Origin of the sequence: Microcystis protocystis FBCC-A270, from assembly GCF_050500235.1 — a bacterium.
GTDB lineage: Bacteria > Cyanobacteriota > Cyanobacteriia > Cyanobacteriales > Microcystaceae > Microcystis > Microcystis ichthyoblabe_A.
In genome coordinates, this window is record NZ_CP191407.1 from 1,312,601 (window position 1) to 1,369,659 (window position 57,059).

The window sequence follows — 57,059 nt, forward strand, 5'->3', positions numbered from 1 at the left end:
GGCATTCCTCCCCCATAATAACGACCATTTCCGATCGCTATTTGTAGGGTTTTAACTTTGATATTTTCTCCATCAATACCGATCATAGCGGTAAAAGGACGGGTTTTACTTAATACCTGTAGGGCTGTCCAAGCATAGGCCAAAATTCCCAAACGTCGCTTTAAACCCTTGCTCAGTTTCTGGGTAATTTTCACACTTAATCCTAAACTAGCCACGTTGAAAAAGTATTTATTATTTACCCAACCTAGATCGATATATTTTAAATTACCTTCGGCAATAATTCGACAGGCTTCGGCAATAGAATTCGGTATCCCTAAAGTCCGGGCTAAATCATTAGCCGTTCCCAGAGGTATAATGCCTAGGGGCAGTTGAGTTTCTACCAACACATCCGCCATAGCATTAAGAGTCCCATCGCCACCACCGACGATAACTAAATCAATACTAGAGCGATATTTTTCCAGCAAAAAAGGTATATCTTCTACCTTTTTCAAAGGGACGCTGATAATTTCAAAATCCCAATGATTGAGCAGATCAACAGTTTGAGCAAAGTTTTCTTTACCCTTGCGCGAGTGACGATTGATTAGTAGTAAAGCTCTTTTAGTCATAGGTAAGTTTCTCAGTAGCATCAATATCTGAAGATAAACCAAGTTGGATAAGGCTTTTAGACTTTTTTCTCCTCAAAAAGTGTGGCTCTCTTATTCTTTGTGTGATCTCGCGTAGCGAGCGCGTTGCGACCAGTTTAACTTACTATAGAAGCGATCAATCTTTGTGTCCTCTGTGTTTCTGTGGTTCCTTCCACTCGCTCGCCAGCAGGACTGTATCTTAGAATACATTTTACCCACCAAACCTAAGAGAGCCAATGGAGGCGGCTCTAAATACTGGGACAAGAAATATAATGGTACTGGAAACACGTCGGTAAATTATGCTCCTCTCAGTGGAGGAGTTGGAGATCTAACTGATGGCATAATTCCTACACAAAACTGGAATGATGTAGAAGTTGCAGACGGTACAGGACCTTATGTTGGTTAGGAAAACCGGAATCCTGTCATTACTTTTAACTTTGCTGGCACAGTAAATATAAACGCAGTTACTGTATATGTGGATGACGCAAATGGTTTTGGTGCTGTTTCCGTACCGCAAAGTATATTATTAAGTATGGGTGGCTCTAATTATAATTCGGGGTCTCTTACTGATCCTCCTACTGCAGCGCCAACATCCTATACTTTTTCAGGATTAAATTTTAGTGGTAGTTCCCTACAACTTACTCTAAATCGGCGCACTGCCTGGGTCTTTGCCAGCGAAGTTACTTTTGATGGCGAACTTTTGGGTGTCCAACCAGTTCCCGAACCCACCTCAACCCTCAGCCTCCTCGCTCTCGGCACTCTCGGTGCAGCTTCAACCCTGAAACGCAAACTAAAACCCTCCCAATCCACCGAAAAAGAAACCACAAAAGTCGGCTAAATTGTTTCTAAAATACCATAAATTCCCCTTTATTTAGTCAATTGAGTAGGGGCATTTATATCATATTTTTATGTTATCTTGAGGGTATTTATACCGCTTTGCGGAAGGCAAAAGTCTTATACCACAAGCTTTTCATGTTCCTAATTTTTACAATCCAAATCAATCATTAATGCTACCAGTATAAAATAATTAAAAAATAAGTCCACATCCCTATAACTTTGACAACTTTACTCTTCTGGAATAAACTGATAAACCAAACGATGCTGACAGAACAAATTAAACCTTTAGCCAAGCAAAAATATCCACTGCTGATATTGACCAACGTTCTAAACCTTTAATCACTGCTAAAGGCTCATTATTTCCTTCAGTTGCAATATGTACTTTCGGTAATCCTGTTTGAAAAACGGTGACTGACTTTGCTGAAGGATCAATCAACCAACCTAATTCTGTTCCTTGTTGTAAACAGAAAATAATCTTTTCCATCCCTAAGGTAACAGATTGTTCAGGAGACATAATTTCAATAATCCTATCGGGATAACGTAAAAATTGATCGGCCATTTCTTCATCTAGATCTCTTGGCAAATTCTCCCAACGAATCACCGCAATATCTGGCACAATTGAACGTTCTGCAAAAGTACAACGCAATTCAGGTAGAGCATAAGCTAATTTTTGAGGTTTAGTCTGTTGATTAATGGCAGAGGCTAACTCAAATTGTAAGATGCTGTGTTTTCCTTTGGGCATAGGTTTTTGAGTGACAATTCCATGATAATATTCCCTAGCAGGCTTAGTTTCTGGAAGGGCAAGAAATACTTCGAGGGAAAGAGCTTGTTTATCTTCTATTGTGGCAAACATTAATTGATTTCTCCGCTCTTGAGTTGTTTTCTATTATAAGCTCCTGACTCCTTACTCTCAGGACAATTTTTGATTTTTGCCATAAGTCCAATCTAAAAATACGGGTTTTTCTTTAAGCTCTAGCACGAAAAATTTGATTAGGGGACTTCCAAAAAATAAACTATTCATTCTCAAGAATAATAATCATTCTCGGAGTGTGGGAGGTAGGGATCGATGGTTGCCCCCTCCTTCCAATTTTGTAGTAGAATTAATCCTGTACATTATTAATCAAGTTTTTCTTTTTAAGAATATATGGAATTAACTGATTCCCTCAAGAAATTGCTCAGTGAAACTGCACTTCAATTAAAAGGTGCAGCTAAAAGAAGATTCATGGCGCAAACAGTCTTAGAATTAGGCTATGGGGGACAAACCCTTGCTGCACAGGAGTTAGGCTGGAATCGAACTACTATTCGTAAAGGAATTAAAGAACTAAAAAGAGGCATTATTTGTGTTGATAATCATTCAGCTAAGGGGCGGAAAAAAGCAGAAGAACATTTACCTTTTCTATTGGAAAACATCAAAAATTTAGTGGATTCTCAAAGCCAAACTGACCCAAGTTTTAAAAGCCAAAGGCTTTATGTGAGACTGAGTGCGGCCGAAGTCCGAAAGCAATTAATCTCTAAATATGGGTACAGTGATGAGGATTTACCGAGCGAGGAAACTATTCGGGTTAAATTAAATAACTTAGGTTATCGTCTGAAAAGAGTCGCTAAAGTTTTACCTCAAAAAAAATTCCAGAAACCGAGGCAATCTTTGAGGAATTAGCTAACATTAATCGGGAAGCGGATGAAGACCCTACGATGTTACGTCTTAGTTTAGATGCCAAAGCCCGTGTTAATATTGGACTGTTTGATCGAGGAGGTAAAAATAGAATAACTGTCGAAACAAACGATCATGATTTTAATCCGAAAACAACCCTAACCCCTTACGGAATATTTATTCCAGAATTTGATGAGTTGTTTTTGTATTTCACTACCTCCACAGTCACCAGTGACTTTATTGTTGATATATTAGAGGATTTCTGGGAATCTGAAAAATCTCGTTTTGAGAAAATTAAAACTTTGATAATTAATCAAGATAATGGATCAGAAAATAATTCGAGACGAACTCAGTTTATGAAACGTATAGTTGAGTTTTCCCAAAAATATCAAGTTAATATACGTTTAGCTTACTATCCCCCCTACCATAGTAAATATAATCCTATTGAACGAACCTGGGCTGTGTTAGAAAACCATTGGAATGGGAGTATTTTAGATGAAATCGAAACAGCTTTGAAATTCGCCCAAACTATGACTTGGAAAGGAAAACACCCGATTGTTAAGTTGATTACTGAAACTTACGAAAAAGGAGTAAAGCTTACTAAAAAAGCCATGGAAAAAATCGAAGAAAAAATCGAACGTCTCACAGAATCAACGAATCAAGACTTTCCCGATTTGGGGCAATGGTTTATTGATATTTATTATGATAAGACCTAGTTTGTAGTTAACTAAGATGGTTAGCTAAAAACTGTATTTGATTCTTTAACTTGTCCTTGTTATACTCGAAAAAGCTCGGAAGTATAAAAGTTTATGCTGCTATTTTTTTTTCGGAAAAATAGGTTGTAATGGGAGACTCTTTGTTTTCCTAGACAAAAATAATTACTTTTTCAAAAAAACACTTTTCTATTTTTTTGTTGGGTATTTTATTCTCTGGAAGTCCCTAGCCGTGAGGTTTAACTCTGGAAAAACCCCTGAAATAAGACGTTGATCCTGTTTAAATAAATTACCTTGATATTCTCCATCGATTAATTGATAGATAGAAATGGTGGGTTCTTTGGGGCTGCCGATATATCGGGCCGAACCTTTGGCTAAATAATCGATAATCCAATATTCGGCAATTCCTAATTGTTCGTAGTCGTCGAATTTTTTCAGATAATCATCTCGCCAATTGGAACTGACAATTTCAATAATTAATTTAGCTGATGTTGCCAAAGAAATTGAGGAAGCGGTTTCCCAATAGGGATCATTAACTAGATTTTCTCTGTCTAAGACAATAATATCGGGTAGATAACCCGTATGGGGGCGAAGGGGTTTTACTGCCGCAGTATTGGGGATAAAATAGGGTAATTGCTGCCGATTTATCTCTAAGAATAGGGTTCCAGAAACAAATCCGCCAATTTCTTCGTGTTTTCCGATCGGTCGCATCATAGCCAATAATTTTCCTGCGATTAATTCGTATTGTTGTCCATCATCGGGATATTGATTAATATAGTCATCAAAAGTCAACAATTGGGGGATAGTTTGGGTTGTGGTCATGGCAGTTAGGGGAATTAAGAGAGATGATTTTTCTAGATTCTAACTCGATTAACGACGTTGCCACCAAGTCAATCCAGCTAGGGTAAATCCTACTAAAGGCATTACTACCATCGCTATCCAAAAAATAGCGTTAGCTTGCAGGGGATTTAAATTGATTCTTCTATTTTCTGGTTCCTTAGCTCGGATAGATAAGGTGGCTGTTTCACCACTGGCTAACCACTGCACAGAATTTAAAAATATATCTCCGTTTAACTGTTGTTCAAACAGTCCATCGCTGGCAAAGCTGGCATTACCAATCACGATTAATTTACCTTTTTTTCCAGCCAGAGCAACTCCTAGATCAAAGGGGCCAGCTAAATCTTTTTCAGGGTTAAACTGGAGATTCTGATCATTTAAATCACTCTCAGCCCACATTTTATCATTAGTAATCATTAAAGATACGGCTTCAATTCCTTCGATGGGAACGGTAGCGATGGGACGAGCAAAGGGAAAGATAGAAATACCGTTAGCAAAATCCTGGGTAATGGGATGATTACCGTAATTGGTAATAATGGGACTAGCCGGACCTAAACCGATGATTTCCCCAGCACCGGAAGCATCAATAATAATCCGATTATCTAGTTTCACACCCCAAGAGGTTAATAAGGGTTCTAATCCGGTTTCGGTTTGGGGGTCAATCATTAATAAAATTTTGCCCCCTTGCTCAAGATAGTTTTTTAACGCGGTGACTTCCTGGGGAAATATTTTTCTTTTGGGACTGGCAATAATAATGACATCGGCATTATTGGGAATGGTGGAACGTTCCACTAGATTAAGTGGTTTTACTTGATAACCTTTTGCTTCTAAACTATTGACTGTTTGCACTAATCCACCTTGAGGCTCTTTGATGGCATTTTCTCCATGACCTTGCAGAAAGTAAGCGGTTAAAGTGCGATCGGTTTTAGCGGTTTCGATGGCGTTACTCAGTTTCGCTTCCGTGAGACTTTCCTCTTCACTAATAGTTTTCAGAGGCTGTTTTTTGTCACCATACTGTAGATAGACTCTGGACAAATTATCATCGGCTAGTTTTTTGAATTCTTGAGCGATATTGGGTTTTTTCTCCGGGTTAACTATCTCGTACTGAAATTGGGGATTTTTGCGTTGATAATTGGCTAAAAGTTCCTGTTCGTTGCCACTGATTCCCCGGGTTGAAAAAATCCAGACTTTGATTGGTTTTGACAGATTGGTTAATAGTCTTTCGGTTTGGGGGGATAAACTAAAGATTTGGTTTTCGGTTAAATCAACTCGATAGGGATAACGGAGGGCGAGAAAGTTAATTAAACCGATAACACCGAGGACAATAATAGTAGTAATGAGGGTTTGAGTGCCAGTGCGGGTACTTCTTTTTTGCCAAAAGTCTTTGGAAGTGATTACTAATAACAACAGCCACCCTAGAAACAGAATAGCCCCGGCAATTAATAACCCCAGAGAGAGGGATGACCATTGACCGGAGATTAACCCTACGGTTAAGCCGGCACTAGCCAGAAAGAGGGCGGGTATATAGAGAAATTTACCGTATTTTTGCCAGGATCTCATAGTTAGTTTCTTTGATAACGGTCTGCTTCGATCGCTTGAGTAGTTAGGAAGATTCCCAGCAGAATATAACTGAGGAGGATGACTAAACTACTACTGTCAAAAATTCCCCGCACGAAATTGTTAAAGGGTTGATACCAAGATAGATGGGAGAGCAATTCTTTCAAGAAAAATCCGATCTGTTCTCCCACTTCTCCTCCAATGCGATCTCGAAAGAAGGTTTCGGCATTGTTAGCAATTACATCCAGTATCCAGATAAATAAGATGGTGATAAAGGTGATGATGTAAGCAAGAATAGAACTATTGGTGAGGGAAGATATAAACATCCCGATGGCTAGGATGGCCGCTGCCAGTAAAATTAATCCTAGATGAGCTAGTAAAATACTGGCTATATTCACCGGGGGAACTGCGCTACTAAAAACTACTATTTCGTAAATCCAGAGGGGGGTAATCATCACGGTAAAAAAGGCCAGCACTCCCAATAATTTACCGATGGCTATACTCCAATTAGTCAGGGGGGAAGTGGCTAAAAGTTCTAGGGTTCCCTGTTTTTTTTCCTCTGCGTATAATCCCATAGACAGGGCCGGCAAAATTACCAACAATAAAGAGGATAAGATAATGCCGATGAAAGTGGTCAGAAATTCAGATACCGTATCTCTGGCTACTAGAAATCCCGATTGTTCCTGAATACCAATATCGAGAATAATGCCGTAGAGAAGGGAGTTAAAGAAAAATCCCGCCACTAACCAAAATATCCCCATAATGATATAGGCATTGGCGGCGGTAAAATAGCTTTGAAATTCCTTGCGAAAAATCGCCCAGATATTATTGATCATGCCTCTCCTCTTGGTGGTTACTTTCCCCGCTGCCGATTACTTCCAGAAAGATATCTTCTAGGGTTTTACGCGTGCGACGCATTTCTAATAGGTTATAACCATTGTTGACAACTATTCTAGCAAGTTCTGCCCCTAGATTTGTCCCCGCTTGACCAACAATTTTGAGCAGGTTATCGCCGACTTTTGCTGCTTGCTCGACTTGCGGCAGTTGTTGAAGGATTTCTAGCAGGGAATCCCTATCACCTTCGATCTCAATTTCATAACTGGAACCAGCAGGGGTAGCGGTAGTAATATTATTGGCTACGATGCGACCCCGATTAATAATTGTCGCTCGATCGCAGGTAATACTCACTTCTGGTAAAATATGAGTGGAGAGAATAATTGTATGTTCTCCCGCTAAACTTTTAATTAGATTTCTCACCTCGATAATCTGTTTCGGATCCAATCCTACTGTCGGTTCATCTAAAATAATTACTGGTGGATCGTGTACAATCGCTTGGGCAATTCCCACACGCTGTTTATAACCCTTGGATAACTTGCGGATAATAACTTTTCTTTTTTCTAGTAACTGACATTTGCCTAACACTAAATCTACCCGCGCTTTTCTATCCCCCGATGAGATGCCTTTAATCCGTGCCACAAAATCAAGAAAACCTTCCACGGTCATCTCTGGATACAAGGGGGGATTTTCGGGAAGATAACCAATGCGACGACGCACTTCTAAGGATTGTTGATGCACATCGTATCCTGCTATCCTTGCTGTTCCTGTCGTGGCAGGAATATACCCAGATAAAATCCTCATAGTTGTGGTTTTTCCCGCTCCATTCGGTCCCAAGAAACCGAGTATTTCTCCTTTTTCTACGGTAAAATCCACGTCACTAATTGCCGTGGTCGAACCATAAATTTTACTCAGATGTTCCACTTCAATCATAAGCTTTATCAGTTATCAGTTATCAGTTATCAGTTATCAGTTATCAGTTATCAGTTATCAGTTACCAGATGTGAGTTTTCAGTCAATAGTGTTAAGTGACAAGTTCGGAGCTTTCTTTTAACTCGACGGAATCTAAAACCTAATTTGTTAAGCTAGAAGATTTTATGGACTTAGTTTCTAACCTTCTTTTTGGGTAGGAGAATTGCCAGATTCTTTCTTTTGCCTCTTGCCTCTTGCCTCTTGCCTCTTGCCTACTGCTCACTGATAACTGATTTTTCCCAGACTATGATCGCGATTAATTTCTACCACTATATCCGCTTGTTTGAGCAGGGGGGGCAGAAACAATTGCGGATGTAAACTTTTCCAAAAATACTTGACAAATTCCTCGATTTCTGATGGGGTCATACCTCCTTTTGTTTCGGCCGCCTGTCGCCATTGTAAACTGTAACGGTAGTCAAGGGGATAAAGAATCAGTAAGCGATCGATTTTTGACCAGAGGGGTAGATATTCTCGCAATCTTTGATTATTATCCCTGGCGAATTGTCGGTCTTCCTCGCTATTAATCGGATCGGGGGCATGATCAAAGACTGTTTCTTCTACTGGATTCATGCCCACAAACCAACCCTCGAAAAAAAGAACATCAACTCGTTCCACTTGTTCCGCTGCAATTCTATCTCCTTGTCCTCGATGCAGGGACTTGTCAAACCGCGGGATTAAAATCGGACTTTCTTGCTGACAAACCTGTTCTAAAACTTTAATTCCTAATGCTATATCATGAGTACCCGGTGGACCACGCCAGCGCAATCTTTCATCCTTTTGACGCAATTTTATTCGCTCATTATAGGTCTTATAAATATCATCTAAAGAGAGATTATTTACTTTTAAATCAAAATAGGCTAAAATAATCGACATTATGGATGTTACGGTGGTCTTTCCCGTGCCTTGGGGAGCCAAAATGCCTTGAATCAACGGTTTTGCGTGGCTGCGTAGCTCTAGCGCCCAGGGAATCCACAAGCGCCAACAGCTGATCAAAATCTGATTTGGCTGATTTATCCCTAACTCCTGACATTTTTGCCAGACTCGCGGCCAGAGAATCGTTAATAGTTCCGCCCTTTCCTGTAGGATGAGAGGGTTAGTCTGCTGAAAATTTAAGGATTCGATCGCTAGTAATTCTTCTAGATCCGCCTCAGTTAAGGGATTTTTGTCGATTAATCCCTGTAAAATCGTCAAAATCTTCATAGCTGTTATCAGAATTAGCAAAAAACTGTCCCTGTTATTCAGGAGTAATTATCTAGGGTTAGCCACCCATACTAGGAGATTAATCCCGCTCAAGATTTTTTTGAGAGTGTTTTTTAGGGTTATTTGCCCAAAAATGAAGGGTTTGCAGGCAGGCACGGATTTCTATCATATATGTAAGTATATGTCAAGTTCCGTTTTTGGTCAAGGGGTTTGGTCAAAAATCTCTAGCTTTGTCTCCAGTTTCTCAATCGGTTAGACTAAGAATTATTAACATTACTTAACAAAACACCAGATGAATACAGCTGCTCTGACAATCAGGCAAAATTGGCAATGGCAAGGAAATTCGATACACTATGTGCAAGCGGGTACTAGAGTTGCGGGAAAACCCCCTTTACTATTAGTCCACGGTTTTGGCGCTTCCACCGACCATTGGCGAAAAAATGTGCAAGGTTTGGTCTCAGAATGGGAAGTATGGGCGATCGATCTGTTAGGATTTGGTAGATCAGCTAAACCGGATCTTGTCTATAGTGGCAATCTTTGGCAGCAACAATTAAACGATTTTATCAAGGAAGTTGTGGGCCAACCGACGGTTTTAGCGGGTAATTCTCTGGGGGGTTACGCTTCTCTCTGTGTAGCTGCTAATCATTCCGAGAATGTTCGGGGATTAATTCTCCTCAATAGTGCTGGTCCCTTTAGCGATACAGAAAGCAATCGTCAGCCTAATTTAGCACAAAAACTACTGCGATCAGTCTTGCTGCAACCCTGGGCTAGTTATCTCTTATTTCTCTATACCCGTCAACCCAAAACTATCCGTAAAACCCTAGAGAAAGTATATCTCGATCGCAGTGCCATTACCGAGCAGTTAATAGAAGATATCCGTCGTCCTTCCCTGGATGCGGGAGCAGCCAAAGTTTTTGCTTCTGTGTTTAAATCTCCCCGGGGGGAAAATGTGGATATTCTCCTGCAAAAGTTAAGTTGTCCCCTGTTGATGTTATGGGGTGAGGGGGACCCTTGGATGAATACTAGGGAACGCGGGGCCAAATTCCGTCAATACTATCCTTCTCTCACAGAATATTATCTAACTGCCGGTCATTGTCCCCACGATGAAATTCCCACAGAGGTTAACCAGTTGATTAGTGATTGGATGAAAAGCTTATAGAACCGATTTGGTATCTTTTATAATGTAGATGCTAGGCTGAAAAGGTGAAGCGAAAACCTTGTCCATTATTAGGTTGCAGGGAAGAGAGTCTGTAGCCTATTTAACGGCAATAAGTACCTAAGCAAAATTAATTACACATATCTAACCACCTCTTGCCTCTTGCCTTTCTTCATTAGGAAATTTATTTTGCACGACTACTTACTGGCTCTTCGTTACTTGTTATGGTTCGATAGGGGGGCATAAATTGACTAAATCCTTCTCTGGCAAGAGACTTAATTGATGAGTTCGCTCTAGATAAAAAACAATTGACAAAAATCGCCAAATGCCTTTCTAAATAAGGTTTTCATCCCTTATAACCCCAGTCCATTGCATAACACAAACCGAAGAACCGCGATATAGCTCTTTGTCCCTTGATGTAATCCTTCAACCGATAGCGGTTAATTTGCATTAGCTCTTCTATATTTTTTTGGGAACATTTGATGTAGCTGGAGCCAATGATAGAAATGTTGACCCACATAAAAACTGCTGTGTCTGCGTTGACCTTTATATCTTTTTTCAGGTCTTGTAACATATTTTTGGATTCCCATATCCTTAATTTTTTTACCTTGCAGTGTGGCACTTGTATAGGCGATAGCTATAACAATTATCAGCTTTGATAAGTATTGCGGTGCTAATTGAGAACCTTCTAAGCTATAGCCTCCCGACTTAAAATTTCGGAACATCTCCTCAATATCAAATCTTTTTTGATAGGCAATTATTGCCGTCTCTAAATCCCCAAAATTTGTCAGAATATATCAAGGTTCTTTTGTTTGAAAACCCCCATAGGTTTTTTTCCACTTACCAGCTAAGTTAAACTGGACAAATCCCTGCTCTTTTGTAATATTGACATCATTTAAAAATAGTTGAGTTCCTGGACTTAAACCTAACTCTCTCATTTCTTGATAAATTCCTTCTTTTGTCTTGACATTTGTACTTTTTTTTTGTCTTAAACAAAAGTATAAACTCTGCTTCTGAAGCCACTTTCCAAGACTGACCGAGCAAAATTCTCTATCTCCTAACACCACGATTTTATGACCTGATAGCACCGTCAATATTTTCCCAATACTCGCTGCTGTTCTTCGAGATTACTACTTCCTTTTTTATCTAATATCTCCCAATAGATTGGCATGGCTCTCTTGTCGTAAATTAGACTCACCATCAAGATATTTATTGCTCCCAAACTTGTCTGGTCTATGGCAATATACGCTAATCCTTTTGTTGTGAATCTCTGCTGCTGTTTTAACATCTCTTTTAGGCAGAGAAACCAGATTTTTTCAATATTCAGAATTTCCAGCTTTAAAAATCTTTTTAGTTTTTTTCTCCGACTCTCAAACAGGATTGGTATTGGTAAGGCTTCAGCTAATATCTCTAACTTAGCTTGCTTTAGTATTTGCAAGGTTCCAACTATCATTAACAACAGTAGATATCTGGCTCGTCCCAGTTCATTTTTTAACACTTTCTGGTATAGTTCACTTATCATTTTCGTTATTTAGGTCATATATGGTAAATATGACTTATCTTTTTTTGGAGTCCGTATCTGTATTCCGTGCTACATAAGCTTTTCAGCTTGCTTGTCCCCCTGTCAGGTTTCTGCTAAGTGTCAAGCTTCCTTAGATAGAACGCAAGCTAAATTGAAGAAAGCTAAGGCATGGAGTTGGCAACTAAATGCTAATGGTGGAAAAACAGCATCTGAATTTAGTATAGAGCTTTTGAATTCACCGAATGCTGTCAGATATAATGGACGAAACAATCCTTGGAAAGCAACCAGAAATAAGATAGTAAACATAACAGTCGGTGAACCAGGATTAAACAATGTTGGCAATTCCCCCAAATTTATGGAATCAATCAGTCAAGACATCATATTTTCTTGTTCGGATGTTGTATTGATTAAGTTTTGGCTAGGATATGAATGGGGACCAGAAGTCGGTCTTCTTCAAGATGGAAATGTTAGAGTTTTTAAATGTTTGAGTGAGGATAATAGGAATTATGGTGAAGGTTTTCCTTGGGGATATGATGATTGTTGCTGCTAATTATTAGACATCTCCAAAAATTATCACCGGCTCATAGCTTGCTTTGGGCTATGTACTAACTAAACAGTTCGATAAGTCTTGATATTACCCTTAGATTCTTGTTGATTTAGATGGAAACAAAACGCGACAAGTGCAGTATGAATGATAATCTTTACAGAAGTCCCCGACAATTAAGTACGTTGAATAATTGTAAACTTTTGTCAAAAAATGCAGTCAGATCAAAGAATCGTCGCTAGACTTCCAGAAAGTTTCTGTTATTTCAGCCTATTGTCATAAATCTACTTCAAGCTTCTGGGTGTGATATACGAAAAATTCTGCGATCGCACCCAAATAGGCTGATATGCCGAAACTTTTCACAGTTCGTTACTCAGACTTCAAAAAATTGCCGTTTATTAAGAGAGGAGCAAGTTAAATGCCGAGTAATTTTTTCAGTTTATTATTCGACCTTTCCTTTTCCAAATTTATTGGAATTAGAATTATTGGTTTAATTTACGGAGTAGGGGGAATTTTTATCTTCCTATTTTCTTTAGGATTTTTGATAGGTGGATTTCAAGCAGGTCCGGGTCAAGGTTTACTGGCTTTTCTCTTGTCCCCAGTTTTATTCCTATCACTCCTGATTAGCTTTCGCATTGTTTTAGAGGGATTTGTGGCCTCACTAAAAACTGCTGAAAATACTTCAGAGCTTGCTGAACACTTCAAACGGCTTCCTTAAGTCTGGAGTTTTTCATCACAAGCTTCTGAAAACAAGTTAAGGTCATGCCAAATCATTAACCCTTAAATGAACTACTCCACTTGATCGTGTAGCAGCGTAGAGTGGTTCATTTTTATTTATTTACACCATGCTGCACTTGCGCTTCCATCCAACCCTGTATAAGTATCACATCTCACACCATTAAAATTAGCGTCTGTCACATCTGCCCCTGTAAAATTAGACCGGGCTATGTCAGCATTTATCAGGCTTGCTCTTTTTAAATTAGCATCCATTAATTTTGCATAGCCCATATAAGCACTATTAAGTCTAGCATTTGATAAATTTGCTCCTATTAATTTGGTGCTATCCAAGTTAGCTCCCGTCAAAATTGCGCCACTTAAATTGGCTTTGGTTAAATCAGAACCACGAAGACTAGCACCACTTAAATCAGCGCCTTGTAGGTTAGCGTGTCTTAGATTTAATCCACTCAAATCTGCACCGCTTAAATCACATCCGGGGCATTGTTTTGTTTGCTTAAATTTCTTTACATGATCGAGATTTTCAGCACCGATAGAACTTACTAAACTCACAGAAGATAGAACGATTATTGAAAAGATGACAGTAAGTTTCATAGCTATTTTACCTCAATTTTTTTTCAAACAAATAAGTAGCTGGTTATAATTAAATTTAAAATGGATTTTAGGTTCGATCCCCCCTGCCCCCCTTGATAAGGGGGGTGCCGATCCCCCCTTAGTCCCCCCTTAATAAGGGGGAATCTGATAATTTTTAACGCCTACCTACTTAAGAAGTAATTATAACATAGTATTTCCCCGATGCGGACAAAAAGGATGCTATCCCTCAGTGCATTTTCTGAGGGCAGTTTATCCTCCACTAACCCTATTAAGTCCAACGAAACTACCTTTGAGATTTTCATTACTAGGGAAATCGCAAAGGTTTTGAGTCATATCAAATAAAAGCCTTTTTTAGTAGGGCTTTTACCTATATTGAGCGAACCCTATCTTGTAACATCGGGATAAGATGGACATTCATAGACTGTTACTTCCTCCTTGTCACAGATTATGCTTCCCAAGAGATTGATGATTCCCAAGGGATCATCGATACGATTACCAGGGCAAACACGCTTTGTTGTTGGTACTTTATTCTTTTCTTCAACAATGGTTGTTGTTTCCACGTATGCTGTGAAGGTTCCCTGGTCAACTATTGTGTTTTTTTCCTTAATCGTATAATCGAAATCGTTTTCTCCCTGTCTGACGATTAGAAATTGTCCATCGTGTCCTGAACCGATGGTTATCTCGGTAATTTGGGAGCCTCTGCCCCGGCTATAATCTCGATCGGTGAAGGGAAAAGGATCGCTCGCCACTCCCCGGCTAACATTTCTAACAATAACCCTTCTGTCCCGACTCGGAGGGAAGGCGGTGGAGGTAAAGCTTGCTTTTACTATACCTTTAGAAAACCCCGGGCATTCACCAGTATATCGGTACATGGGAATCACCAATCTGTTGAGAGAGGGACTTCCTATTATTTCCAAACCAACTTCTGGCGATTCCGTTTGCTTATTCTGTTGTTGTTGGTTGCTGGTGATAATTGGCGGGTAAATATTTATCGCTTGGGTATTTGACGGCAGACAAGTTAGGCAGAAACTTAGGCTGAGAAATTTCAGAGGTGAAATGAAACCGTTATTCATCATAATTAGGGTTCAGATTCGCTTGAGATTATATTCTCTATAATACCTGAGTCTGTGAAACTTAAAGCATCGCATTTTTCCAATCGGTTAAGGAATGTTCCGAAGTCGGAAGCGGCAAGAAGTTTATAGGATGGCAAGTGACCTTTTTTGGCTTCAAGACTGTAGTTGGGGGGATTGGTCAATGGTCCTTCATAGCCACGCCGCCACCCTACCCTCTCTTCAAATTGCTTATAGTCATTTTTTACGCCTCTCCAGATTTCTCCCTGAACGCTAAAGCCAAAATGTCCACTGGAATATTGCACCCAAAGTCGATTAATAATCTTCAGGTCAGAACAAGACAGATTGTTTATGATGTTTCCGTTAAAGTAGGTTTGATCTGTACCTCGAAGCATTAGTTTTTTCGTTTCGGCTTCGGCCTGCTGCCAATTTCCCTGTTCGAGAAGATTGCGAAGTGTCTTAAAGAGATTATTATCGGGCAGCGGAGTGGCTCGACAGTCGTCCACTACTTGGATATTTTGCCAGCTTGCATAAAGATTAATAGGAACGGATGAAAATTCTATAACTGGTATGTTAGGATCTCTTTTGCCACCTCCCCCATTGATTCCTACCAAACAGCCGTTTTCGTGTAATAGTGGACCGCCACTCATTCCGGGTAAAAGTTCGAGTTTATGGGCAATTTGATATCCCCCTGCGGCTTTTCTGTCAGTACCAAGTACATTCCCAGGACCGAAAAATCGCGCACGTCGATCTCGGCTAGTTTTGCTAGGAACTGCCCAGCCAAATACATAAACTTTACTGGAGGCAGATAGCTGTTCTGCATTACCTATTCTAACAGTTTCGTATTCTCTTGTACTAAAAAACTTGAAAATTGCTAAATCAGCATTCGGATGAATTTTTACCGAGGAAATTTCACTTATATACTGTTGTCTGTCAGAAGTTTCAACGCGATATCCAGTAGAGTTGGGCATCGGTTCGGAAGTTGGCTTATTTTCTTGATCGCAGAATTTTGAATTGAGAAACACATGGCAGTTAGTCAGGACAGTATATAAGTATCCTTCCTGTCCTTTAAATATATATTTTTGTTTCTGGACAATTGCTCCAGTACCTGGATTATTACCGTCTATTCTAATTATTTTGACTGTAGTTTGTTTGGCGATTTCTTCAACTTCGCTTTGGGAGAGAGCTAATAAGCCTTGCTGAGTTAATGAAACCGCTATTAATCCAACAATAAGCCAGTTTATTGTAGCTAATATTTTCATCTATTTATCAGATATTACTTTAATAATTTGTTCGCTGGGGATTGCCCAACTTGAGTTATTGATTAGAGTCTGCAAATCCGGCGATGGTTGAGAACCATCTTCATAATTATCGGAGTTTTCCCACAAAACGGGATGTCTGCCGCTGATGCCGACTAATTCTCCCTTTTGATTGAGTAATGGACCTCCGCTCATTCCCTTTTCAAAGTCGCCATTATATCCAATTTGATATCCTCCTTCTAGCGGTTTTTCCAAGAATGCAACTATTTTACCCGGTGTAAAATTAAACTCGTCGTTTAGGCTCTGAGTGCTTTCTCTTGTCTCTTTTTTTTGTATTGACTCATTGGCTGGATAGGCAAATTGTGGCTGCAAATAAAAAGGGAAACCCGCCGCTAACACATATTCCCCTCTCTTTAGGTTAGCGGAGGAACCTAGGCGAGAAGCTACATAAAAGCAGGGGGATTTAAATTGTAGTAAGGCTAGGTCATTCCGAGCCAAATTTGCAGTTTTTACCACTTCTGAAATATGAATCTTTCCGTCAAAAGTTTGAATGCTGTAGGAAAAGTGATTATCCTTGAGAACATGGGCGTTAGTAATCACTTTATAATTGTTGTTTTGGGAGTAAATTATTACTCCAGAACCGATAAATTCTGATTCATATAATATTTTTACTGTGATAACTTTAATCTTATTATATAAAGAATCGATCAAAATTGGTCGAGAAGATGGGCATCCCGACCGAATAATGTGAGGAGCAAAGTAGCTATTATCTGCATCAGTCACTACCCTTAAGGCTGGACTACTGATCAGAAACATTATTAGTAAAAGTTGACATTGGGATTGGTTCACTGCCAAACTTACTCCTAGCGAGGCTCATTTTCTGAAGCTTCGATTATTTCTTCAAGATTGTTAATAAAAGTCTCGACATTAATATTAAGTTCTCCTTCTGAATCATAGGAAAAAGGCTGGTCAGTAAATCTAAATTTTGAAGGATTGCCATAGCGATTCATATTAAATAGTTTTTGGGCAACTTCTTCAGAGTTTACTCCTGCTTTTAGAGTGAATAATACCTCGTTTTTAGCACAACTGCCGCCCTTAACTTTAGGAACACAGATGACGGGATAGCCATTAACATTTGAAGTTTTAACATTGGTCAGCATAGGAGCATATTGATTAAAGCGATCAGAAACCGTGATGCAGCGTTTCCTGTTGTCCCATCCTGAATCGGCAAAGTCGTTAGAAGTCCATTCAATTATCGCTATATTTCTTTTAGGGCGTTTGACAAAGGTATTCCACTTTCCCTGAAGTTGGCCGCAGAAGAACAGTCCCTTTCCTGCGGACTTGCTAGGTTCTGGTAAACTAAAAGTGACCGCACCAGTTAAAAATAACATCGCCAGAATTTGGCATGGCTGTCGGCGTTTCATTCTCAATGACCTCTTTTTTTCGTTTTAGTCGCTAGTCTAACATGGGATTCATCCCAAATCAACTTTTAATAATACGATTAACTCCCGATCGAGCTTTGAAAACCTGCGCCCCGCTTCCCACTTACTTATAGCTATCAGTCATCAGCCTTGAAGACGTTATTAAACAAGATGTAGTATAAAAGCTGGTCAGGATAATCTTGACACCGATAATTCAGAAACTCGGCCGCCAAACTTGGATTTTCTTGTCAAAATTGCTGGCAACAGTACGCCCATCTCCACTGAGGGCGATCATTCTAGGTGAATCGAAAGATTTGGGAGAGGAAGGGGAGTAGCTAAAAATCTCCTTTTTGGTGTTTAGGTTCCATAATCTAATGGTTTCATCGGAACTGCGGCCAGCAATTATCTTGCCATCTTCGCTGATAACTATCAAACAGATATCGGCGGATGACCCTGCTTGGAGAGGAGAATCTTTCCAATCGCTATCTTTCCAAATTCTGATATTTTCTTGGCAACTGCTACTAGCGGCGGTGGTTCCATCGGCACTGACGGCAACCGAGGGGGCTGTCCATGGATTGATAGAGGGAAAAATGCGTGGTTCGTATGGGTTACTGCCTTGTTTTTGCCAAAAACTGATGTCACCGCCCGAATGTCCGCTGACGATAATTGATGCGTCTTGATTGATGGCAAGGGATACCACCTCTTTTTCCACCGGTAGCGTCTCGATTAAATTTCCTGTTGACAGATTCCAGAGTTTAACTGTTGTATCTTTTCCACCAGTAACCAATGTATTGCCATCGGAACTTAAGGCTAGGGCGATCAAACCTCGTTGGTTTGGCAGGGTAATACGTTCTTTCCCCGTTTTTAAATCCCAAACCTTGATTGTGCCATCTTCACTGCTGCTGGCTAATATTTGTTGATCGTTACTTATAGCGATCTCTAAAATAGCTTTTCCTTGTCCTGCTATGGTTTTTTTCCGTTTTCCAGTTGCCACGTCCCACAGGTAGATGTTCCCTTTCTCATCCCCACCTAGCAAAGTTTGACCATCTTCGTCTAGTACAAAAGAATTAATCTGGCTCGACGGCTCAATCAAGGGAAGTTCTTTAACCGTTGGTTCATTTGGGAACAAGTAATCCAACCACGGTTTTATTATTGGATGGCCAAACCCAAAAGAAAACCCACCAGTTATAACAATAAAAATTACCCAGAACCAACGTTCAAACCTCGATGGCGGGAGAATTTTGGTATCAGGAGGAACAACAACAGATGTTTTTTCCCGTCCAGCGGAACCAGGCAAGTCGGTTAACATTTCTTGAGCAGAGGTGAAGCGATCGCGGGGGTGGAAACGGACAGCGCGATCGATAACGGCGGCTAAATTCGAGGGTCGGTGGGGCGCATCTTTTCGCCAGAGGATTTCACCGGTGTTGGGGTCGCTGGTGAGAGCTTGAGGAGTTTTGCCCGTCAGCAGGAAAATTGCGGTTAGACCCAAGCTGTAGAGGTCGCTGGAGCGAACTGGATGGCCAGCTGCTTGTTCTGATGCCATGTAGCCAGGAGTTCCCAATGGGACTGTTTTATTGCCGCCATTGATATTGTTCACCTCTTTGAAAATACCAAAATCAATGAGAACCGGTTTACCGTCGCTGGCCCGCAGGATGATATTGTCGGGTTTGATGTCCCGGTGGATGATTCCTCGGCCGTGGATGTAGTCGAGGACGGGTAGGAGTTCTCGCAAAATTTTTTCTACTTCCGCTTCCGAGAGGTTGCCTTCTCGTTGGTGTTTTTGACTGAGGGTGATCCCTTCAATCCATTCTTGGACGAAGAAGAAATTTTCCCCTTCTGAAAAGTACTCGTAAAGTTGGGGAATTTGTCGGTTATTTCGCCCTAATTCTTCTAAAATAGCGGCTTCTCGCTGGAAACGTTTTTCAAACCAACCGGGAGTTGGTGCTGTGTTAGTTGTATCATCTGGCTTTAGTTGCTTGATTACACATTTACGGCGGGAGGGCATACGAGTATCGATCGCGAGGAAAGTTTCGCCAAAACCGCCTCTACCTAGTTGTTCCAAGATTTCATAGCGATTGTTTAGCATTTAATAGCGACTCTCTAATAGGAATGCTGTCATTTTAAAATGGATAAACTTCGTGCGGGTGATTTTCTTTTCAACCCTCGCTGCCCGCTGCCCTTGAGCTATTGGTTAGATTAGCAAAAATGGTAAGTAGCTGGTTATAATTAAATTGAAGATAGATTTTGGGTTTGATCCCCCCTGCCCTCCTTGATAAGGGGGGCATTTGATAATTTTTAACGCCTACGTACTTAATTAAGTCCAGAAAACAAAAACTATCAAAAAGTCCCTCCTATCTCCTGCTGTCAACCCATTGATTAGGATTTTTCTTAGCCAAAAACTTTTTTGGCAGCGATCAAAGATTTTAGGCAAGGATGTGGAACGCTTCAGCTGATTTGGTGTAACAGAAAATTGCTGTAGATTTTACAATCTAAGACTTTAATGAGATAGTCAACAACTTACCCCGTCCTCAAATGACGGGATTTTAAACTCGAATTTTTGATAACCTGAGATGCCTCGATACGGAAAGACTTCACCCCCAAACCTCCCCACTACCCCCTAGCTTTTACCTAGGGATAAAAAACCAAATAGAACAGACAAAAAGCCTGTTCTATTTCTTAGGAGAAAAAAACTTAAACGGTCATGATATCTTTTTCTTTTGTCGTTAATAAATCCTCGATTTTGGCGATAAATTTATCGGTGGATTTCTGGACTTGATCCTGTAAATCCCTGGATTCATCCTCAGAAATTTCGTGACTTTTTTCCTGTTTACGGATAGCATCGATCGCATCCCGGCGAATATTGCGGACAGCCACCTTTCCCTCTTCGGCCAATTTCGCCGCTAATTTGACCAAGTCCTTGCGGCGATCGCTAGTGAGGGGAGGGATATTCAAACGAATGGTCTGACCGTCATTACTGGGGGTTAAACCCACGTCCGAGAGAGAAATCGCCTTTTCGATCGCCCCCATACTGGTACGATCGAAGGGTTGAATAGCGATCGTGGTTGCGTCGGGAGTGCTAATAGTGGCCAGGGACTTGAGGGGAGTTTCCATGCCATAATACTCCACCACGATTCGATCTAAAAGAGAAGCATTTGCGCGGCCGGTACGAATCGTATTAAAAGCTCTCTGGGTTGATTCGACGGTTTTCTGCATATGGTCTTGAACTTCAGCTAACTTCACAGAATCCTCCTACCAATGTTCCAACGGGTTCACCTTTGACAGCGCGAACAATATTACCTGCTACCGACAGATCGAAAACGACTATCGGAATATTATTTTCCTTGCACAGAGCGATCGCAGTTCCGTCCATCACCCGCAGATCATGGGTCAGCACATGACCGTAGGTGAGACTTTGAAAGCGTCGCGCATTAGGATTGTGAGAGGGATCGGAATCATAAACCCCATCCACTTTCGTCGCTTTAAACACCACTTCCGCATCGATTTCGGCAGCCCGTAGGGCTGCCGTGGTATCGGTGGTAAAGAAAGGATTACCCGATCCCGCACCGAAAACCACCACCCGACCTTTTTCCAGATGACGGATGGCCCGCCGGCGGATGTAGGGTTCAGCTAATTCCTGCATCGCGATCGCCGTTAATACCCTGGTCGGTACTTGCGCTCGTTCTAGGGCATCCTGCAAGGTCATGGCGTTCATGACTGTTGCTATCATACCAATATAATCGGCCGTGGCCCGATCCATGCCAGCCGAGGCGGCTTTCACCCCCCGAAAAATATTGCCCCCACCGACCACGATCGCCAATTGGATGCCTTGGTCAACCACTTCGGAGATTTCCTGAGCGATAGCGGAAACCACCATCGGGTCGATCCCATAGCCGAGATTGCCCATCAGGGCCTCCCCACTCAGTTTTAATAATACCCGCTTGTACGCCATGCCCTTACTACCACTCGCTAAAACAAGATCTAGATAATTTTTGTCTCCCCATAAGATAGCAGGTTTTGGCCTTGATTTAAGTTGACCAGTCCACTCTCCCCCAAGGCCAACAAGTTAAGATTAGTAAATCTTTTCCTTGGGAAATTAGTATTTAGTGATACCTTTGTTATTAAGGGAAGCTTAGTTTTATTGAGAATTAATAACCGTGGTCAGTGATCGATTACTATTGGTTAACAAAAACAATCAAAAGGCCGCTAACATCGATACCTTTGATTGGGTCTATGGGTTTCAGGATGGAACTCGTCTGATGGGCAAGGTTTGCGGTTACTTAGATCCCGATAGTAATCGTCTTCTCGATCCCGAAAACTGCAGCGCTATCTACCAGAATGCCCAGGGACAAGTCCTTAGTCGTTGGCAAGGTGGAGATTTTATCGCTTTTGAACTAACCACCACTGGGGAAGATCTCCTGATCGTGGCTTCTAATGATAATTGTGTCAGTAATAGTCTCTGTTTGGTTTCGGGCATTAGTCGCAGCTGCGCCCAAGTTAGCGATGAAGGAAAATCCCTCGTCCGCGAGGTTTTTCAATACCCTGCTTGGTCTTTGCAAGACGATAATAGCAGTTCTAAGCCGGCTTTCAGTTGGAATTGTTCCGTATCTCCCTTTTTCCCCTTTGTTTCCCTGCGTTTTAATCTTCAGTCCACCAGCAGCAAAAAATTCTATCGTTGGACGGTTTCTCCCTATTTTCCCTTTTGTCCCCTCTTAGAAGTGGGAGAATCCCTTGCCTAATTAGCTTTTTCACTACGATAGTTTTAGAAGATTTCAACACATCAGGAATGGTTAAAACCGTAAGCTATCCCGTGCTATATCAGACTTAGGATGGCGTTCTTTTCGAGATATGCTATCGGCGAAATCCGCTTAATATGGTCGGGATTTTCGCTTAATTTCTCGATGGCAACCAACAAAGCGAAAAGTCTGACCGTTGCCCAGATATAGGGTCCAAAAAGCCTTAAATGTCCCTAGAGATGTTAGAGCAGTTATCTTAATAGTGAGGTACGAAGTTTTCCAGCTCTCTTATTCTTTGTGTGATCTCGCGTAGCGAGCGCGTTGCGACCAGTTTAACTTACTAGAAAAGCGATCAATCTTTGTGTCCTCTGTGTCTGGAGTGGTTCCTTCCACCCCCTCGCTAGGAGGAATGTATCTTAGAATACATTTTACCCACCAAATCCAAGAGAGCCATAATTCATAATCCCTTCCCAAAATGCCTTCGCCAGAATCTGCTCCGTTGTTAGCACAACTGCAAAAAAAAGTCAATAGTTTAGATGTACCATTTTATGCGCCAGGGCATAAGCAGGGGGAAGGAATCGGGGAAGATTTAAGTAATTTACTAGGAAAAAGCGTCTTTAAAGCCGATTTACCCGAATTACCCGACCTGGATAATTTGTTTGCCCCGACGGGAGTGATTAAAGAAGCGCAAATTTTAGCAGCCGAGACATTTGGGGCAGATAAAAGCTGGTTTTTAGTCAATGGTTCCAGTTGTGGCATTATTGCGGCGATTTTAGCCACTTGCGGCGAGGGAGATAAAATTATTTTAGCGAGAAATATTCATAAATCGGCAATTTCGGGCTTAATTCTCTCCGGAGCGCAGCCTATCTTTATCAATCCCGAATATAATCCCACTATCGATCTAAATTTAAATATAACCCCCCAATCCCTCGCAAATGCCCTGAAACTTCATCCCGACGCAAAAGCGGTAATGGTAGTCTCTCCCACCTATCAAGGGGTTTGCTGTGACTTAAAAACTATCGCCCAGATTACCAATCATTATTCCATCCCGCTGCTCGTTGATGAGGCTCACGGGGCTCATTTTGCCTTTCATCCCGATTTACCTCCGGCTGCCCTGTCTCTCGGCGCTGATATGGCTATTCAGTCCACCCATAAGGTTTTAGGGGCCTTAACTCAAGCATCGATGTTACACTTAAAAAGCGATCGCATTAGTTCCGAAAAAGTCGATCGAGCCTTACAATTAGTTCAAACCACTAGCCCTAGTTATCTACTTCTCGCTTCCCTTGATAGTGCTAGAAAGCAAATGGCGACGCAAGGACTAGATTTACTGACCAAAACCCTCGATTTAGCCGCTTCTGCCCGAAAAGAACTCGATAAAATTCCTAATATCTCTGTTTTAGACTTTCCCCATTCTATCCCGGGTTGTCACTGGTTCGATCGCACTCGTTTAACGGTAATTGTCAAAGATTTTGGCTTAACTGGTTACGAAATAGACGATATTTTGCGAGAAAAATACGCTGTCACGGCAGAATTACCGACTTTAAGCCAACTTACTTTTATTATCTCCATCGGCAATCATCGCGAACACATTAATCGCCTCATTACTGCTTTTCAATCCCTTCAATCCCCTTCCTCTACCAGTTTACCCCTGACTCCTGCCCCAGTCACGGGAAATCTGGCTATTTCTCCTAGAAAGGCTTTTTTTGCCCCTACAGAGATAGTATCCCGGAAAAATGCCCTCGATCGTCTTAGTGCCGATGTTATCTGTCCCTATCCCCCCGGTATTCCCGTTTTGATGCCGGGAGAGTTAATTTCTCAGGAAGTCCTCGACTATCTGCAAACTATTTTAGACCTCGGTGGCACGATTACCGGCGGTAGTGATGATAATTTGGCAACTTTCAGGGTTTTAAAATAATCGCAAAATTATCTGATATATTAACCGGAAAAAGGCAGTAATAGCAATGGCTCCAATGGCTGCCATCACGGCAATGATAGCAATTTCAGGAAAACTTAGGCCGTTTTGCAGTTGCGGAATTAACAGGAAGGCGAGGGTAATTGCTGCTAGAATCGGTAAATCTTTTCCTTCAATCACTTTTTTAAATAATGCCAAAACTAAGCCACCTAAGATCATAAAGGCGATGACAATTCCTGCCGAGGGAACTAAACTATTTAAGGCAATTACTAATAATGTCCCCTCAAATCCTGTAAAGGCAGCATTAGCGAAAGTTTCCCCAAGAGAAAAGCGGGAAGTTTTTCTCATCACCGGAGAAGCTGGGGGAATTGGAGAGGGTGGAGGAGATGGGGGAGAAGGATTTAAAGCGGTTAAAACTTCTTCACAGGATTGAAATCTATCCCGGGGATTTGCTAGTAACATTTTATTGAATACTTGGGCTAAATCTGCACTGATATTAGGGGCATAATTTTGCCAATTCCAGATCTGTTTTTGCGGATCGTATAGCTCATCAGGATCGCTATTAGTTAAGAGCATAACACAGGTGGCTGCTAGGGCATATAAATCCGTGGCTGCCGATACCTGATTGCCTAATTGTTGTTCGGGAGGAGCAAATCCGGCTGAATAAATTGTTGTGGATTTCTCTTGTGTATTACTAGGGTTATTAGTTGCCTGTTTTACTGCCCCAAAATCGAGTAAATAGAGACGGCCATTTTGGGATCGCATGATGTTAGATGGTTTTATATCCCGGTGAATGGAACCATTTTCATGGATAAATTTGAGGATAAGAAGTAATTCTTTGAGAATGTTTTTGACTTCACTTTCTTGAAAGGGTTTTTGTTGCTGTTGGAGAATTTCTTCTAAGTTTTTACCATCGATATATTCCTGGGCCAGATAGAAAAATTGCTCTTCTTCTCCCGTTAATTGATTCTTGACTTTTAAAGGGAAAAAAGCATAGAGATCGGGGATTTGAGGATGTTCTCGTCCTAAATCTTCTAAAACGTGCGCTTCTTGAAAAAATAAGTTTTTCGCTTTTTCTAAAGCTTGGGGACTTAAATTACCAGAGGGTTGAAATTGTTTGATTACACATTTAGCTTTTTTGGGACTATAACGATCTACTGCTAAAAATGCCGCCCCAAATCCCCCTTGTCCCAATAGACGTTCTGGTAAATAACGTCCCCCCAAAATTAATGGCATCCCGCAAGTAATACAATATTTCTGCTCGATCGAGGTTAAGCGATTGCTATCGTCTAGGTCTAGGCACTGATTACGCGGTCTCGGACAGTGGGGACGCGTGCAAATAACTTCCATAATCACCGTTTCCCGTGGTACTGCTCTTAGTTTAGCTACTACCGGCAATTCGGGTTAAAATTTTTATTCTTGAGAAAGATTTAAAAAGAGGGTTCGTAGGCCGACACGGATTCCCATTCTACTACAAGGTTAGCAAAAATTTTAGAGTTTGTCAAGTCTTTGGCCGAAAAAAATTCAGCCAGATAAGGGCGGTTATCAATCGGGTCACGCATATCAGCCAAGGCAAGGGTTCTGGCCGCGGCGTTTTGATGTGCTTGAAAATATTGCTTTTTTTTCCCAAAGGCAGTAAACTCAAATGTATCGTAAATGTATTTCAGATGAATTATGACTCTATATCTAGTAGAGGATGATCGACAAGAAAGGACAAAAGAAGAGGTGAGCGAGATATTGGAGCGCATTGCCACAGTCGCATCAAAATCCCAGGGAGAGTTAATCGAAGCCCTAATCGGTGAAACAGAGGGGCGGTTATTCCTGATTATCAAAGCGATTGATCGCGCCTCCCTCGAACAAGTACTAGAAAACGCTGGGCTCAGTTGGCAACTAATCAAGGAAATGCGCTTGATTGGGCAGGACTTAGCCACTGTGCGAGAGCGCAAAGACAAAGCCAACTATCTAGTACAGTGGAACTTACCCCCGGGGCTAACCATGGAAACTTACCTGCAACGAAAAGCGGAGAAAACCCCCCTTTATGCTCAAGTGCCGGAAGTCAGTTTCGAGCGGACCTATGTTTGCGAAGACTTGAGTAAATGTCTCTGTTTCTACGATAGTCCCGATGAAGCGGCGGTAAAAAGAGCCAGAGAAGTGGTCGGCGCACCTATAGATAGTTTGACCTCGATTGAAAATATTCACCCCTAGGAGAGAACAATTATGCTCGATCGAGGCTCCGAAATTCTTTCTTTTCTGGAAGAAAGAGCCACTGACCTCAACAACGGTACAGCTAATCTCAACGTCGGTTGGGCCCTAACCAAGCTAGGAGAATCGGGCTGGTTCGGCTATGCTATACCTGAAAGCTTAGGAGGCCGGGGTGGCTCCTTATTACAGGCAGTAGAGGCGATCTCCTCTGTGTCCCAATGCTGCCTGACCACCGGTTTTGTTTTCTGGTGTCAGCGCGTCTTCATTCAATATCTGGCCGCCAGTAATAACACTTATCTACAAAACAAAATTCTACCTGCTGTTCTCAAGGGAGAGATAGCCGGAGCCACAGGACTCTCCAACGCCATGAAGTACCTCGGCGGTATCGAGGAGCTGCGTTTACAGGCAAAAATCGAGGGAGAAAACGTCACTGTTAATGGCTTCCTGCCCTGGGCCTCTAACCTCGACTCTAAGGGAGAATTTATAGTGGCCGTTGCCGCTCAAACTACATCGGGAGAAACTCTTATCCTCGCCCTTCCCTCCTTCGCAGAGGGGTTAAAACGGGGTGAAGACCTACAATTATTGGGTTTACAGGCTTCCCGGACCAGTACCCTTGAATTCGATCGAGTTCAGTTATCTCACGACTGGATTATCAGCTTGGAAGCAGCAAAATTTTTACCCTCAGTCCGCCCCTGTTTCTTGCTGTTACAATGCGGACTGGCCCTTGGCATTACGCGTAAATCCCTTGGGGAGACAGAGAAAAGTTTAGGGGGAAAGGCAGCGGTAGCCAGCGATCGTTATTTCTTCGCCCGGGAGCGTCTGACTCGTCTAGAAAAGACAATCGAGCAATTCAGCACCCTAGAAAGCTTCGATCTCGGACGAACACGCCAACTATTCACCCTCAGAGTGGACATTACCCGGTTAGCGGTGGAATCCGTAGGGTTAGAAGCGGAAATTAAGGGAGGAAAAGGCTATTTTCGTAATAGCGACACGGCCCGACGGCTGCGCGAGGTCGCCTTTTTACCTGTGTTAACTCCGAGCCTGATTCAACTGGAAAGAGAGTTACAACGTCAGTCCGCTACCGATAAAATTCTCCCTGGCGAACTCGAGCGAGCGGGGGTGAGGCAATGAGTATCGCCACGGATTACCCCGTCCTCACCCTCAAAAATCTCCATAAACGCTATAAAACCCGCCATGGCTACCGTACCGTTTTTGAGGATATTAACCTACAGGTGCGCTCCGGTGAGGTAGTTTGTTTGCTTGGGGCCAGTGGTTGTGGTAAATCTACCCTCCTTGCTACCGCCGCTGGTTTGCAAAGTGCCGATGGCGGAGAAATACAATTGCACTCACGACCCCTACAAGCCCCAGACATCCGCAGCTCGATCGTCTTTCAATCCCCCGCCCTTTTACCTTGGTTAACCGTTTGGCAAAACGTGGCTTTTGGTTTGAAATTAAAGCGGATGCCCCGCCTCGATCATCAGCAATTGCGCGAAAGGGTTCACACCGCCGTTAAAAGCGTCAAACTAGAGGGCTTCGAGCGTGCCTATCCTCATCAACTATCGGGCGGTATGGCTCAGAGAGTTTCTCTAGCCCGCGTCCTCGCCCGCCGCCCCTCTCTCCTCCTCCTGGATGAGCCGTTTAGCGCCCTCGACGCGATCACCCGTTTCGAGATGCAAAAACTCCTCCTAGAAGTCATAGCTCTCTATAACAGCACGGTTCTCCTCGTTACCCACGACATCGACGAAGCCCTATTAGTGGCCGATCGAGTTCTTCTCATGGGCCGTCATCCGGTGGGCATCCGCCGAGAATGGACCATCTCGATGCCGAAACCCCGTTTCGAGTCAGCCAAGCTTTTGAGTGATCTACGCCAGTCAATTTTTCAAGAATTAGCCCTTGTCATGACACTGTAAATCCATGAACCTACACGATAATTGTGCTTGTTGCGGCATGAGCCGTCGAGATTTCCTGAAACTTTCGGCACTGTTTACCAGTTCCTTCGGGGCAGCGATCGCCGCCGATAATTGGAATCTCCCCGTTCACGCCAATGCCAAAGATCAGCCTGTGAAAATCGGTTATCTACCGATTACGGATGCCGCCCCCCTATTGGTGGCCCACTCGCGAAAACTTTATCAAGCGGAAGGTTTAACTGCCGAACAACCGCGCCTATTCCGTTCTTGGGCGCAGATTGTTGAAGCCTTTCTCGCTCGGCAGGTGAACGTTATTCATGTTCTTTTTCCCACCTCGATCTGGATTCGTTACGGGCGCAATTTCCCCGCTAAAATCGTCGCTTGGAACCATACCAACGGTTCAGCCCTCACCGTCCTTCCCGATATTGAAAATCCCAGGGAATTGGGAGGTAAAACGATCGCGGTTCCTTTCTGGTATTCGATTCATAATTTGGTCTTGCAACAACTCTTACAACGTAACGGGCTGAAAATAGTTCGCAAAGCCAAGGACGCGCCGATCGCTTCTAACGAGGTTAATCTAGTGGTTCTCCCGCCCCCGGATATGGTATCAGCCCTCGCCAATAAGAGCATCGGCGGTTATATCGTGGCTGAACCTTTCAACGCGGCGGCGGAAAATCTCAAAACCGGTAGGGTTCTCCGTTTCACCGGCGATGTCTGGAAGAATCACGCCTGTTGCGTCGTCTTTGTTCACGAGGAGGATATTAGGCAACGGAAACAATGGACGCAGAGGGTGGTAAACGCCCTCGTTAAAGCTCAACTCTGGTCCCGGAGCAATCGCTCGGAAGTGGCCCGGATTCTCTCTAAAGATGGTGGAAAATATACGCCTCACCCGCTGCCAGTATTGCAACGGGCGCTTACTTACTACGATCGCAATTTCTATAAGAAAGACGGGGCGATCGAGAATCCAGCTTGGCAGGTCAACCGGATCGATTTCCAGCCCTATCCTTTCCCTTCCTATAGGTCGGAACTGGTACGCTTGCTCAAAACCACTCAGGTGGAAGGAAATACGGATTTTCTCCAAAAACTGCAACCCCGACAGGTGGCGCGGGATCTCGTGGATGACTCTTTTGTCCGTAATGCCTTGCAACAGGTGGGCGGACCGAAAGCTTTCGGCTTACCGAATAATCTCTCCCGCATCGAGACGATCAAATTTTAAAGGTCTGAACCTATGAAGTCACAATCTTTGACCTCCCCGCCAAGAGCTTTACTACCCTTATGGGGTATCGGTTTTGGATTATTGCTCTGGTGGCTATTTACCAGTCCTCTATGGCACTCAAACCCGATTTTAAATGATTTTTCCCCTGAGCGATCTTTTGTCGCTTTATTACAGCTTTTTGTTGGGGGGGAGATTATGCCCCATATCCTCACCAGTTGCCGCCGGGTTATTGTGGGCTTGGTTCTCGCTAGTGCCATCGGTGTGCCTTTGGGGGTATTAATCGGGTTGTATCGCTCCCTTGAATCGGCTTTGTCGGCTGTATTTCAATTTCTACGCATGATCTCGCCCCTTTCTTGGATGCCTTTAGCGGTGATGGTTTTGGGAATTGGTGATCTACCGGTGTATTTTTTGCTGACGGTGGCGGCCATCTGGCCGATCCTTCTCAATACGGCTGCTGGGGTTAATGCGGTTGATCGCTCTTGGTTGACTTTAGCCCACAGTCTCTGTGCTACGCGAGGGGAAACGGTTTTCCAGATTATTCTGCCTGCGATCCTCTCCCATCTCTTAACTGGTTTCCGTTTGGCTATAGGTATTATCTGGATCGTTCTTGTCCCGGCGGAAATGCTGGGGGTTAGTGCGGGTTTGGGTTATTATATTCTCGATACACGCGATCGACTCGCCTATTCAGAGTTGATGGCAGTGATTCTCGTTATTGGTGCGATTGGTTATCTGCTCGATTGGGGTTTGCGTCTGGCTCATCGCTCTTGGACGCATCAAGATTAGCCTATTGGTTCAACTATGGGGGAAGTGGGAAGTGGGAAGTCTTGGCGCTTTTCCTTAGTTGAAAGAGCGGGCCAGACGACTAACCCCAGTATGTAATAACTGTTCCAAACTTTGGCGATCGCTGATGGCTTGAAGATTGATCACAAAACAGGTTAAACCCAGTCCAAAGAGGATAAAAGTGGGGGCCATAACCACACCAATCATTAACCAAGTGGCGACGTGGAGAAACATGGTGAGGGCGAACAACAAAGCTAGGGAAGCAATGGGGAAGATTTGACGGGTAGGACGACCGAAATAGAGAAAAAGAACCGTTAAAAGGGTGGTTACTAAGTTAGCGGGTACTAAAAAGGCACAAATCGAGACGCAATAGTTGCGGGAAAATTCAGCGAGGGTATTAAAATCTACCATTAATATTACTTTACAATTGCCTGAGTCTTAGTACTCTCGATTGTAGCGGAAAATTTACATGATCGGGATGAAGGTGACTAAAGAGGGATGAAGTTGTGGTGCCATAGATTTTCGAGAGGGAGCTAAAACGAGGATCGGGGTATAGATCCTCCGGTTATAATGAAATCTGGGAAAATGACACCGCCCCATCCCGAAAACTCTCACCCCTTGCTAGGTATAATTGATCGCAGGAAAAATTTTATGAGTAAATTTGTCTTTGTCACCGGGGGAGTCGTCTCCAGTATTGGGAAAGGAATTGTCGCCGCTAGTTTGGGAAGATTGTTGAAAAGTCGGGATTATTCCGTCTCAATTCTGAAATTAGACCCCTATATCAACGTGGATCCGGGTACAATGAGTCCTTTTCAACACGGAGAGGTATTTGTCACCGATGATGGGGCCGAAACCGACCTCGACCTTGGCCACTACGAACGTTTTACCGATACGGAACTCTCCCGTCTCAATAGTGTGACTACCGGCTCGATTTATCAAGCGGTATTGAATAAAGAGCGCCGTGGTGCTTATATGGGGGGAACGGTGCAGGTAATCCCCCATATTACCAACGAAATCAAGGAAAGGATTCTCCGGGTGGCCAAAGATACCAACCCCGATATTGTCATCACAGAAATTGGTGGTACGGTGGGAGACATCGAATCTTTGCCTTTTTTAGAAGCAATTAGGCAATTTAGGAAGGATGTAGGTCGAAATAACGTGGTTTATATGCACGTTACCCTAATTCCTTGGATTCCGGCGGCCAAGGAGATGAAAACGAAACCGACGCAACACTCGGTCAAGGAATTAAGATCGATCGGTATTCAACCGGATGTGTTAGTCTGTCGTTGTCATCTACCCCTACAACCGGGGTTAAAAGAAAAACTCTCAGCTTTCTGTGATGTGCCGGTAGAATCGGTGATTACTGCTCAGGATGCCAGCAGTATCTATGAAGTGCCTCTCAATCTGGAAAAAGAGGGATTAGCGCAACAAACCCTAGAATTATTAAACCTGGGTCCCCGATACCCCCATCTGGAGGAGTGGGAAAATCTCATCCGACAGATGCAATCCCCCGGTCAAAAATTAGAGATAGCTATCGTTGGTAAATATGTGCAGTTGGGGGATGCTTATCTCTCGGTGGTGGAGGCCCTCAAACACGCTGCTATTGCCCTTAATAGCGAGATAGAATTGCGTTGGGTAAGTGCTGAAGATGTGGATAACGATTCGGCCGAAGCTCATTTAAGTGGTGTTGACGGTATTGTTGTACCAGGTGGTTTTGGTATTAGGGGTGTGGATGGCAAAATTAAGGCGATCGAGTATGCTAGGGTCAATAATATTCCTTTCTTGGGTCTCTGTTTAGGGATGCAGTGTTCGATTATCGAATGGGGTCGCAATGTGGCCCGATTAGAAAGGGCCAATAGTTCCGAATTTGAAGAGGATACACCGAATCCAGTGATTAATTTACTGCCAGAACAGGCGGATGTGGTAGATTTAGGGGGAACAATGCGCTTAGGTCTCTATCCCTGCCGTTTAAATCCCGATAGTCTGGCTTTCTCCCTCTACGGTCAAGAGGTTATCTATGAGCGCCATCGTCACCGTTACGAGTTCAATAATGCCTATCGTAGTCTCTTTTTTGAGACTGGTTATCTGGTGAGTGGCACTTCTCCCGATGGTCGTTTGGTGGAAATTATCGAACTACCAAAACATCCTTTCTTTATTGCTACCCAATTTCATCCCGAATTTCGCTCTCGTCCCAATAAAGCTCATCCTCTCTTTTCTGGTTTCATGAAAGCGGCCCTCAAAGGTAGAGAGGAAAAGTTCTCCCTTAGTAGTCAGCATTCAGCTATTAGTTAGGGTTTGCTGGGTTTTATTGGCTCAAAATTTGTTTTTTTTGGGGGGAAACCCCCGAAAATTTGTCATCTTAACCCCAGTCTGGCCTAGGGTTTCCCGAATTGACGTTGATAAACTACTTCTTCCTTGCCAGATTCCAGTTTAATATCGGAGCGAGGATAGGCCACACATAACAAAGCATAGCCCTCTTTTTGCAGGTCAGGGGATAATCCCATGCCCTCACCTTGTTCGACGCTACCCTGGGAAAGTTGAGCGGCGCAGGTAGTACATACGCCCGCATTGCAAGAACTGGGTAAGTCAATCCCCGCATCGTAGGCCGCTTGTAGTATAGTTTGATCTTCCCTAACTTCGATCGTTTGTATTTTTCCTAAATGAGAAATTTCTACTTTGTGGGTTGTGGTCATAGCTAATGAATGATGCTTTGAACTTCACCTATTTTATCATTCTAGATTGGGGGCTCTTCTGGTTTCTGTGTGGAAACGAGGTCTATACTGATAGTTTTTTTCCAAAAATAGTCCTAAAAGTGTTGCCTAGTAAGCATTTCACGATTCTATAAGCAAAAATTATCGACCCTGGTATGTACTCCCGTCACGAGCGTCTCTAGTTGCGCTTTTCCTCCCGGGACTGCCGTGATTAACTTTGTCCAAGCTGTCATCCTTTTAACCACATTATAGCCGCGACTGCGGGCTAACTCATCCAAATGAGCGATCGCACTGTCCACCTCTACCCCCATCACCCGTTCTGACAGGTGTAGGTTTATTACAAAGAGGTGAGCAGTCACACACTCAAGGTGAGAAAATCAAGCTAGAGAGGCTCTTCTAGGTTCTGTGTGATAAGTTTAACTTACATTATGATCGATCGATCTTTGTGTCCTTTGTGTCTTTGTGGTTCGTTCCACCCCCTCGCTAGGAGGAATGTATCTTAGAATACATTTTACCCACCAAACCTGGGAGAGCCAAAATTCTTTAACCTTGTCACAAGTAAAGGTTTTTCTTTTGTCAGGGTGAATCTCTTGGAAAAGTTTTTCTGTGACTCTATTGATTTCCGATGCGGTTTTGTTTTTGGCTAATCCTGCTACTAAAAATTTCGAGGCTTTGTCCATATATGTAACGAGAACTCCTAGATGATTGCCTCCAATCATTGTGTCACTTTCCCAATGACCGATTTCGGTTTTCTGGTCAGCAATTGCTGGTCGCTCGCTGATATCTACACGCCCTGGAATCTCTCCACGCTTACTTTTTGCTCCATTTCGACTCTTTCTTTTTCGGTTCTTCCGAACTTACACTGTAGAAAATTCCTCAAGCTCCCTCTCTGCACAGCAATGCTCTAAAGTTGATAAATATCAATCTAACAAAAATTCAAAGCCTTAGTGTACAAGCTTTACAAGCATAAGTTGTTGATAGTTTTACATGACAGGTTCGGTAGAGCCAAATCTTGTCTCACCCAGGGCAATAGTCGTGAAGTCGTGATCGCTTCGGTAATAGCACTCGACATAAAAATTAGCTCACCAATCTAGATAAAATTTCTCGATGAATTAAAGCTCGATCGATTAAAAAATGTTTGCGATCGCTGGTTAATCCCTCTCCATTGGCATAAAAATTAATCCAAGTGTTACTAATATCATTAACTGCCTCTGGTAACTGATCTAATTCCCAACCCGGTATCGGTACTTCGGCAATTAATCGCGACACTTTCGGATCATAACTAAGGGCAAAACAACGACAATCTTCTGCCGCGGCCATAATCAAACTATGAAAGCGCATTCCGATCACCATTTCTACCCCGCGAAATAAGCCTTTTAACTGTCTTGGATCCTCTAAGCTAATGATTTGATAATTTTCCCTTAATTGACGTGCTACAGCTTCACAGAGGGGCAAATCCCGCGACTTTTGAAAAGGGACTAAGAGAATAAACGCCCCCGTACTGGTTTGCAAATGAATTAAAGCTTGGGTTAATTTATCTAATTTTGCTGGGGTTAATAGGGGATGGGGACGTAAATTGACGGCGATTCTTGGGGCGGGTAAATCCGATAATCCCTTGACTGATTGAGCTTCTAAAGCCCATACTGGATCGGGGGCAACAATGGGACTAATACCCCAATCAGCCACTAAATGAGCCGATATATCATCGCGCACAGTAACTAAACTACATTGTTTTAAGACTTTTTTGGTTAACCAACGGGTAAAAGGTCTATTTAATGGTCCAATTCCCTGCCCCCAAGCAATAGTTTTTAAGCCCAATAATTGAGCAAGAGCCATTAAACCACCGTAATAAATTGGACTGGCAAAACTGGTGACATCCTGCATTAAACTGCCACCACCCCAGATAAATATATCGGCTTTTTTAAGAGTTTGAAAAACTTGCCACCAATCCCGACTAGGACAGGTTTCCACCCCATAACGTTGACTGGTTTCTTTGGGATTATTTGACAAAACAATAGGTTTAATTTCTGAGGGTAACATCTGCAATAGAGACACTAATAATGCCTCATCTCCTCCGTTTCCTCTCCCATAATATCCACAAATTACTGCACGCATATATTCAGTTATCAGTTATCAGTTATCAGTTATCAGCCAGAAAAAGGCAAGAGTCAAAAGGCAAAAGTATGGTAAATTTGTCTCCTGTCTCCGAGTCTCCTGTCTCCTTTGTCCTCTTTGTTACTTTTTCCTTGAAAAATGTCTCTTAGTTTCTTAAGTTATGCCGTCAGCTACAAGTTAGTAGTGACCAGTTTTATTCGATTCAGTGTTCAGTTTATCTATTTTCTTATTCCCACTCATAACTAATAGCTTAAACCTGATCACTGGTTACTGATCACTGATCACTGATTTAGTCGTCCATTTGCCAGGGTTCGGTGATGTTGTTTTCATCGAGAATATTTTTGGCTCTTAAAATCAAGATCAATTCACCTAGTATGGTGACATCGGGGGAACTATCAAACCATTGTAAAGAGACGGAATTATCTCTCTCTACTAGATAATAATTGTTCACGTCCCATTCGGCCAAAACTCGATCGATTACTAATAACACTTCCTCAGACCTAGTGGCAATCGATCGAGGTAATTGATCGCTAGGCCATAAAATAGCTACAGGATCGATCGCCTTGAGAATTGCTTGCCAACCGGGGAGAGGCACAATTGTTTGTTTATCCCCCACCGTTACCAGTCGAAAAGGTTCCTCGACGCTCAAACTTTCTGTGTGTTTTATATCAGTTACCGTCACCGGAAATCTTCCCACTAAAGGAATAATTCTGGCTAATTCGTCCTCATCCTGTAAACGATGGACGGGTAGCAGGGGAGCGCTACGGGTGGGAGTAACGGTAAAATCTTGTAGTAAGGACTCGATCGCCTGTCTGGCCGAGTCAGAATGGGCAAATTTCAAACCTTTAGCGATTAATTTCGCTCTTTCGGCTAAATCTCGCTTTTGTTTGCCCCGTTTCCAACACTGATAAGCGATCGCATCTCCAGGATGACGGGTAAATTCACTGGGAATCTGGGATAAACGGGAAAAATCCTGGATAGCCTTGGCGATATCGTGTGCTTCAGCCACTTCAATCCTTTTTTCTGCCGCTAATTTCGCTGCCCCCAATCTTTGTTCTTGGTTGAGAATCCGTAATTCGTATAGCACATCACTGCGCGGCCCGATGTAGTAACTTAACAAATCTTCATCTGCTCCCGATTTGATTAAACTCTCAAAAACTTGAGCAGCGACAATAATTAAATTTTGTTGGGCATTTTGAAACCCGGTTTGTTCAAAAATTAACTGGGAATCGTAGCCAGCTTTTTGCAGTTTTTGACATTTTTGCCCCCAATTCACCCAATTTCCTTCCTTATGAAGCAGCGAGCGCATTAATTCGGTCGCTTCCGTTTCGCTGATTCGATCATCTGTACTGCGAGGCTGTTCTGTCATAGACAACTTGATCAAGCTACAATAACTAAAATTTATCTAATCCCTCAAAAATCTTCAATAGCAATTAAGGTTAACAGGATAGACTAGATAGTAACAGGATAGCTGACAATCACCCCCTTCGTACCTGTTAGGGCAAGTTTATCTTCAATGTCTAGATTAAGAGTTAATGGAAGCATTCCCCCCTCGTCCACAACTAACCCCGGTCAAAGGACGATGAAAACCAAGCGTCACCCCAAAGATAGTGCCTTGGGTTTAGTCTCTACCCTCAGCTTTCCGGCGATCGTCGGGACGGCGGATATGATGCTAAAATCGGCAGAAGTTACCCTCGTGGGTTACGAAAAAATTGGCGGTGGTCACTGTACTGCGATCGTGCGTGGTAATATTGCCGATGTGCGGTTAGCAGTGGAAGAAGGGGCAAAAACCGCCGCACAGTTCGGACAATTGGTATCTAAATCGGTTATTCCCCGACCGATGCCCAATTTAGAGGTAATTTTCCCCATTGGTAGCCGTTTAGCCGAAATTGCCCAAAGTCAACGGGGTTTCAGCAAACTGAGCAATATGTCGATCGGTCTCTTGGAAACCCGCGGTTTTCCTGCTATGGTGGGGGCAGCCGATGCCATGTTAAAATCCGCCGATGTGCAGTTAGCTTCCTACGAAACAATTGGGGATGGTTTGTGTACGGCCATTATCCGGGGTTCCGTCGCTAATGTGGCCGTGGCCATTGATGCGGGAATGCGGGAAGCAGAGAAAATCGGTGAACTGCACGCGGTGATGATTATTCCCCGTTTATTGGAAGATTTAGAACATACTTTACCGGTGGCCAGCTACTGGTTAGAAACTCCCGAACCTTTACCGATGTTGTTACCCAATACTGTCCGGGAAAAACAACGGGAATTGGTCGCTTTACCTGAATTGGAAAAAACCAAAATACCGATTCGTCGCCAAGAAATGCAGGAAAAAGTGTTAGAAGAAGTGATTCCCGTGGAAGTTATCACCGATGAGGACAATTATTAATTTTTATTTTCAGCTTTGCTCCTGTGCTGCTAAAAGTACAGGAGCAAAAGGTTGAATTAGGGTTTGCGGCAAAAAGTTTGTTGGTGGGTGTGGATTTCCAGGTAAAAAATCTTTACAGAGTCCCCCGACAGTTAAACGAATCGAATAATTATAAATTTTTGTTAAGGGGTGCGGTCAGATCAAATAATCGTCGCTAGAATCAGCCTAGTTGTCAGAAATTTAGTTAAACAAGGTTTTTGACAATATGCTAATCTGGCTAACACGCTTTTGGGCGTGATATACGGAAACTTCTAGCGATCACGCCTAAATGAGGTGATATGCCGAAAGTTGACCCATATCGTTAGTCTGGAGAGTGTTATACGGAAAGTTTTCGTCTTTATGACGTAATTGCGAGGTTAGGCATGAAATTTCTAGCATTATTCGTACCTCGTTTAAGCTTTCTTTGTTAAACAAATTCACCCTTAATACTAATAAAGAATGAAACGAAATTCACTAAGCCAAACGACGCATATACGGCATACAAAGTTGCTTGATTTAGGTATCTTGATCTTTTCGGTTGTAGCTCTTTGTTCAGCGATGCTCCTATCTTTTATATATGTTAATAATGACAATCCCAAAACTACCCCGTTTGTGCTGAGAAAAGATACTTATGACAAGCTTTTCCCTTTTTTATTGGGCACTGTTGCGGTAGGAGGGTTTGCACTTGCATATACACGAATTCAGCGATCAAAAGAGGAAGAAATCGCACGTAAGAAGGCAGCAAAAGCGCTATTAGAACGAAGGATTAAGCGTCTGCAAGAAATTTATACAATAGTTTTGACTTTATATCAAAATATTAGGCTACAACTTCGAAGACTGAGCATAGCTTTTATTTTTGACAAATATGATGGGCAATGGAAAATCCGGCGAAGCCTCTTTGAAGAGGTATTGTTTGCACTTAATGAATCTCAGATGGCGGGTGAAAAGATTGTTAAGACACTAGAATTTGAGCAGGATGCAATAAAGTCTGTAAGGCAAAAACACGATAGCGATGACGAAGATAATCAGGAGTATGAGAAACTTATTGATGATTTAAGAGCCCAAATTGGCGGTATAGAAGGAGTTCTTCGCAATGTTTTGAAGTTGGTGGAGTGGCAGAGTATAACAGTTGGAACTTCTTCCGAAGAGGATCTTGTTGCAGTGCCTCAGAAGTTTGTAAACTTTGTAGAAACAAGTTCTACCGGCAACTTGGGATTTCTAAAAATAATTCAGTATTTCAATAAGTTCTCAAAGAATATTCGACTACGAATAGCAATACTTGAGACTGAGCATGAATCATATGGTAATGAGTCATAATATCGTGTCTAAAATTAGTGCCTAACAATTCCAGTGCAGCGGATTGACCGAAGTTGCTTGGGCGGGATGTAGAGACCCTGGCAACCGCTGACCCGAAACGTTAGTGCGATCGCCATCGCCGTAGGGTGCGTTCCCTAAGGTGGCTCCTACTGCTCCAGCGCTCGATTTTGGGGAACGCACCATGTACATTGATTGAAACTGTGGGTTAAACTGCGATGTGGGCTAGTCTGGCTAACACGCTTTTGGGCGTGATATAGGGAAAAGTTCGGGCGATTGCGCCCAAATGGGGTGATATGCCGAAAGTTGACCCATATCGTTACTCTGGAGAGTGTTATACATAAAGTTGGTGTATAATCTTTCGTTATAGATACATTGCCTGTAGCAGAAAGTGGCAGATTTAAGTAAAGAAAAGGCACAATATGACTAAAAAGAATCAATCAAAAAGATTAACGAATCAACATAAAGAGTCTAAAGGTGTAGTTGGTATATTTGGAGATGAAGCAAAATCACACGACATAACTGTTGGAAAAATTTCACTTTTTGTAATTGAACAGCTTGAAAAGGAGTTTCCTCAATTATCTTTTCAATACAAAACGAGCATAAAAAAAGAAGAAATAAACGAAGCATTAAAGAAAATTGACCCTGAATTAGGACAAACACTTTTTGTATCAAATTCAAGTATTATACCCGATGGTGGAATAATAGAAGTAAAAGATGATAACGGTAATTGGAGAATCGTTTTAGTTTCGGAAGCTAAACATCAGGGGAAAGACATTGAAAACATCAAAGCAGGAAAACTTGTAGGAGCAAAAAATGATCAAGATTTGATGGCTGCTGGTAATGCGATAGAAAGATCCCATAAAAACATATCTGAAATCGCTAATTTGATGTTATCTGAATCTCATTTTCCCTATGTATTATTTCTAGAAGGCTCAAATTTTTTAACAGAAACTATTTCAATTAAAAGACCCGATGGAAGGGTTGTAACGCTTGAATACAATTCAGGAACGCTAAATAGATTAGATAGGTTAACTTCTGCAAATTATGGAATGCCCATTAATACCAATTTGTGTAAAAATAAGTTTGTCAAGCATAAAGATAAAACAATTATGCTTCAAGCAGTTTCTATATACACACAAGGAAATGGCGAAAAATGGGATGTCAAAAAAATGTTTGATATTATGCTTGAAATTTCTAAAACCTCTCTTAAAGTATTAGGCAGTGAGATATTTAATCAGATAACCAAAAGTAAATAACTAAAACAAAGATTTATTAAATCAAAATAGGTTGAAAATGGCAAGAAATGCAACAAACGAATTATTACAAAAAGCTAAAAAATCAAAAAGTGACGAGTTTTATACACAGCTTTCAGATATAGAAAGCGAATTACAGCATTATAAAAGTCATTTTGAAAATCAAGTAGTTTATTGCAATTGCGATGACCCCCGAATTAGTAACTTTTTTAATTATTTTACCTCAAATTTTAATGAATTAGGTCTTAAAAAAATAATAACATCTTGTTATAGAGAGCAAGTAAAAAATTTATTTAATACAGAAGAAGATGAAAAAGGTTTTTTCTTTGAATATACAGGTACAGAAGGCGAAAAAAACAAACCAAGTTCAACTGACCTAGTTTACTTTAATGGAGATGGTGATTTTCGTAGTTCGGAAAGCATTGAACTATTAAAGCAGTCCGATATTGTTGTTACCAATCCCCCATTTTCATTATTCAGAGAGTATGTAGCTCAATTGGTTAAATACGATAAAAAGTTTTTGATAATTGGAAATATTAATGCAATAACCTATAAAGAAATTTTCAAACTTATTAAAGAAAACAAGGCGTGGTTAGGAATAAATCTTGGTAGAGGTATTTCAGGTTTTATTGTACCTGAACACTATGAACTATATGGAACAGAAACTCGAATAGATAACTCTGGTAATAGAATAATCTCACCGAACAATTGTTTATGGCTTACTAATTTAGATAATTTTAAGCGGCACGAAGATATAGAACTCACAAAAAGATATTTTGGCAACGAAGTTCAATATCCAAAATATGACAATTATGATGGAATTAATATTAATAAAACACAAGACATACCAATAGACTATAAGGGATATATGGGAGTGCCAATAACATTTTTACATAAATTTAATCCCGACCAATTTGAAATAATTAAATTCAGGAAAGGGAATGATGATAAAGATTTATCAGTAAATGGGAAATGTCCGTATTTTAGAATACTAATAAAGAATAAACGAATACAAACTGAATATATTGATTTAACTGACAAAGAAAGATAATGTATAACAAATCGTTGTACCTGACATTTTTCCGCTACGATCCAAAATGTCGGTGAAATCGATCGTTATGCTCCAAACTTAGTGCGATGTCGAAGGCACTGCTACGCAATGCGATCGCCATCGCCGTAGGGTGCGTTCCCTAATATGGCTACTGCTGCTCCACTAATAGATTTTTGGGGAACGCACCATGCACATTGATTGAAACTGTGGATTTAAGTGCGATGCCGAAGGCACTGGGTAGCAGTACGCCGCTCTGGTGGGTTAGGTTGACGGCAGACCCCCAACTGTGATCTTTGACTTCATGCCAATTTGTGCGGACTGTATTCAGGTGTTACCTGCTGTGATAGTTAGTAAGTGAGCCTGTTCGTTGAGTTGAGGAGTAAAATAGGAGAAGTCCTAATCTAAGATTTAGTAATGGATAGAAGCATTATAGAACGGCAACCGCTAATTGAAGCAGTCAAGGCTCTCCCTGATGAGGCTTTAGTGGAACTGTCTAATTTTCTTGACTATCTTCGCTATAAAGCAGCCCATCAAAGAGAACTGACCACTCATTCTTCTAGTTTTCTGCTTGCAGTTGCAGGTTTAGGCAACTCTGGTCAACAGGATATTTCAGAACGTGATGAAGAGATTCTAGGCAATGAGATTGATCCGGTGTCCGGCTGGAATCTTAAGCCAAGCAATTCAGTATGACGGCGATACTTGACACCAGTTTTTTGTTTGCCTTAACCGATCAGGGCGATCGCAATCATCAGCGGGTGTTGGCTATTGCTCAAAGCGTGAATGAGCCATTGGTTCTACCTGTCGTTGTCTTGCCTGAGGTCTGCTATCTGATTGCATCAAGATTGAGCCACCAAGCAATGCGCCGTTTTGTATCCAGTATGACACCTGATGCGGTTCAAGTTGAACCTGTAATCCCAGAAGACTTGGTACGAGTGCACGAGATATTGGAACAATATGCTGACAATCAGCTTGACTTTACAGATGCAGCGATCATTGCCATAGCTGAAAGGCTTACTATTACTCGCGTTTACACACTTGATCGCCGAGATTTTTCGATTATTCGTCCAAGTCACTGCGATTACTTTGAGTTATTTCCTTGAACCACCAGCTAACACTGCGTGGCAGCGGACGGTCGCAATTCGTCGCTGCCGAGCTTGCTTTCTAATGCCGTCGCTGATTTGAGCCGTTAGCGATCGACCGCGCTACGCACCGATCGGGTGAAAGAAATTAGATAAATTCAACGCCGTACAAACTCCTCGTCAATAGCAAATCAGGTTATACTTCACACCCCACACCCCACACCCCACACCCCACACCCTACCCCCACGAAAAACTTTTTCAGCAGACCCTACCTATCGATCCCATGTTTCCCTATTTTAAGCGCACAATCTCTCCAACTCTGGCTAGAGATAATTCTGCTGCCTGGAGGATTTTGACTAATTCCGTCCCTACCGATCCCGAAGATACAGGAGAATCGACACCTGTAGCCACCGACTCTAGAAAATGTTCGCATAATGCTTTTAGGGGTTCACCATCGGCAATAGGGATAGATTCCGTCTCCTGTCCCCGGGGAATAAAATAGGCTTCCTGACGTTCAAAATCGCCCTTTTGTCGGGTTAAAGGCGATCGAGAGTCTAATTCATTAAAAATTAAAGTCCCTTCGCTGCCAACTATCCCTAAACGTCGCTGTTTATCGGGATTCAACCAACAAAGGTGAATAGTCGCTTGAAAACCATCGCCATAGATCAGGGTTAACCAGACTAAATCGGCTAGATTAGGTTGTAGCCAGAAGGTTCCCCTTGCCTGCACTAATACTGGTGTACTATTAAGCCAATGATTAAAAATCGAGATATCGTGAATAGCCAGATCCCACAAAGCGGACACATCCTGACGAACTGGCCCCAGGTGGGTGCGAGTGGCATAACCATAAAGAGGTTTACCGATACCCCCGGATTGCAGGACTTTTTGTCCAGTGATAACGGCGGGATGAAAAAGATAGGTATGATCAACTAATAAAATACGCTGTTTTTTCGCCGCTAATTCCGTTAATTCGCCACATTCTTGGGGATTGAGGGTTAAGGGTTTTTCGGCGAGGACATGATAACCTAAATTAAGAGCATCTTTAATCAGGGGATAATGGCTGATGGCGGGAGTAACGACGACCACAGCCGAGATTTCGGGGTGATTGCGAATAGATTCCCAGTCATTGGCTAAAATAACCTTATTAGTATCGAGATTAAATTGATCGCGACAGAGACGGAGTTTTTCGGGGGAGGGATCAACGATCGCCACTACTTGCGCTGAGGGATGTTGAGAAAAATGACGGACGTAATGCACTCCCCAACGTCCTACCCCTAAGATAGCGATTCCTGTGGACATTTTGCTTACTCAGATAAATCAATCTAGTTTATCTTAAAAGGATTAGGCGCAATTGTTAATTGATTCTGAGAACTGGAAGGGATTATGTTAAAATTTTTTATCGATCGAGGGGGAACTTTTACCGATATCGTGGCGATAATCGATCAACCAGAAATTATTGAACGACTAGCTAGAGATGCCGCTAGATTTCTGATTGTTCCCCTTGCCGATCAACAGTGGATTGTTCTCTATAAACTGCTCTCGGAGAATCCCGAAAAATACCCAGATGCAGTCATTCAAGGGATCAAAGATATTAGCGGTTCCCTAGATAACATCGAAGTGATTAAAATGGGAACAACGGTAGCCACCAATGCGCTGTTAGAAAGAAAAGGAGAGCGCACGGTTTTGTTAATCACCAAAGGGTTTAAAGATGCCTTGAGAATTGGCTATCAAAATCGCCCCGATATTTTTGCCCGTCAAATTATTCTTCCTTCTTTATTATACGAACAAGTTATCGAAGTGGCCGAACGCTACGATAGTCAAGGACAAGAATTAATCGCCGTTAATCCTGCCCAAGTTAAAGCTGATTTAATACCAGTTTATCAAGCGGGTATCCGAAGTTGTGCGATTGTTTTTATGCACGGTTATCGTTATCCCGACCACGAAAAACAAGTGGCAGCCATTGCCGAAGAAATCGGCTTTACTCACCTAGCCATTTCCCACCAAGTCAGTCCTTTAATGAAACTGGTATCCCGGGGAGATACCACAGTAGTTTCTGCCTATCTATCGCCAATTTTACGCCGCTATGTTGATAGTATTAGCCAGCAATTACCGAAAACTAGCTTACTATTTATGAAATCCGATGGCGGTTTAGTCACCGCCGATAAATTTCAGGGCAAAGATAGCATTTTATCCGGTCCTGCGGGTGGAATAGTCGGGGCAGTACAAACCAGTTTAAGGGCGGGATTTAGCAAAATTATCAGTTTTGATATGGGAGGAACTAGCACCGATGTTTCTCATTTTCAAGGGGAATACGAGCGGCAAACAGATAACGAAATTGCTGGCGTAAGAATGCGAGCGCCGATGTTAAGTATTCACACCGTGGCCGCTGGTGGGGGTTCGATTTTAGTCTATGATGGTTATCGTTTTCGGGTCGGACCAGAAAGTGCCGGAGCTAATCCGGGACCGGCCTGTTATCGACGGGGTGGACCATTAACAATTACCGATGCTAATGTTTTGTTAGGAAAAATTCAAGCTGCCTATTTTCCCGCTATTTTTGGACAAGAGGGAAATTTACACCTAGATAGAGAGATTGTGCTGACAAAGTTTCAAGAATTGGCGGCAACAATGGGGGGTAATAATAGTCCTGAAATGTTGGCTGCGGGGTTTATTCAAATTGCCGTAGAAAATATGGCTAATGCGATTAAAAAAATCTCTCTACAAAAGGGTTATGATCTCAGTGATTATACTCTTTGTACCTTTGGCGGTGCCGGGGGTCAAGTGGCCTGTTTAATTGCCGATACTCTGGGAATGAAAAGTATTTTTCTCCATCCCTACGCTGGGGTTTTAAGCGCCTACGGCATGGGTTTGGCCGATTTGAGGGTAATTAAAGAAAAAGCGATCGAACAGCCGTTAAATGCCGATTTAATCGGGCAGTTACTCACGGAGATGAAGGAATTAGAAGTTTTAGCGGGTCGGGAATTAGAGGGTTATAATCGGGTGCGGCAGCAAGTCAGTTTAAAATATCAAGGCAGTGATGCCACTTTAGCGGTTAATTTTAGCGATCAAATGCGTCAGGATTTTGAACGGGAACATCAAAGACGTTATGGGTTTAAGCAAGAACAAAAAGCTTTAATTGTTGAGTCGATTGCCGTGGAATTGATCCAGACTATGGACAGTCCCAAAGAAGCAATTTTAACTCGCTCCCGTCCGATGGGAGAATTACCTCCTATCCTCGATCGAGTAGCGGTTTTTCTGGCTAATCAATGGCGAGAAACGCCAATTTATCAGCGTTCAGATCTGCAACCTTTTGATTGTCTGGCAGGACCGGCAATTATTATCGAAAAAATTAGCACGATTGTGATCGAACCGGGTTGGATGGCCAAATTAACGGAGAAAAATCATTTAATTCTCTCCAAAGATTAGCTAATTGAACTACATAGAAATATCTACGGCAGTTAACCTAATTGATCAATTCTCATTTCGCCGAGGTATTTACGGAGATAGGGAGAAAAAACCTCGTAAATCAGGGTAAGGGGTTGGCGAGCGTGCCAAAATAGGTAATGACGACCCCAAAATCCTCCTTTTTCCCCAAAAGCTATTTCTAATTCCGGGGAATGACCGTAATAAAGTCCCTGCACATCGCGATACAATTCCGTGTGCAGCCGCGAGAGACTTTCCCAAATCGGTAGGGAACGATTTTCTAGATATTCGTCCACTTGATTGGCGGACCACCAAGAAGCGGCATAGGCTAACCTTTGACCACTAGCTGTGCGTAACCAGACTTGACGACGCAATCTCGGCCCCGGAATCAGGCTAATTTTCATCGGTGCGCCATCCTCATCATCGCCGATGGGGGACATATCGATCACATCCACTTCCGTTTTTTCACCGGTTAAAAGTTGTAAATGACGGGTGGGAGAACCATCGCCGAGAATTAAAATCTGCCAAGGAGGCGCGAGTTGGCTATGGGGTAAACCTTGTTTAACATCGGTTTCGTCTCCTTGCCAGAGAGGGGACAGGGAGTACCAAGGAGGATTAAGCAGGGGCTTTTCTTGGGGGCGGAGGATAGCAGTCAAGGTTTGTTACAAAACTTTATGATTTTTTCATTAATCATAACACGGGATTTTTGTCTGCTGGCGATAAAAGCGATCGCCCTACGCCAATCCTCTCTAAATTTTTCGGTTAGCAGATGCACTCTCGCCAAAGGAGATTGACTATTTTTATTTTAACGATAGAAAGGTATCAATATCTGGAGGAGTTTTTGTAATCTTCTCAGGGCAATTAATTGTCGAATCTTGGGATTAATTTGGGGAGGATAAATGCTGGTGGCTAATTGTTCTTCTAGTAAGGCATATTCTGCCGCAGTTAGGGGTTGATTATCAAGGGGCGAGCGAGCCGAGGTGATAATTTCTGCTCGTAAAACTTCTTCGGGAATATCTTCAGGAGAGGGCAAAGCAAGGGCTTTTAGGGGCGATAAGAAACCGATAGAGATGAGGATGATAATTTTTGTCGTTCGCTGCATTTAATTTAAACCGGGGGGCAATTTTTCTCGACACTGTTGATGAATTTCCCCGATTCTAGCAAACAACCAGGGATATTTTTGACGATAACTGGGAATTAGAGCCAGAGGACTGAGTAGGGCAGTGGCGGCAATATCGGCTACACTTAATTTATCTCCCACCAAATAGGCCTGATTTTGCCAATATTCTAGAATCTTGAGGGCATTTTCTAGGCGCTCCTCCGCTAGTTTTACCCTTGCTGGGGTGATTTTATATTGTTGTCGCACGATCTTAATAATTATTTGACTACTCAGGGAAGAATCGATCGCTTTTCCCTCTCCAGCGCGATAATCATAATAGACAAATCTCGTCGCTACTCCAATACTTTCATCTAACCAATCCTCTAGTAACCAAGCTTGATTTTTCTCCTTTTCCCCAGCGGGAATAAAAGAGGGGAAAGGAACTACTTTTTCTAAATATCTGAAAATGGCAGTAGAATCGGCAATAATCTCATCTGCTGCCATTAAAACGGGGACAGTGGTTAACCCTTTAGTTAGGGGACTGAGTTTGAGAATATGTAGTCCGGGGGTGAGATTTTCTACTTGGTAATCAATCCCCTTATAACCTAGGGCTAAACGAGCTTTGCGACAGTAATGAGAGGTGCTAAATTGAAGTAAAAGCATTAATTGTTATTGGTTGTTAGAGCAGTTATCAGTTATCAGTTATCAGATTTGAGTTTTAAGTTACCAGTTACCAGTTATCAGTTATCAGATTTGAGTTTTAAGTGAACAGTTACCAGTTATCAGTTATCAGATTTGAGTTTTAAGTGAGCAGTATGTATTAAGGGAGCAGTATTATTCCTAATGTGTTTTCACTGATTACTGATCACTGTTTACTGATTACTGTTTACTAATTACTGAATTGCCAATAAATATATACTATGAGCAAACCCTCCCTTTTTTCGGCTGTTTCTCGTCCTTATGCGACTAATTCACAAGCAAAAGATCCCTGGTTAGCGGTCAATCTCTCGATGTTTTTCCCCGGTTTGGGACAATGGTATGCTAACAAAAACCAAAAAGCAACCATTTGGGCGATCGCTCAAGTAATATTAATAATTGTGACAATTTGGTCAATTTTTAGCCCCAATGGCCCTGTAAGCTGGGGATTAGGGGGAATAGTTGCTCTGGTTATCGTTTACATTAGTAATATTTTTGACGCTCACTGGACTGTTTATGATTCCAGACAGAATAACAGCTTAGAAAAAATTCCCCGGAAACAAAAAAACCCATGGTTTGCCGTCTTCGCTAACCGGATTATGCCAGGTTTGGGGCAATTGTACGCTGATAAGGTGAGCTTAGGGATAATTTTTCTGACTATATCCCAGATTAGCCTGAAAATGGATCATTTTTTGACCAATATCCTCTTTCTTACCCCTTTAATTACAGCGATCGCTATTTATCATGTTTATCACACTTTCCCCCATCAATTCCACCCCCATCGTCACACCTATCGTTCCATTTTGGCACTGATGGTGGGAGTGATTTTTACTTGGGGAATTATCTGTAATTATTTTCCCAATTGGTTACATCAAAAAATAGAATTTTTCCAGATTCCGAGCGAATCCATGCTACCTACCCTCGCAATAGGTGATCGCATTTTCGTCAGTCAATCTGGTAATTATCAAGCGAAAAGAGGCGATATAATTGTTTTTAGAACTCCCGAAAAAATTAGGCAACTAGATCCTAATTCTGGAGATTTTTTTATCAAACGAGTCATCGCTATTGCCGGAGATACCATTGAAATCCGCAGGGGTAAAGTTTATCTCAACCGGCAAGTTATCGAGGAACCCTACACCGCCGAGTTGGGCAATTATGAAATAGAATTTATGACTGTACCCCCAAAAAATCTGTTTGTTTTGGGAGATAATCGTAACCATAGTTTTGATTCCCATGCTTGGGGTTTTTTGCCGGAAAGTTATATCATTGGTCAAGCCTATAAAGTTTACTGGCCTCTTGATCGTGTCCAGTCTTTGCTATGATGGGGATGACTATTGATTTTCAACTGTCTTCAAGGGGTAATTTTAATCCTATCTACTTATTAGCGAGGAAAAACCTAACCAGAAGAATTTTTCGGTGAATCCTAATTGAGACGCGAGTCTTTGGGAATAACATCCAAACCGAGGAGAACCTTTTGGGTATTGGACATATCGCCGATAATTCTTTGTAGGGGTGGGGGAAGTTGTTTGACTAAAGTAGGAGTTACGAGAATTTTATCCTGTTCCGCTAATTGCGGCTGTTCGAGAACATCAATTATTTCTACCGTATAAAGACCGGATAACTCCTCGCGACAGATCCGAAAAATATTGGCGATCGCCCTCTGGGATTTACTTGAATCACCCATAATGTAGAGTTTGAGAAGATATTGACTCATGATTGCGTGTTATTGAACAGTTTAAGGGACTTCCAGAGAATAAAATACCCAACAAAAAAATAGAAAAGTGTTTTTTTGAAAAAGTAATTATTTTTGTCTAGGAAAACAAAGAGTCTCCCATTACAACCTATTTTTCCGAAAAAAAAATAGCAGCATAAACTTTTATACTTCCGAGCTTTTTCGAGTATAACAAGGACAAGTTAAAGAATCAAATACAGTTTTTAGCTAACCATCTTAGTTAACTACAAACTAGGTCTTATCATAATAAATATCAATAAACCATTGCCCCAAATCGGGAAAGTCTTGATTCGTTGATTCTGTGAGACGTTCGATTTTTTCTTCGATTTTTTCCATGGCTTTTTTAGTAAGCTTTACTCCTTTTTCGTAAGTTTCAGTAATCAACTTAACAATCGGGTGTTTTCCTTTCCAAGTCATAGTTTGGGCGAATTTCAAAGCTGTTTCGATTTCATCTAAAATACTCCCATTCCAATGGTTTTCTAACACAGCCCAGGTTCGTTCAATAGGATTATATTTACTATGGTAGGGGGGATAGTAAGCTAAACGTATATTAACTTGATATTTTTGGGAAAACTCAACTATACGTTTCATAAACTGAGTTCGTCTCGAATTATTTTCTGATCCATTATCTTGATTAATTATCAAAGTTTTAATTTTCTCAAAACGAGATTTTTCAGATTCCCAGAAATCCTCTAATATATCAACAATAAAGTCACTGGTGACTGTGGAGGTAGTCAAATACAAAAACAACTCATCAAATTCTGGAATAAATATTCCGTAAGGGGTTAGGGTTGTTTTCGGATTAAAATCATGATCGTTTGTTTCGACAGTTATTCTATTTTTACCTCCTCGATCAAACAGTCCAATATTAACACGGGCTTTGGCATCTAAACTAAGACGTAACATCGTAGGGTCTTCATCCGCTTCCCGATTAATGTTAGCTAATTCCTCAAAGATTGCCTCGGTTTCTGGAATTTTTTTTGAGGTAAAACTTTAGCGACTCTTTTCAGACGATAACCTAAGTTATTTAATTTAACCCGAATAGTTTCCTCGCTCGGTAAATCCTCATCACTGTACCCATATTTAGAGATTAATTGCTTTCGGACTTCGGCCGCACTCAGTCTCACATAAAGCCTTTGGCTTTTAAAACTTGGGTCAGTTTGGCTTTGAGAATCCACTAAATTTTTGATGTTTTCCAATAGAAAAGGTAAATGTTCTTCTGCTTTTTTCCGCCCCTTAGCTGAATGATTATCAACACAAATAATGCCTCTTTTTAGTTCTTTAATTCCTTTACGAATAGTAGTTCGATTCCAGCCTAACTCCTGTGCAGCAAGGGTTTGTCCCCCATAGCCTAATTCTAAGACTGTTTGCGCCATGAATCTTCTTTTAGCTGCACCTTTTAATTGAAGTGCAGTTTCACTGAGCAATTTCTTGAGGGAATCAGTTAATTCCATATATTCTTAAAAAGAAAAACTTGATTAATAATGTACAGGATTAATTCTACTACAAAATTGGAAGGAGGGGGCAACCATCGATCCCTACCTCCCACACTCCGAGAATGATTATTATTCTTGAGAATGAATAGTTTATTTTTTGGAAGTCCCTAATGTTGCTGAGACCGATATAGTATTTACGATAGAAAGAGACGAGATAACCCATCAATTCCAAGACCATGAGACGACCTTCGCTAACGTAGGCCTGCGCTTTGGCCAGGGTGACATCCTGATTTTTTTGGCGTAGGGTGGTGGTATGAATGTCCACCACATCGCGAGGACTAGCTTTTAAGAATCCTAACTTATCGGCTAAGCTTCGCAGTCGTTCCGATAGATTATGTTCCACTTTATATGCTTGTTCTTCCAAAGCTAAATCTAATAAATCTCCGTAATTTTGGACTAATTCTTGAAAAATATCGGGAATACTCTGCCTTATTGCCTCAGAACCGAACATTTTCGCCGTGATGCTAGTTTGTCCTCCCTTGATTAACTGTTCCAGTTCGCGAAATTCTTCTTCCTGTTGTTGATGTTTAAGATTGAGGATATATTGCTGACGCTCGATCGCTACACGAATTTGATAGACTAAAAGACTACTATCGATATTATTTAACTGAATATAACCATCAGCACCGAGTTGAAAGGCTTTAACGACTAATTTCTCATCATTGCTAGTAGTTTGAACCACTATCGGTATAGCAGCGGCTAATTCTCTGGTTTTGACTAGAATATTTAAGCCGGGGGGGACGGAGATTTCCAAGCTTAAGAGGATGAGATCAAATTTCTCCCCTGCCAGTTTTTCGGCAGTTTCCTCTAGATCCTGAGCTTGGGTGAGGGTGAAAGTCAACCCCTCAGCCAGAGAACATTGGGGGGCTTTTAACAGCAATCTCTGGATTAATTTAACAGTCGTCGGTTCGTCCTCTATCAATAAAATTCTACAGAGGTCCCTAGTCATACTAAATCCTGTTTAAAAAGCATAGGAGAGTGGGGAGCGGGGGAGAGAGGATTAAAACTGTATATTAACGCTTTAAGAGCCATGGCTGAGAATTATTAATTATTTGCCCTAAAATAGCCAAAATTTCCTCGTACACACTTGATAATTCTTCTCCTGTTTGTGCGTCCATATATCCGCACTGTACGGCAAAATTTAACCATGTTTGTCAAATGCGGCTTGGTATCTAGGTTTAAGCCATGTCTCCGCTAGATTAGCACAAATAGAACGAGAATACCGTCGAATTTGGTCAGTTAGAGCATATTTTTCTTCTTTAGGAAAACTTTTCGACAATTGAAAAATTTTCATGGCTGCACAGAAGGCTTTTTGATAGGACTTCCAATCTTTATGGCTTCTAATTGGCTCAGTTGACATTTTTCGCCGCACTTAAGCTTCTAGCTAAATTATATATCTCCCCTCTCCCTTCTCCCCTCTACAATCATTACTCGCAGTCAGAAATAGGTTGAGGCATATCATACTTTGTGCTTTTTGTCAAAAAAACTTTTTTTTTGCAATAAAACTACATAAAAAAAAGATCATCGTTGTGGGTGAAATTGACTGATTTACCCGTCTTAATTAGGATCACTTTCTAGGTGTGGCAAGGGTTTCAACTATTGCTGCTCAAAAAAGCACACAATAGCCCACTGTGAAATTCTATCAAATCGCTGTAACCATTACAACATCGTTGTTAAATAAAAATCTTTCTCAATTAATTCTTAAGAATTTGTAAATATTGCGGAATGTTAATTTAAATATTCTCAAGTTTTTGCCTTCAATAAATAATTTTTGCTTATCTTTGTCCAACATTGGGTTAGGAGTCAGTTATCAGTTATCAGTTATCAGATGTGAGTTTTCAGTTCACTGATTACTGTTTACTGTTTACTGGACGGCTACGCCGTGCCTTTGGCAACACTGAAAAAAGCTTCTCCCTACACCCCACACCCCACACCCTACACCCTACACCCCACACCCCACACCCCACTTCCCTCACCTATTTTGACTCGATTCGGCGAATTGCCACCACTGCTGGCCGGGGAGGTTGATTAACTTGACCACTGGGCCAATTCGACCCTAGGGGTACTTGTCGCATTTGTTCAAATTCCTGCCCATTAGTGGTTTTAAGGGCAAATTTACGGTTTTCAAAGGCTAAATCCCGACGAATTCCCCCCGCTTCCCCCGGATGTTGTACTGCCAAAAATAACGTCTCTTGGTCGGGAGTAAAGTACAATCCCGTTAATTCCGCATCCATGGGAGCGATAGCAAAAGGATAGGGATGCTCTTGACCCTTAACAAACACCCAAGCGCTATTATTACCAAAAATCCCCAATAAATCCCGTTGACTAACCGGGACACCCTGGGGATAACGAGTTTTCATCTCTCGATTTAACCCACCCGTGGAAATATCGCTAACCATCCAGAGATTTCCCTGTTGATCGAACGCGAGGTTATCGGGATTAGAAAAACCCGCACCCTTCTCGGTCGGTTCCCCTCCGTAAGCGACCACATCCCAACGAAAACTTAAGGAAGCAGCATCGTTATTATCTTCCCTTAAGCTGATAATCCAACCAAATTCGTAGGGGATTTCGCCATTTGGTCCCTTAAATATCTCCCTATCGGCTCCTCCCTCCGCTTCACTGGGACTACCAGAGGTAAAGGTTATATATAAAGTGCCATTCTCGTCCACTTCTGTATCTTCTGGCCGACCAGTACAAGTGATCCCAACGGCGTTAGCGGCAAAATGAGCATCGATGAGAATTGCTCCCTGTTTTTCCGTTCCATTACCTTCATACAGGTCTGCGAGGGTCTTATATTTAGCTTTGTAGGCTAGAATCTCCTCATCGTCCTTAAATAGCAGTAATTTAGTCTCATTGACCGTTCTTTCGGGATTCGGCAAAGCTACCACCCCATCCCCGCGACTAGCGGCAATTTGACTCGGTAGGACGGGATTGATCTCCGTGTCGGGATTTAAGGGTATCCAATAACCGGTTTTATCGGGGTTGAATTTCGCCCCGTAGAGCATTCCTTTTTCTAGGAGTTTTGAGTTATTTTTCGCCTTAATATCGCTAATTTTGCCCTCGGAGACGAATTTATAGACATGACCGCCTCTGCGATCGCATCCTGAATAAACCGCCAAGGGTTGCCCCGTTTGAGCGAGAAAAGCGACCGCTTCATGGCGAAAACGCCCTAACCAAGTGTGTTTTGTGCCGTAATCGTCGGGATTGGCCGGATCCACCTCCACCATCCAACCGTATTTATTTCCCGCTAACCCAAAAACGTTACCCCGGCCATCCACTTCCCCACTATTGAGAATAAAGGGGGTAGTATCGGGATGCAAAGAGGAACCGTCTTTTAACACTACCTCCGTCACTTGGTCTTGAAAGTTCTCCTCGGCACTAAATACGGTCCCCCAAGGCGTTGTTCCCCCAGCGCAATTTTGAAACGTTCCGATAATTTTTGCCCCTAATCCGTCATCGTAGCCAAGTTTATCGGTTTTGGTAAAAATTGCTACAGCAGGACCAGTCGCTTTCAGGTAGTGATCGTCCTTTAGTCCAGAAATACCGGTAATGCGGCGATCGGCTTTACTATAGGTACGTTGCCATTTTCCCGTTTGATCTTTAGCGAGGGAAATTACGCCAATTCCCTGATCAATTAAGCCTTCTAGGGAGATTTCCTCGATTTTTGCCCTTAAGCTGGCATCTTGCAGACGATAGGCGGCAATTTCACCCTTTTCGTTCGTTTTTTCCCGTACTTCCTTGACGGGTAGGGTTTTACCAATCACTTGTTCAAAGGTTTGTAGCCAAGTACGACCACTGATATATTCAAAATTAACGGTTAGATAACCTTGACCCGGACTGGTTTCGATAAAAGATAGATAATCATTGTTATAACCGAAACGGGAATCACCCACTTTATCCCCCCACTGTGCCAGCACATCATAGGTGAATCCTTGCGGAAGAACGAGATCATCTAGGACTTTATAGGTTTGATAGGCATTTTTTTGGCTTTCATCGCTCATACCGTCAATTTTTAAGGGAATTGGCAGTTTGACTGGAGAAAAGTTTAACCCAAAACTATTGGCAGCGATCGCAGGACTGCTAATCAGAGAGGAATATTTTTTCTCTTGCAGACTGAAAAAAGAGACACCAGCAGTGGCAGTTAAAAAGGTGAGGAAATTACGGCGAGAAATACTCATATTTTCAGGAATAAAGTCAAAACTGGTGTTCAGACCTTGATTAGGTTAAATTTTATTACATAAACTTGACATAGGTATTATATATTATCCAAGTTATGACTAAGTTAACAGCCAGTTAAAAGTAATCAGTAAACAGTAATCGGTGCAAAGACAGCAGAAAACTGCCATAATCAGTAAATAGTAATCGGTGCAAAGACAGTAGAAAACTGCCATTTAATACCGCTCACTTAAAACTCAAATCTGATAACTGAAAACTGAATAGGGGTTTAGCAAATGTCTAACGAAACTGTAACTTATTCCCTAGAAACCGTTCTGACAAGGATTGAGGGAAAAATCGATAACCTACAAAGAGATGTTACTCAAAAATTCGACAAAATCGATGAACGTCTCACAAAATTAGAAATCGGACAAGCAGAACTCAAAGGAGAGTTAAAAGGAGATATTAAAGCTTTAGATGAGCGATTGACCACGGAAATCAAGGGATTAACGGCACGGGTTGCCTATCAGGAATTTACTAACCGGGGGATTTTAATCGCTTTAGTCGTCGCCATTTTGGGTGGTGCGGCGAAACTTTTTGGTTTTTTTCCTAATCCCTAGAAGTGGCTATTAGGCACGGCTAGGAGCAAGATTAATGTCATTAATCTTTTGATAAAATTCCTTGTAAAAAAGCGCTAGTTTTTAAATCAATCCCTGTAATTGCTGTGCCAACAACTACCGAATATGCACCAACTTCTAAGGCTTTTTTTGCTTCTGTTGGAGTCGATATTCCTCCTTCACAGATAACAGGAACTGATAACTTATTAACTAATTCTTCTAGGAAAGAAAAACTCGGCGGTGGTAGATTTTTAGTTGCTTCTGTGTAACCGTAAAGAGTTGTACCGACAATATCAGCACCAGCTGCCACGGCATAAATAGCACTTTCGATCGAGTCTATATCTGCCATGACTAATTTACCAGTTTCCCGATGAATACGATCGATAATTGTGGCTAAATTTTCATCATTAGGACGCTTTCTGGGGGTAGCATCCAAGGCAATTATATCGGCACCCGCATCGGCAATGGCCAGAGCATCTTGATATTTGGGCGTAATATATACCGAACAATCGGGATAATTGCGTTTCCAGAGTCCAATTATCGGTATATCCGGCAATTGTTGACGGGTGGCTTTCAGATGAGCGGGACTATCAATTCTTACCCCACAAGCACCCCTATCCACGCAAGCATGAGCCATGGCAGCAATAATTACAGGATCGTGCAGAGATGACTCCACTGGCGCTTGACAGGAGACGATTAAACCCGATTTTAAGGTTTCTATTCGCATAAATTGGGGTGTAGGGTGTGGGGTGTGGGGTGTGGGGTGTGGGGTGTGGGGAGACTTTTCAGTTATCAGTGAACAGTAAACAGTAATCAGTGAACTGATAACTGATAACTGATAACTGATAACTAACCCCACCAGCAAACTTTTTGCCGCAAACCTTACTTATAAGCAGCAATACACTGTTCAACTAAAGCGGTTACTGCGTCCACATCTTTCCAACCGAGAATTTCTGTGACTTTTTTCTCTAGATTCTTATAGGTTTTGAAAAACTCGGCGATTTCGTCCAAGCGATGGGGAGAGACATCTTTGAGAGATTTTACCTCTGCATAACGGGGATCTTTAGCGGGAACACAGAGAATTTTTTCATCGCGATCACCACCATCGATCATTTCTAACATACCAATGGGACGCGCTGTAATCACACAGCCGGGGAAAGTAGGCTGATCCATGATCACCATACCATCTAAAGGATCGCCGTCATCGGCGAGGGTATTGGGAACAAAACCATAATCACAGGGATATTGTACCGAAGAATAGAGAACGCGATCGAGAGCAAAGGCGTTTAAATCCTTATCAAACTCGTATTTATTCTTACTACCAGCAGTAATTTCCACTAAAACGTTAATTAAACCGGGTTTCGGTTGGGCAGGAATGCGCGATAAATCCACAAGCTTTCTCCAAATACAAGACAATAGCGCCTTTAGAGTCACCTAAAAGCGCAGGCAAAATTAAAAGACACTTTGATTGACTCCGATCCAAATTTTACCCACAAGGGGGATCGGGACGAAGAAAAAAATTTTATCTTGGCAATCGTCTATCTCAATTCTGTCACCTCATTTGCCTCGTTAGGGAGTAGGATGTGTTACCGGTAAGGGGTTCTTCGGTATAGTTAGGCGTGGAGTTATATCCAATCGCTA

57 protein-coding genes and 4 pseudogenes (1 of these 61 cut by a window edge) are annotated in these 57,059 nt (G+C 42.1%); 23 read left to right on the top strand and 38 right to left on the bottom strand.

Features of this window, described 5'->3' with window-relative positions; genetic code table 11:
* A protein-coding gene (locus ACQY1X_RS06520) for a lipid kinase (RefSeq protein WP_002732954.1) crosses the window boundary here: on the bottom strand, window positions 1-605 show its 5' portion. The gene continues 283 nt to the left of window position 1, outside the view; the window shows 605 of its 888 coding nt (coding positions 1-605); its start codon is at window positions 603-605; the stop codon falls past the left edge of the window.
* Window positions 606-819: 214 nt separating this feature from the next.
* Here ACQY1X_RS06520 and ACQY1X_RS06525 point away from each other — a divergent pair.
* A pseudogene (locus ACQY1X_RS06525) lies at window positions 820-1,461 on the top strand (PEP-CTERM sorting domain-containing protein).
* A gap of 276 nt (window positions 1,462-1,737) precedes the next feature.
* On the opposite strand, the gene ACQY1X_RS06530 reads toward ACQY1X_RS06525, so the two are convergent.
* On the bottom strand, window positions 1,738-2,313 hold the full coding sequence (locus tag ACQY1X_RS06530; RefSeq protein WP_430014209.1) for a Uma2 family endonuclease: 576 nt from the start codon (window positions 2,311-2,313) through the stop codon (window positions 1,738-1,740).
* 291 nt (window positions 2,314-2,604) lie between these two features.
* Here ACQY1X_RS06530 and ACQY1X_RS06535 point away from each other — a divergent pair.
* A protein-coding gene (locus ACQY1X_RS06535; protein WP_420065268.1) for an ISAzo13-like element ISMae28 family transposase occupies window positions 2,605-3,827 on the top strand; the annotation gives its coding sequence in 2 pieces (ribosomal slippage) (window positions 2,605-3,085 and window positions 3,085-3,827; 1,224 coding nt in all).
* Window positions 3,828-4,013: 186 nt separating this feature from the next.
* On the opposite strand, the gene ACQY1X_RS06540 is transcribed toward ACQY1X_RS06535, so the two are convergent.
* The 5 genes from ACQY1X_RS06540 to ACQY1X_RS06560 all read right to left on the bottom strand — a co-directional run bounded on the left by ACQY1X_RS06540 (window position 4,014) and on the right by ACQY1X_RS06560 (window position 9,224).
* On the bottom strand, window positions 4,014-4,646 hold the full coding sequence (locus ACQY1X_RS06540) for a Uma2 family endonuclease (RefSeq protein WP_430014210.1): 633 nt from the start codon (window positions 4,644-4,646) through the stop codon (window positions 4,014-4,016).
* 48 nt (window positions 4,647-4,694) lie between these two features.
* Window positions 4,695-6,221 (bottom strand): GldG family protein, encoded by a 1,527-nt coding sequence (locus tag ACQY1X_RS06545; RefSeq protein ID WP_430014211.1) that lies wholly within the window; start codon window positions 6,219-6,221, stop codon window positions 4,695-4,697.
* A gap of 2 nt (window positions 6,222-6,223) precedes the next feature.
* On the bottom strand, window positions 6,224-7,054 hold the full coding sequence (locus ACQY1X_RS06550; RefSeq protein ID WP_002775196.1) for an ABC transporter permease: 831 nt from the start codon (window positions 7,052-7,054) through the stop codon (window positions 6,224-6,226).
* Window positions 7,044-7,985 (bottom strand): ABC transporter ATP-binding protein, encoded by a 942-nt coding sequence (locus ACQY1X_RS06555; protein WP_002746691.1) that lies wholly within the window; start codon window positions 7,983-7,985, stop codon window positions 7,044-7,046. The genes ACQY1X_RS06550 and ACQY1X_RS06555 overlap by 11 nt, the downstream gene beginning before the upstream one ends.
* Before the next feature lie 258 nt (window positions 7,986-8,243).
* Complete coding sequence (locus tag ACQY1X_RS06560; protein WP_430014213.1) at window positions 8,244-9,224, bottom strand: ABC transporter ATP-binding protein; 981 nt, start codon at window positions 9,222-9,224, stop codon at window positions 8,244-8,246.
* A 292-nt stretch (window positions 9,225-9,516) separates the two neighbouring features.
* Between ACQY1X_RS06560 and ACQY1X_RS06565 the strand changes: the two genes are divergently transcribed.
* Entirely contained in the window at window positions 9,517-10,383 is an 867-nt protein-coding gene (locus tag ACQY1X_RS06565; RefSeq protein WP_430014214.1) for an alpha/beta fold hydrolase, read from the top strand.
* Between the two features lie 437 nt (window positions 10,384-10,820).
* Here the strand turns inward: ACQY1X_RS06565 and ACQY1X_RS06570 are convergent, their stop codons facing one another.
* The 3 genes from ACQY1X_RS06570 to ACQY1X_RS06580 form a co-directional block, all read right to left on the bottom strand.
* Entirely contained in the window at window positions 10,821-11,105 is a 285-nt protein-coding gene (locus ACQY1X_RS06570) for a hypothetical protein (protein WP_002733645.1), read from the bottom strand.
* A 72-nt stretch (window positions 11,106-11,177) separates the two neighbouring features.
* Entirely contained in the window at window positions 11,178-11,447 is a 270-nt protein-coding gene (locus ACQY1X_RS06575; protein ID WP_430014215.1) for a hypothetical protein, read from the bottom strand.
* 23 nt (window positions 11,448-11,470) lie between these two features.
* Window positions 11,471-11,878 carry a hypothetical protein gene (locus ACQY1X_RS06580; RefSeq protein WP_430015498.1) on the bottom strand — a complete coding sequence of 136 codons (408 nt, stop codon included), beginning with the start codon at window positions 11,876-11,878 and terminating at the stop codon, window positions 11,471-11,473.
* A 175-nt stretch (window positions 11,879-12,053) separates the two neighbouring features.
* On the opposite strand from ACQY1X_RS06580, the gene ACQY1X_RS06585 reads away from it, so the two are divergent.
* Window positions 12,054-12,452 (top strand): hypothetical protein, encoded by a 399-nt coding sequence (locus ACQY1X_RS06585; RefSeq protein ID WP_253845321.1) that lies wholly within the window; start codon window positions 12,054-12,056, stop codon window positions 12,450-12,452.
* Window positions 12,453-12,864: 412 nt separating this feature from the next.
* Complete coding sequence (locus ACQY1X_RS06590) at window positions 12,865-13,164, top strand: DUF4282 domain-containing protein (RefSeq protein ID WP_430014217.1); 300 nt, start codon at window positions 12,865-12,867, stop codon at window positions 13,162-13,164.
* Between the two features lie 116 nt (window positions 13,165-13,280).
* Here the strand turns inward: ACQY1X_RS06590 and ACQY1X_RS06595 are convergent, their stop codons facing one another.
* The 8 genes from ACQY1X_RS06595 to pyrH all read right to left on the bottom strand — a co-directional run bounded on the left by ACQY1X_RS06595 (window position 13,281) and on the right by pyrH (window position 21,474).
* Window positions 13,281-13,775 (bottom strand): pentapeptide repeat-containing protein, encoded by a 495-nt coding sequence (locus tag ACQY1X_RS06595; RefSeq protein WP_316578230.1) that lies wholly within the window; start codon window positions 13,773-13,775, stop codon window positions 13,281-13,283.
* Window positions 13,776-14,158: 383 nt separating this feature from the next.
* Window positions 14,159-14,851 (bottom strand): hypothetical protein, encoded by a 693-nt coding sequence (locus ACQY1X_RS06600; RefSeq protein WP_130758240.1) that lies wholly within the window; start codon window positions 14,849-14,851, stop codon window positions 14,159-14,161.
* A 2-nt stretch (window positions 14,852-14,853) separates the two neighbouring features.
* Window positions 14,854-16,107: a GUN4 domain-containing protein gene (locus tag ACQY1X_RS06605; RefSeq protein ID WP_430014218.1), complete on the bottom strand. Its 1,254-nt coding sequence runs from the start codon at window positions 16,105-16,107 to the stop codon at window positions 14,854-14,856.
* Window positions 16,108-16,953 carry a S1 family peptidase gene (locus ACQY1X_RS06610; protein WP_430014219.1) on the bottom strand — a complete coding sequence of 282 codons (846 nt, stop codon included), beginning with the start codon at window positions 16,951-16,953 and terminating at the stop codon, window positions 16,108-16,110.
* A 14-nt stretch (window positions 16,954-16,967) separates the two neighbouring features.
* Window positions 16,968-17,528: a COP23 domain-containing protein gene (locus ACQY1X_RS06615; RefSeq protein WP_430015499.1), complete on the bottom strand. Its 561-nt coding sequence runs from the start codon at window positions 17,526-17,528 to the stop codon at window positions 16,968-16,970.
* A gap of 211 nt (window positions 17,529-17,739) precedes the next feature.
* Complete coding sequence (locus ACQY1X_RS06620) at window positions 17,740-19,611, bottom strand: protein kinase domain-containing protein (protein ID WP_430015500.1); 1,872 nt, start codon at window positions 19,609-19,611, stop codon at window positions 17,740-17,742.
* Window positions 19,612-20,216: 605 nt separating this feature from the next.
* Window positions 20,217-20,738 carry a ribosome recycling factor gene (frr, locus tag ACQY1X_RS06625; RefSeq protein ID WP_228009490.1) on the bottom strand — a complete coding sequence of 174 codons (522 nt, stop codon included), beginning with the start codon at window positions 20,736-20,738 and terminating at the stop codon, window positions 20,217-20,219.
* A gap of 13 nt (window positions 20,739-20,751) precedes the next feature.
* Window positions 20,752-21,474: a UMP kinase gene (pyrH, locus tag ACQY1X_RS06630; RefSeq protein ID WP_002732255.1), complete on the bottom strand. Its 723-nt coding sequence runs from the start codon at window positions 21,472-21,474 to the stop codon at window positions 20,752-20,754.
* Between the two features lie 205 nt (window positions 21,475-21,679).
* Between pyrH and ACQY1X_RS06635 the strand changes: the two genes are divergently transcribed.
* The 3 genes and pseudogenes from ACQY1X_RS06635 to ACQY1X_RS06645 all read left to right on the top strand — a co-directional run bounded on the left by ACQY1X_RS06635 (window position 21,680) and on the right by ACQY1X_RS06645 (window position 24,173).
* The gene (locus tag ACQY1X_RS06635) at window positions 21,680-22,261 is read left to right on the top strand and encodes a hypothetical protein (protein ID WP_002746740.1); all 582 of its coding nucleotides are present in this window, start codon (window positions 21,680-21,682) and stop codon (window positions 22,259-22,261) included.
* A gap of 14 nt (window positions 22,262-22,275) precedes the next feature.
* Window positions 22,276-22,479: pseudogene (locus ACQY1X_RS06640) on the top strand (RNA-guided endonuclease TnpB family protein); the annotation flags it as partial.
* A 254-nt stretch (window positions 22,480-22,733) separates the two neighbouring features.
* Entirely contained in the window at window positions 22,734-24,173 is a 1,440-nt protein-coding gene (locus ACQY1X_RS06645; RefSeq protein WP_069475546.1) for an aminotransferase class I/II-fold pyridoxal phosphate-dependent enzyme, read from the top strand.
* On the opposite strand, the gene ACQY1X_RS06650 is transcribed toward ACQY1X_RS06645, so the two are convergent.
* Together ACQY1X_RS06650 and ACQY1X_RS06655 are read right to left on the bottom strand one after the other, a co-directional pair.
* Window positions 24,165-25,520 carry a protein kinase domain-containing protein gene (locus ACQY1X_RS06650; RefSeq protein WP_430015501.1) on the bottom strand — a complete coding sequence of 452 codons (1,356 nt, stop codon included), beginning with the start codon at window positions 25,518-25,520 and terminating at the stop codon, window positions 24,165-24,167. The genes ACQY1X_RS06645 and ACQY1X_RS06650 overlap by 9 nt on opposite strands.
* Window positions 25,521-25,600: 80 nt before the next feature.
* Complete coding sequence (locus ACQY1X_RS06655; protein WP_430015502.1) at window positions 25,601-25,741, bottom strand: hypothetical protein; 141 nt, start codon at window positions 25,739-25,741, stop codon at window positions 25,601-25,603.
* Between the two features lie 103 nt (window positions 25,742-25,844).
* Here ACQY1X_RS06655 and ACQY1X_RS06660 point away from each other — a divergent pair, with 103 nt between their 5' ends.
* From ACQY1X_RS06660 to ACQY1X_RS06680, 5 genes are read left to right on the top strand one after another with little or no spacing between them, the layout of a single operon-like run.
* Entirely contained in the window at window positions 25,845-26,375 is a 531-nt protein-coding gene (locus ACQY1X_RS06660) for a DUF4242 domain-containing protein (protein ID WP_002753852.1), read from the top strand.
* A 12-nt stretch (window positions 26,376-26,387) separates the two neighbouring features.
* Entirely contained in the window at window positions 26,388-27,503 is a 1,116-nt protein-coding gene (locus ACQY1X_RS06665) for an acyl-CoA dehydrogenase family protein (RefSeq protein WP_430014223.1), read from the top strand.
* A complete protein-coding gene (locus tag ACQY1X_RS06670; RefSeq protein WP_288138629.1) occupies window positions 27,500-28,282 on the top strand; it encodes an ABC transporter ATP-binding protein in 783 nt (260 codons plus the stop codon). Before ACQY1X_RS06665 ends, ACQY1X_RS06670 begins: the two co-directional genes overlap by 4 nt.
* A gap of 4 nt (window positions 28,283-28,286) precedes the next feature.
* Window positions 28,287-29,495, top strand: a complete 1,209-nt coding sequence (locus ACQY1X_RS06675) for an ABC transporter substrate-binding protein (protein WP_430014224.1) — start codon at window positions 28,287-28,289, stop codon at window positions 29,493-29,495.
* A 12-nt stretch (window positions 29,496-29,507) separates the two neighbouring features.
* Complete coding sequence (locus ACQY1X_RS06680; RefSeq protein WP_430014225.1) at window positions 29,508-30,278, top strand: ABC transporter permease; 771 nt, start codon at window positions 29,508-29,510, stop codon at window positions 30,276-30,278.
* A gap of 54 nt (window positions 30,279-30,332) precedes the next feature.
* On the opposite strand, the gene ACQY1X_RS06685 is transcribed toward ACQY1X_RS06680, so the two are convergent.
* Window positions 30,333-30,686 carry a hypothetical protein gene (locus ACQY1X_RS06685; protein ID WP_130758547.1) on the bottom strand — a complete coding sequence of 118 codons (354 nt, stop codon included), beginning with the start codon at window positions 30,684-30,686 and terminating at the stop codon, window positions 30,333-30,335.
* A gap of 240 nt (window positions 30,687-30,926) precedes the next feature.
* Between ACQY1X_RS06685 and pyrG the strand changes: the two genes are divergently transcribed.
* Window positions 30,927-32,567, top strand: coding sequence for a glutamine hydrolyzing CTP synthase (pyrG, locus tag ACQY1X_RS06690; protein ID WP_430014226.1), 1,641 nt, complete (start codon window positions 30,927-30,929; stop codon window positions 32,565-32,567).
* 83 nt (window positions 32,568-32,650) lie between these two features.
* Here pyrG and ACQY1X_RS06695 read toward each other — a convergent pair whose 3' ends face one another.
* From ACQY1X_RS06695 to ACQY1X_RS06715, 5 genes and pseudogenes are all read right to left on the bottom strand, one after another.
* Window positions 32,651-32,968, bottom strand: coding sequence for a 2Fe-2S iron-sulfur cluster-binding protein (locus ACQY1X_RS06695; protein ID WP_002732025.1), 318 nt, complete (start codon window positions 32,966-32,968; stop codon window positions 32,651-32,653).
* A 146-nt stretch (window positions 32,969-33,114) separates the two neighbouring features.
* Complete coding sequence (locus ACQY1X_RS06700; RefSeq protein WP_238142312.1) at window positions 33,115-33,345, bottom strand: DUF3352 domain-containing protein; 231 nt, start codon at window positions 33,343-33,345, stop codon at window positions 33,115-33,117.
* 177 nt (window positions 33,346-33,522) lie between these two features.
* Window positions 33,523-33,828: pseudogene (locus ACQY1X_RS06705) on the bottom strand (IS30 family transposase); the annotation flags it as partial.
* 235 nt (window positions 33,829-34,063) lie between these two features.
* Entirely contained in the window at window positions 34,064-35,101 is a 1,038-nt protein-coding gene (gene csaB / locus ACQY1X_RS06710) for a polysaccharide pyruvyl transferase CsaB (protein ID WP_430015503.1), read from the bottom strand.
* A 289-nt stretch (window positions 35,102-35,390) separates the two neighbouring features.
* Window positions 35,391-36,470, bottom strand: a complete 1,080-nt coding sequence (locus ACQY1X_RS06715) for a RuBisCO accumulation factor 1 (RefSeq protein ID WP_002753873.1) — start codon at window positions 36,468-36,470, stop codon at window positions 35,391-35,393.
* A gap of 213 nt (window positions 36,471-36,683) precedes the next feature.
* Here ACQY1X_RS06715 and ACQY1X_RS06720 point away from each other — a divergent pair, with 213 nt between their 5' ends.
* Complete coding sequence (locus tag ACQY1X_RS06720) at window positions 36,684-37,484, top strand: carbon dioxide-concentrating mechanism protein (protein WP_002753877.1); 801 nt, start codon at window positions 36,684-36,686, stop codon at window positions 37,482-37,484.
* A gap of 477 nt (window positions 37,485-37,961) precedes the next feature.
* Window positions 37,962-38,819 (top strand): hypothetical protein, encoded by an 858-nt coding sequence (locus ACQY1X_RS06725; RefSeq protein ID WP_430014228.1) that lies wholly within the window; start codon window positions 37,962-37,964, stop codon window positions 38,817-38,819.
* A 21-nt stretch (window positions 38,820-38,840) separates the two neighbouring features.
* Here the strand turns inward: ACQY1X_RS06725 and ACQY1X_RS06730 are convergent, their stop codons facing one another.
* The gene (locus tag ACQY1X_RS06730) at window positions 38,841-39,002 is read right to left on the bottom strand and encodes a hypothetical protein (protein WP_430014229.1); all 162 of its coding nucleotides are present in this window, start codon (window positions 39,000-39,002) and stop codon (window positions 38,841-38,843) included.
* A gap of 236 nt (window positions 39,003-39,238) precedes the next feature.
* Between ACQY1X_RS06730 and ACQY1X_RS06735 the strand changes: the two genes are divergently transcribed.
* The 4 genes from ACQY1X_RS06735 to ACQY1X_RS06750 all read left to right on the top strand — a co-directional run bounded on the left by ACQY1X_RS06735 (window position 39,239) and on the right by ACQY1X_RS06750 (window position 42,223).
* Window positions 39,239-40,075, top strand: a complete 837-nt coding sequence (locus tag ACQY1X_RS06735) for an EcoRI family type II restriction endonuclease (RefSeq protein ID WP_430015504.1) — start codon at window positions 39,239-39,241, stop codon at window positions 40,073-40,075.
* 37 nt (window positions 40,076-40,112) lie between these two features.
* Window positions 40,113-41,123, top strand: coding sequence for an adenine-specific methyltransferase EcoRI family protein (locus tag ACQY1X_RS06740; protein ID WP_002733673.1), 1,011 nt, complete (start codon window positions 40,113-40,115; stop codon window positions 41,121-41,123).
* A gap of 414 nt (window positions 41,124-41,537) precedes the next feature.
* The gene (locus ACQY1X_RS06745; protein ID WP_002794726.1) at window positions 41,538-41,813 is read left to right on the top strand and encodes a hypothetical protein; all 276 of its coding nucleotides are present in this window, start codon (window positions 41,538-41,540) and stop codon (window positions 41,811-41,813) included.
* Window positions 41,810-42,223, top strand: a complete 414-nt coding sequence (locus ACQY1X_RS06750; protein ID WP_004268924.1) for a type II toxin-antitoxin system VapC family toxin — start codon at window positions 41,810-41,812, stop codon at window positions 42,221-42,223. Before ACQY1X_RS06745 ends, ACQY1X_RS06750 begins: the two co-directional genes overlap by 4 nt.
* 271 nt (window positions 42,224-42,494) lie before the next feature.
* On the opposite strand, the gene ACQY1X_RS06755 is transcribed toward ACQY1X_RS06750, so the two are convergent.
* A complete protein-coding gene (locus ACQY1X_RS06755) occupies window positions 42,495-43,502 on the bottom strand; it encodes a Gfo/Idh/MocA family protein (protein WP_002752667.1) in 1,008 nt (335 codons plus the stop codon).
* A gap of 84 nt (window positions 43,503-43,586) precedes the next feature.
* On the opposite strand from ACQY1X_RS06755, the gene ACQY1X_RS06760 reads away from it, so the two are divergent.
* A complete protein-coding gene (locus ACQY1X_RS06760) occupies window positions 43,587-45,626 on the top strand; it encodes a hydantoinase/oxoprolinase family protein (RefSeq protein WP_430014231.1) in 2,040 nt (679 codons plus the stop codon).
* A 32-nt stretch (window positions 45,627-45,658) separates the two neighbouring features.
* Here the strand turns inward: ACQY1X_RS06760 and ACQY1X_RS06765 are convergent, their stop codons facing one another.
* The 3 genes from ACQY1X_RS06765 to ACQY1X_RS06775 form a co-directional block, all read right to left on the bottom strand.
* Entirely contained in the window at window positions 45,659-46,279 is a 621-nt protein-coding gene (locus ACQY1X_RS06765; protein ID WP_002752664.1) for a chorismate lyase, read from the bottom strand.
* Between the two features lie 149 nt (window positions 46,280-46,428).
* Window positions 46,429-46,725, bottom strand: coding sequence for a hypothetical protein (locus ACQY1X_RS06770; RefSeq protein ID WP_002733251.1), 297 nt, complete (start codon window positions 46,723-46,725; stop codon window positions 46,429-46,431).
* A complete protein-coding gene (locus ACQY1X_RS06775) occupies window positions 46,726-47,385 on the bottom strand; it encodes a glutathione S-transferase family protein (protein ID WP_002752663.1) in 660 nt (219 codons plus the stop codon).
* 257 nt (window positions 47,386-47,642) lie between these two features.
* Here ACQY1X_RS06775 and lepB point away from each other — a divergent pair, with 257 nt between their 5' ends.
* On the top strand, window positions 47,643-48,740 hold the full coding sequence (gene lepB, locus ACQY1X_RS06780) for a signal peptidase I (protein WP_430014233.1): 1,098 nt from the start codon (window positions 47,643-47,645) through the stop codon (window positions 48,738-48,740).
* A 101-nt stretch (window positions 48,741-48,841) separates the two neighbouring features.
* Here the strand turns inward: lepB and ACQY1X_RS06785 are convergent, their stop codons facing one another.
* From ACQY1X_RS06785 to ACQY1X_RS06805, 5 genes and pseudogenes are all read right to left on the bottom strand, one after another.
* Window positions 48,842-49,132, bottom strand: coding sequence for a circadian clock KaiB family protein (locus ACQY1X_RS06785; RefSeq protein WP_002734286.1), 291 nt, complete (start codon window positions 49,130-49,132; stop codon window positions 48,842-48,844).
* A gap of 249 nt (window positions 49,133-49,381) precedes the next feature.
* A protein-coding gene (locus tag ACQY1X_RS06790) for an ISAzo13-like element ISMae28 family transposase (RefSeq protein WP_152416237.1) occupies window positions 49,382-50,604 on the bottom strand; the annotation gives its coding sequence in 2 pieces (ribosomal slippage) (window positions 49,382-50,124 and window positions 50,124-50,604; 1,224 coding nt in all).
* A gap of 142 nt (window positions 50,605-50,746) precedes the next feature.
* Window positions 50,747-51,595, bottom strand: a pseudogene (locus ACQY1X_RS06795) (response regulator); the annotation flags it as partial.
* A gap of 192 nt (window positions 51,596-51,787) precedes the next feature.
* Window positions 51,788-52,006, bottom strand: a complete 219-nt coding sequence (locus tag ACQY1X_RS06800; protein ID WP_002740750.1) for a four helix bundle protein — start codon at window positions 52,004-52,006, stop codon at window positions 51,788-51,790.
* 616 nt (window positions 52,007-52,622) lie between these two features.
* Window positions 52,623-54,824 (bottom strand): PhoX family protein, encoded by a 2,202-nt coding sequence (locus ACQY1X_RS06805; RefSeq protein WP_430015505.1) that lies wholly within the window; start codon window positions 54,822-54,824, stop codon window positions 52,623-52,625.
* A gap of 273 nt (window positions 54,825-55,097) precedes the next feature.
* Here ACQY1X_RS06805 and ACQY1X_RS06810 point away from each other — a divergent pair, with 273 nt between their 5' ends.
* Window positions 55,098-55,421: a DUF4164 family protein gene (locus ACQY1X_RS06810; protein ID WP_016517004.1), complete on the top strand. Its 324-nt coding sequence runs from the start codon at window positions 55,098-55,100 to the stop codon at window positions 55,419-55,421.
* 40 nt (window positions 55,422-55,461) lie between these two features.
* On the opposite strand, the gene ACQY1X_RS06815 is transcribed toward ACQY1X_RS06810, so the two are convergent.
* Window positions 55,462-56,145 (bottom strand): N-acetylmannosamine-6-phosphate 2-epimerase, encoded by a 684-nt coding sequence (locus ACQY1X_RS06815; RefSeq protein WP_430015506.1) that lies wholly within the window; start codon window positions 56,143-56,145, stop codon window positions 55,462-55,464.
* Window positions 56,146-56,300: 155 nt separating this feature from the next.
* Complete coding sequence (locus ACQY1X_RS06820; RefSeq protein WP_002732961.1) at window positions 56,301-56,810, bottom strand: inorganic diphosphatase; 510 nt, start codon at window positions 56,808-56,810, stop codon at window positions 56,301-56,303.
* Window positions 56,811-57,059 lie beyond the last annotated feature (249 nt).

Bases quoted from the DNA above. Each gene is read 5' to 3' on its own strand.
- ACQY1X_RS06530 (WP_430014209.1), bottom strand. From the start codon at position 2,313: ATGTTTGCCACAATAGAAGATAAACAAGCTCTTTCCCTCGAAGTATTT.
- ACQY1X_RS06540 (WP_430014210.1), bottom strand. From the start codon at position 4,646: ATGACCACAACCCAAACTATCCCCCAATTGTTGACTTTTGATGACTAT.
- ACQY1X_RS06545 (WP_430014211.1), bottom strand. From the start codon at position 6,221: ATGAGATCCTGGCAAAAATACGGTAAATTTCTCTATATACCCGCCCTC.
- ACQY1X_RS06550 (WP_002775196.1), bottom strand. From the start codon at position 7,054: ATGATCAATAATATCTGGGCGATTTTTCGCAAGGAATTTCAAAGCTAT.
- ACQY1X_RS06555 (WP_002746691.1), bottom strand. From the start codon at position 7,985: ATGATTGAAGTGGAACATCTGAGTAAAATTTATGGTTCGACCACGGCA.
- ACQY1X_RS06560 (WP_430014213.1), bottom strand. From the start codon at position 9,224: ATGAAGATTTTGACGATTTTACAGGGATTAATCGACAAAAATCCCTTA.
- ACQY1X_RS06565 (WP_430014214.1), top strand. From the start codon at position 9,517: ATGAATACAGCTGCTCTGACAATCAGGCAAAATTGGCAATGGCAAGGA.
- ACQY1X_RS06570 (WP_002733645.1), bottom strand. From the start codon at position 11,105: ATGTTCCGAAATTTTAAGTCGGGAGGCTATAGCTTAGAAGGTTCTCAA.
- ACQY1X_RS06590 (WP_430014217.1), top strand. From the start codon at position 12,865: ATGCCGAGTAATTTTTTCAGTTTATTATTCGACCTTTCCTTTTCCAAA.
- ACQY1X_RS06595 (WP_316578230.1), bottom strand. From the start codon at position 13,775: ATGAAACTTACTGTCATCTTTTCAATAATCGTTCTATCTTCTGTGAGT.
- ACQY1X_RS06600 (WP_130758240.1), bottom strand. From the start codon at position 14,851: ATGATGAATAACGGTTTCATTTCACCTCTGAAATTTCTCAGCCTAAGT.
- ACQY1X_RS06605 (WP_430014218.1), bottom strand. From the start codon at position 16,107: ATGAAAATATTAGCTACAATAAACTGGCTTATTGTTGGATTAATAGCG.
- ACQY1X_RS06615 (WP_430015499.1), bottom strand. From the start codon at position 17,528: ATGAAACGCCGACAGCCATGCCAAATTCTGGCGATGTTATTTTTAACT.
- ACQY1X_RS06620 (WP_430015500.1), bottom strand. From the start codon at position 19,611: ATGCTAAACAATCGCTATGAAATCTTGGAACAACTAGGTAGAGGCGGT.
- frr (WP_228009490.1), bottom strand. From the start codon at position 20,738: ATGCAGAAAACCGTCGAATCAACCCAGAGAGCTTTTAATACGATTCGT.
- pyrH (WP_002732255.1), bottom strand. From the start codon at position 21,474: ATGGCGTACAAGCGGGTATTATTAAAACTGAGTGGGGAGGCCCTGATG.
- ACQY1X_RS06645 (WP_069475546.1), top strand. From the start codon at position 22,734: ATGCCTTCGCCAGAATCTGCTCCGTTGTTAGCACAACTGCAAAAAAAA.
- ACQY1X_RS06650 (WP_430015501.1), bottom strand. From the start codon at position 25,520: ATGGAAGTTATTTGCACGCGTCCCCACTGTCCGAGACCGCGTAATCAG.
- ACQY1X_RS06660 (WP_002753852.1), top strand. From the start codon at position 25,845: ATGACTCTATATCTAGTAGAGGATGATCGACAAGAAAGGACAAAAGAA.
- ACQY1X_RS06665 (WP_430014223.1), top strand. From the start codon at position 26,388: ATGCTCGATCGAGGCTCCGAAATTCTTTCTTTTCTGGAAGAAAGAGCC.
- ACQY1X_RS06670 (WP_288138629.1), top strand. From the start codon at position 27,500: ATGAGTATCGCCACGGATTACCCCGTCCTCACCCTCAAAAATCTCCAT.
- ACQY1X_RS06675 (WP_430014224.1), top strand. From the start codon at position 28,287: ATGAACCTACACGATAATTGTGCTTGTTGCGGCATGAGCCGTCGAGAT.
- ACQY1X_RS06680 (WP_430014225.1), top strand. From the start codon at position 29,508: ATGAAGTCACAATCTTTGACCTCCCCGCCAAGAGCTTTACTACCCTTA.
- ACQY1X_RS06685 (WP_130758547.1), bottom strand. From the start codon at position 30,686: ATGGTAGATTTTAATACCCTCGCTGAATTTTCCCGCAACTATTGCGTC.
- pyrG (WP_430014226.1), top strand. From the start codon at position 30,927: ATGAGTAAATTTGTCTTTGTCACCGGGGGAGTCGTCTCCAGTATTGGG.
- ACQY1X_RS06695 (WP_002732025.1), bottom strand. From the start codon at position 32,968: ATGACCACAACCCACAAAGTAGAAATTTCTCATTTAGGAAAAATACAA.
- csaB (WP_430015503.1), bottom strand. From the start codon at position 35,101: ATGCGTGCAGTAATTTGTGGATATTATGGGAGAGGAAACGGAGGAGAT.
- ACQY1X_RS06715 (WP_002753873.1), bottom strand. From the start codon at position 36,470: ATGACAGAACAGCCTCGCAGTACAGATGATCGAATCAGCGAAACGGAA.
- ACQY1X_RS06720 (WP_002753877.1), top strand. From the start codon at position 36,684: ATGAAAACCAAGCGTCACCCCAAAGATAGTGCCTTGGGTTTAGTCTCT.
- ACQY1X_RS06725 (WP_430014228.1), top strand. From the start codon at position 37,962: ATGAAACGAAATTCACTAAGCCAAACGACGCATATACGGCATACAAAG.
- ACQY1X_RS06730 (WP_430014229.1), bottom strand. From the start codon at position 39,002: ATGGTGCGTTCCCCAAAATCGAGCGCTGGAGCAGTAGGAGCCACCTTA.
- ACQY1X_RS06735 (WP_430015504.1), top strand. From the start codon at position 39,239: ATGACTAAAAAGAATCAATCAAAAAGATTAACGAATCAACATAAAGAG.
- ACQY1X_RS06740 (WP_002733673.1), top strand. From the start codon at position 40,113: ATGGCAAGAAATGCAACAAACGAATTATTACAAAAAGCTAAAAAATCA.
- ACQY1X_RS06745 (WP_002794726.1), top strand. From the start codon at position 41,538: ATGGATAGAAGCATTATAGAACGGCAACCGCTAATTGAAGCAGTCAAG.
- ACQY1X_RS06750 (WP_004268924.1), top strand. From the start codon at position 41,810: ATGACGGCGATACTTGACACCAGTTTTTTGTTTGCCTTAACCGATCAG.
- ACQY1X_RS06755 (WP_002752667.1), bottom strand. From the start codon at position 43,502: ATGTCCACAGGAATCGCTATCTTAGGGGTAGGACGTTGGGGAGTGCAT.
- ACQY1X_RS06760 (WP_430014231.1), top strand. From the start codon at position 43,587: ATGTTAAAATTTTTTATCGATCGAGGGGGAACTTTTACCGATATCGTG.
- ACQY1X_RS06770 (WP_002733251.1), bottom strand. From the start codon at position 46,725: ATGCAGCGAACGACAAAAATTATCATCCTCATCTCTATCGGTTTCTTA.
- ACQY1X_RS06775 (WP_002752663.1), bottom strand. From the start codon at position 47,385: ATGCTTTTACTTCAATTTAGCACCTCTCATTACTGTCGCAAAGCTCGT.
- lepB (WP_430014233.1), top strand. From the start codon at position 47,643: ATGAGCAAACCCTCCCTTTTTTCGGCTGTTTCTCGTCCTTATGCGACT.
- ACQY1X_RS06785 (WP_002734286.1), bottom strand. From the start codon at position 49,132: ATGAGTCAATATCTTCTCAAACTCTACATTATGGGTGATTCAAGTAAA.
- ACQY1X_RS06800 (WP_002740750.1), bottom strand. From the start codon at position 52,006: ATGTCAACTGAGCCAATTAGAAGCCATAAAGATTGGAAGTCCTATCAA.
- ACQY1X_RS06805 (WP_430015505.1), bottom strand. From the start codon at position 54,824: ATGAGTATTTCTCGCCGTAATTTCCTCACCTTTTTAACTGCCACTGCT.
- ACQY1X_RS06810 (WP_016517004.1), top strand. From the start codon at position 55,098: ATGTCTAACGAAACTGTAACTTATTCCCTAGAAACCGTTCTGACAAGG.
- ACQY1X_RS06815 (WP_430015506.1), bottom strand. From the start codon at position 56,145: ATGCGAATAGAAACCTTAAAATCGGGTTTAATCGTCTCCTGTCAAGCG.